The 57671-nt window shown below is 49.6% G+C and carries 44 protein-coding genes (1 of these 44 running past the window's edge); 25 read left to right on the top strand and 19 right to left on the bottom strand.

All coding sequences use genetic code 11. The annotated features are described in order from the left end of the window. Positions 1–145, bottom strand: the 5' end (the start) of a protein-coding gene (locus CDA54_RS15225; protein ID WP_099035891.1) for a YciK family oxidoreductase. 599 nt of this gene lie to the left of the window's left edge; 145 of the gene's 744 nt are visible here — the first part of the coding sequence; the start codon lies at positions 143–145; the stop codon falls past the left edge of the window. A gap of 238 nt (positions 146–383) precedes the next feature. On the opposite strand from CDA54_RS15225, the gene CDA54_RS15220 reads away from it, so the two are divergent. Continuing rightward, positions 384–2951, top strand: coding sequence for a VolA/Pla-1 family phospholipase (locus CDA54_RS15220; protein WP_099035890.1), 2568 nt, complete (start codon positions 384–386; stop codon positions 2949–2951). 160 nt (positions 2952–3111) lie between these two features. After that, a complete protein-coding gene (gene sohB, locus CDA54_RS15215) occupies positions 3112–4128 on the top strand; it encodes a protease SohB (RefSeq protein WP_099035889.1) in 1017 nt (338 codons plus the stop codon). Positions 4129–4609: 481 nt separating this feature from the next. On the opposite strand, the gene CDA54_RS15210 is transcribed toward sohB, so the two are convergent. Continuing rightward, positions 4610–5956, bottom strand: a complete 1347-nt coding sequence (locus CDA54_RS15210) for a dicarboxylate/amino acid:cation symporter (protein ID WP_099035888.1) — start codon at positions 5954–5956, stop codon at positions 4610–4612. A 122-nt stretch (positions 5957–6078) separates the two neighbouring features. Here CDA54_RS15210 and CDA54_RS15205 point away from each other — a divergent pair, with 122 nt between their 5' ends. After that, positions 6079–8403: an Ig-like domain-containing protein gene (locus tag CDA54_RS15205; RefSeq protein ID WP_143452310.1), complete on the top strand. Its 2325-nt coding sequence runs from the start codon at positions 6079–6081 to the stop codon at positions 8401–8403. A gap of 131 nt (positions 8404–8534) precedes the next feature. On the opposite strand, the gene astB is transcribed toward CDA54_RS15205, so the two are convergent. Continuing rightward, on the bottom strand, positions 8535–9872 hold the full coding sequence (gene astB / locus CDA54_RS15200) for an N-succinylarginine dihydrolase (RefSeq protein WP_099035942.1): 1338 nt from the start codon (positions 9870–9872) through the stop codon (positions 8535–8537). 622 nt (positions 9873–10494) lie between these two features. On the opposite strand from astB, the gene topA reads away from it, so the two are divergent. From topA to CDA54_RS15185, 3 genes are all read left to right on the top strand, one after another. Next, complete coding sequence (gene topA / locus CDA54_RS15195; protein WP_099035886.1) at positions 10495–13131, top strand: type I DNA topoisomerase; 2637 nt, start codon at positions 10495–10497, stop codon at positions 13129–13131. Positions 13132–13765: 634 nt separating this feature from the next. After that, complete coding sequence (locus CDA54_RS15190) at positions 13766–14434, top strand: YoaK family protein (RefSeq protein WP_099035885.1); 669 nt, start codon at positions 13766–13768, stop codon at positions 14432–14434. Positions 14435–14474: 40 nt separating this feature from the next. Then, positions 14475–14630, top strand: coding sequence for a DUF2256 domain-containing protein (locus CDA54_RS15185; protein ID WP_099035941.1), 156 nt, complete (start codon positions 14475–14477; stop codon positions 14628–14630). 305 nt (positions 14631–14935) lie between these two features. On the opposite strand, the gene CDA54_RS15180 is transcribed toward CDA54_RS15185, so the two are convergent. From CDA54_RS15180 to CDA54_RS15165, 4 genes are read right to left on the bottom strand one after another with little or no spacing between them, the layout of a single operon-like run. Beyond that, complete coding sequence (locus CDA54_RS15180) at positions 14936–15697, bottom strand: 3-hydroxybutyrate dehydrogenase (protein ID WP_099035884.1); 762 nt, start codon at positions 15695–15697, stop codon at positions 14936–14938. Position 15698: 1 nt separating this feature from the next. Then, positions 15699–16679, bottom strand: coding sequence for an extracellular catalytic domain type 2 short-chain-length polyhydroxyalkanoate depolymerase (locus CDA54_RS15175; protein ID WP_099035883.1), 981 nt, complete (start codon positions 16677–16679; stop codon positions 15699–15701). Beyond that, entirely contained in the window at positions 16676–17836 is a 1161-nt protein-coding gene (locus CDA54_RS15170) for an E22 family MetX-like putative esterase (RefSeq protein ID WP_229748177.1), read from the bottom strand. Before CDA54_RS15170 ends, CDA54_RS15175 begins: the two co-directional genes overlap by 4 nt. Positions 17837–17886: 50 nt before the next feature. Next, positions 17887–19182 (bottom strand): GntP family permease, encoded by a 1296-nt coding sequence (locus CDA54_RS15165; RefSeq protein ID WP_099035881.1) that lies wholly within the window; start codon positions 19180–19182, stop codon positions 17887–17889. A 291-nt stretch (positions 19183–19473) separates the two neighbouring features. On the opposite strand from CDA54_RS15165, the gene CDA54_RS15160 reads away from it, so the two are divergent. Both CDA54_RS15160 and CDA54_RS15155 read left to right on the top strand, forming a co-directional pair. Continuing rightward, positions 19474–21771, top strand: a complete 2298-nt coding sequence (locus tag CDA54_RS15160) for a TonB-dependent receptor (protein ID WP_373286104.1) — start codon at positions 19474–19476, stop codon at positions 21769–21771. A 112-nt stretch (positions 21772–21883) separates the two neighbouring features. Beyond that, on the top strand, positions 21884–22540 hold the full coding sequence (locus CDA54_RS15155) for a response regulator transcription factor (RefSeq protein ID WP_099035880.1): 657 nt from the start codon (positions 21884–21886) through the stop codon (positions 22538–22540). 3 nt (positions 22541–22543) lie between these two features. Here the strand turns inward: CDA54_RS15155 and CDA54_RS15150 are convergent, their stop codons facing one another. Both CDA54_RS15150 and CDA54_RS15145 read right to left on the bottom strand, forming a co-directional pair. Next, positions 22544–23659 carry a threonine aldolase family protein gene (locus CDA54_RS15150; RefSeq protein WP_099035879.1) on the bottom strand — a complete coding sequence of 372 codons (1116 nt, stop codon included), beginning with the start codon at positions 23657–23659 and terminating at the stop codon, positions 22544–22546. A gap of 18 nt (positions 23660–23677) precedes the next feature. Beyond that, the gene (locus CDA54_RS15145) at positions 23678–27040 is read right to left on the bottom strand and encodes a PAS domain-containing hybrid sensor histidine kinase/response regulator (RefSeq protein ID WP_099035878.1); all 3363 of its coding nucleotides are present in this window, start codon (positions 27038–27040) and stop codon (positions 23678–23680) included. Positions 27041–27236: 196 nt separating this feature from the next. On the opposite strand from CDA54_RS15145, the gene CDA54_RS15140 reads away from it, so the two are divergent. The 5 genes from CDA54_RS15140 (at position 27237) to CDA54_RS15120 (ending at position 31253) form a co-directional block, all read left to right on the top strand. After that, a complete protein-coding gene (locus CDA54_RS15140) occupies positions 27237–27881 on the top strand; it encodes a hypothetical protein (RefSeq protein WP_099035877.1) in 645 nt (214 codons plus the stop codon). 2 nt (positions 27882–27883) lie between these two features. Next, positions 27884–28696, top strand: coding sequence for an META domain-containing protein (locus tag CDA54_RS15135; RefSeq protein WP_099035876.1), 813 nt, complete (start codon positions 27884–27886; stop codon positions 28694–28696). 290 nt (positions 28697–28986) lie between these two features. Then, the gene (locus tag CDA54_RS15130; protein WP_099035875.1) at positions 28987–29649 is read left to right on the top strand and encodes an HNH endonuclease; all 663 of its coding nucleotides are present in this window, start codon (positions 28987–28989) and stop codon (positions 29647–29649) included. A gap of 237 nt (positions 29650–29886) precedes the next feature. After that, positions 29887–30513: a hypothetical protein gene (locus CDA54_RS15125; RefSeq protein ID WP_099035874.1), complete on the top strand. Its 627-nt coding sequence runs from the start codon at positions 29887–29889 to the stop codon at positions 30511–30513. A gap of 20 nt (positions 30514–30533) precedes the next feature. After that, on the top strand, positions 30534–31253 hold the full coding sequence (locus tag CDA54_RS15120; RefSeq protein ID WP_099035873.1) for a hypothetical protein: 720 nt from the start codon (positions 30534–30536) through the stop codon (positions 31251–31253). A gap of 156 nt (positions 31254–31409) precedes the next feature. Here CDA54_RS15120 and CDA54_RS15115 read toward each other — a convergent pair whose 3' ends face one another. From CDA54_RS15115 to CDA54_RS15090, 6 genes are all read right to left on the bottom strand, one after another. Continuing rightward, positions 31410–32303: a hydroxymethylglutaryl-CoA lyase gene (locus CDA54_RS15115; protein ID WP_099035872.1), complete on the bottom strand. Its 894-nt coding sequence runs from the start codon at positions 32301–32303 to the stop codon at positions 31410–31412. A 234-nt stretch (positions 32304–32537) separates the two neighbouring features. Further along, positions 32538–34550 (bottom strand): acetyl/propionyl/methylcrotonyl-CoA carboxylase subunit alpha, encoded by a 2013-nt coding sequence (locus CDA54_RS15110; protein ID WP_099035871.1) that lies wholly within the window; start codon positions 34548–34550, stop codon positions 32538–32540. 2 nt (positions 34551–34552) lie between these two features. Then, positions 34553–35341, bottom strand: coding sequence for an enoyl-CoA hydratase/isomerase family protein (locus CDA54_RS15105; RefSeq protein WP_099035870.1), 789 nt, complete (start codon positions 35339–35341; stop codon positions 34553–34555). Between the two features lie 9 nt (positions 35342–35350). Continuing rightward, on the bottom strand, positions 35351–36958 hold the full coding sequence (locus tag CDA54_RS15100; protein WP_099035869.1) for a carboxyl transferase domain-containing protein: 1608 nt from the start codon (positions 36956–36958) through the stop codon (positions 35351–35353). Between the two features lie 201 nt (positions 36959–37159). Then, positions 37160–38329: an isovaleryl-CoA dehydrogenase gene (locus tag CDA54_RS15095; protein WP_099035868.1), complete on the bottom strand. Its 1170-nt coding sequence runs from the start codon at positions 38327–38329 to the stop codon at positions 37160–37162. Next, a complete protein-coding gene (locus CDA54_RS15090; protein ID WP_099035867.1) occupies positions 38326–38724 on the bottom strand; it encodes a MerR family transcriptional regulator in 399 nt (132 codons plus the stop codon). Before CDA54_RS15090 ends, CDA54_RS15095 begins: the two co-directional genes overlap by 4 nt. A gap of 255 nt (positions 38725–38979) precedes the next feature. Here CDA54_RS15090 and CDA54_RS15085 point away from each other — a divergent pair, with 255 nt between their 5' ends. The 3 genes from CDA54_RS15085 (at position 38980) to CDA54_RS15075 (ending at position 41221) form a co-directional block, all read left to right on the top strand. After that, positions 38980–40158 (top strand): acetyl-CoA C-acyltransferase, encoded by a 1179-nt coding sequence (locus CDA54_RS15085; RefSeq protein WP_099035866.1) that lies wholly within the window; start codon positions 38980–38982, stop codon positions 40156–40158. A 548-nt stretch (positions 40159–40706) separates the two neighbouring features. Then, positions 40707–40922: a hypothetical protein gene (locus CDA54_RS15080; RefSeq protein ID WP_218962417.1), complete on the top strand. Its 216-nt coding sequence runs from the start codon at positions 40707–40709 to the stop codon at positions 40920–40922. Beyond that, the gene (locus CDA54_RS15075; RefSeq protein ID WP_099035865.1) at positions 40907–41221 is read left to right on the top strand and encodes a type II toxin-antitoxin system RelE/ParE family toxin; all 315 of its coding nucleotides are present in this window, start codon (positions 40907–40909) and stop codon (positions 41219–41221) included. Before CDA54_RS15080 ends, CDA54_RS15075 begins: the two co-directional genes overlap by 16 nt. 454 nt (positions 41222–41675) lie before the next feature. Here CDA54_RS15075 and CDA54_RS15070 read toward each other — a convergent pair whose 3' ends face one another. Next, the gene (locus CDA54_RS15070; protein ID WP_099035864.1) at positions 41676–43034 is read right to left on the bottom strand and encodes an MATE family efflux transporter; all 1359 of its coding nucleotides are present in this window, start codon (positions 43032–43034) and stop codon (positions 41676–41678) included. An 899-nt stretch (positions 43035–43933) separates the two neighbouring features. Between CDA54_RS15070 and CDA54_RS15065 the strand changes: the two genes are divergently transcribed. The 4 genes from CDA54_RS15065 (at position 43934) to CDA54_RS15050 (ending at position 50534) form a co-directional block, all read left to right on the top strand. Further along, positions 43934–44548: an ANTAR domain-containing response regulator gene (locus tag CDA54_RS15065; RefSeq protein WP_099035863.1), complete on the top strand. Its 615-nt coding sequence runs from the start codon at positions 43934–43936 to the stop codon at positions 44546–44548. Between the two features lie 3 nt (positions 44549–44551). Beyond that, positions 44552–45649, top strand: a complete 1098-nt coding sequence (locus tag CDA54_RS15060) for a CmpA/NrtA family ABC transporter substrate-binding protein (RefSeq protein WP_099035862.1) — start codon at positions 44552–44554, stop codon at positions 45647–45649. Positions 45650–46244: 595 nt separating this feature from the next. After that, on the top strand, positions 46245–49577 hold the full coding sequence (locus CDA54_RS15055) for an amidohydrolase family protein (RefSeq protein ID WP_099035861.1): 3333 nt from the start codon (positions 46245–46247) through the stop codon (positions 49575–49577). A gap of 183 nt (positions 49578–49760) precedes the next feature. Further along, positions 49761–50534 (top strand): substrate-binding periplasmic protein, encoded by a 774-nt coding sequence (locus CDA54_RS15050; protein WP_099035860.1) that lies wholly within the window; start codon positions 49761–49763, stop codon positions 50532–50534. A gap of 138 nt (positions 50535–50672) precedes the next feature. On the opposite strand, the gene sppA is transcribed toward CDA54_RS15050, so the two are convergent. Next, positions 50673–52532: a signal peptide peptidase SppA gene (sppA, locus tag CDA54_RS15045; RefSeq protein ID WP_099035859.1), complete on the bottom strand. Its 1860-nt coding sequence runs from the start codon at positions 52530–52532 to the stop codon at positions 50673–50675. A 191-nt stretch (positions 52533–52723) separates the two neighbouring features. Between sppA and CDA54_RS15040 the strand changes: the two genes are divergently transcribed. The 3 genes from CDA54_RS15040 to CDA54_RS15030 all read left to right on the top strand — a co-directional run bounded on the left by CDA54_RS15040 (position 52724) and on the right by CDA54_RS15030 (position 56066). Beyond that, the gene (locus CDA54_RS15040; protein ID WP_099035858.1) at positions 52724–54751 is read left to right on the top strand and encodes an NADPH-dependent 2,4-dienoyl-CoA reductase; all 2028 of its coding nucleotides are present in this window, start codon (positions 52724–52726) and stop codon (positions 54749–54751) included. A 237-nt stretch (positions 54752–54988) separates the two neighbouring features. Next, positions 54989–55600, top strand: coding sequence for a DUF6151 family protein (locus tag CDA54_RS15035; protein WP_099035857.1), 612 nt, complete (start codon positions 54989–54991; stop codon positions 55598–55600). After that, a complete protein-coding gene (locus tag CDA54_RS15030) occupies positions 55587–56066 on the top strand; it encodes a DUF6265 family protein (RefSeq protein ID WP_143452309.1) in 480 nt (159 codons plus the stop codon). The genes CDA54_RS15035 and CDA54_RS15030 overlap by 14 nt, the downstream gene beginning before the upstream one ends. Positions 56067–56069: 3 nt before the next feature. Here the strand turns inward: CDA54_RS15030 and CDA54_RS15025 are convergent, their stop codons facing one another. Together CDA54_RS15025 and CDA54_RS15020 are read right to left on the bottom strand one after the other, a co-directional pair. Further along, on the bottom strand, positions 56070–56294 hold the full coding sequence (locus tag CDA54_RS15025; protein ID WP_099035855.1) for a helix-turn-helix domain-containing protein: 225 nt from the start codon (positions 56292–56294) through the stop codon (positions 56070–56072). A gap of 10 nt (positions 56295–56304) precedes the next feature. Continuing rightward, complete coding sequence (locus CDA54_RS15020) at positions 56305–56826, bottom strand: DUF2975 domain-containing protein (RefSeq protein ID WP_099035854.1); 522 nt, start codon at positions 56824–56826, stop codon at positions 56305–56307. A gap of 76 nt (positions 56827–56902) precedes the next feature. Between CDA54_RS15020 and CDA54_RS15015 the strand changes: the two genes are divergently transcribed. Continuing rightward, a complete protein-coding gene (locus tag CDA54_RS15015; protein ID WP_099035853.1) occupies positions 56903–57256 on the top strand; it encodes a hypothetical protein in 354 nt (117 codons plus the stop codon). Then, entirely contained in the window at positions 57244–57480 is a 237-nt protein-coding gene (locus tag CDA54_RS15010) for a hypothetical protein (RefSeq protein WP_099035852.1), read from the top strand. The genes CDA54_RS15015 and CDA54_RS15010 overlap by 13 nt, the downstream gene beginning before the upstream one ends. Positions 57481–57671: the final 191 nt, after the last annotated feature.

The raw sequence follows: 57671 nt of genomic DNA, 5'->3' as shown, positions 1-57671 counted from the left end.
TTTCCACGGTACGACCCAGCAGTATCACCTCAGCGCCTTTGCGGGCAAAATTCAATGCGGCTGTTTTACCGATTCCATCGCCGGCCCCAGTGATCAGAATGACTTTGTTTTGTAGTGCGTTTTCAGTAACTTGATATGAAAGCATAGTAAAAAAAACTGATTGAAACTGAGGTGGATTCTAGCACTTAATCAGGCCATTGTGGGCGCAAATCTGACGACATCCACTTTGTCACAAGCAATTAACAAATCTTTGCAAAAGGCTAGCAAAGTCAATAATATTGCAGTAACTTTAACTGGTCGTACATGTTGGTGAAGCCCGCATTGGTTGGGTCATATACGCCCTGGGTGGAACAATAACAAAAACAGGATTTTTGGGAGACAGAATGAAAAAACTAATAATTAGCGCAACAGTCGCAGCCGCTCTGGGGCTCTCAGGCTGTGGCGGTGAAGACACGCTGAACGATGTTAGAAATGAGGCAAATCAGGATCCTGCCAAACCCTTTGCCAGGATAGTGTTTGATCCCTCCACAAGTGATCTGAATATTCCCAATGATTTGTTAATGATTCCGGACGGGAGTTTTTTTGATTTCACCCTGAACACGGAAGGAGACAGTGCTTTTGACCCTTCAAACCCGCAGCATGCCTTAAGTGCGTTAGATGGCTGGTCTACGCATCACCCTTTTCAGATCCGTGTCAATATGCCGGAGGGTGTAACCCTGGATAGTCAGTCTGCAGGAGCGGGTGCAATTCGATTGTACGAAGCCACTCAGGCACTGGAAGGCGAAAGTGCGGTATGTCAGGGAATAGCTGCACAGGCCGCGGCGCCAGGCATTCCTTGTGAGCTGGGTACCGAGCTGACCTGGGGGGTGGATTTTGTGACCCAGGTAAGTGATGCACAGGACGGAACCATCAGTGTCGTGCCGTTGAAGCCTCTGAAGGCAGCGCAAGGTTATATGCTGGTTGTAACGGATGATTTGATGGACTCTGAAGGGCGCTCTGTTAAAGGTTCAAACAGCTGGGAACTGGCCCGTCAGGATCCTGAAACTAATCCGCTGGGCTCTGCTGAACAAAAGCAGTTACAGAATATTCTTAATTTCTTTATGACCTTGTTAGGCGGTGAAGGCTTTGCCAGAGAAGAGGTGTCGTATGCAGCCTATTTCTCTACGCAATCTGCCGGCACGGTGCTGTCAACAGTCAAGCAACTGCAGATAGGTCAATTTGCTCAGGCTTTTGGTGCGGCACTTGCCGCAGGTGCTGACCAGGCGACTGCGATGCAAACTGCCGCTGAGTATTTGCCGGTTATTCCGGTAAGTGAAGCGGCTGTGCCGGATGCCTTTACCGCTGTTGCTCCAGGTGTACTTGGCGCAGAAACATGGGCCCAGTTAAGTGCCTTGGGACTGGACTCTTGCGCCGGACTAGCGGCAGGTATGTCTAGCTCTAATGCGCAGGTAGCTGGTACAGCGCAACAAGTGTTTGGTCAGTTAGGCGCATTTTGTGCCGCCAGTATGAAACAGGGTTCCATTACCCTGCCTTATTATCTGAGCACAACAAACCCTCAGGGTGATTGGTGGCGAGCGGCGTGTACCAGTGGCGCGATGTTGCAGGCTCTGGGCCAGGAACAGGTGGCTGGGCTGATTTCTCAGGGGCAGGTGGGTGACAACAATCTGTTCTGTCAGCAAGCTTCAGGCGGACAATTGGTGGATCTGGATCTCAGTGTTCTGGGAATCGATGATCCCAGACATCTGACCAAGGTGAATCCGATTCCACTGGCTCAGAGTGAACAGAATATCGAGGTTCAGATGACTGTGCCCGATCCTGCGTTTGCCAATATGATCAACGCACAGCTCGGTCAGCCAGCCATTTCCAAACCCGATAGTGGTTGGCCTGTAGTGATATTACAACACGGCATTACGTCCAAGAAGCAGGATATGCTGGCCCTTACCGGCGCCTTGTCTCTGGCAGGTTTTGCCACTGTGGCCATTGACCACCCCTTACATGCCAGTCGTGGCTTTGTGATTAATGGTCAGGCTGTCAACGCTTCTAATGGTTTTGGTGGCAGCGCCACAGATTATCTGAACCTGTCCAGCTTGCTGACAGCCAGAGACAATGTACGCCAGAGTATTGCTGATATTATGGGGTTGCGGCTTGGCCTGAATGCTGTGGTGGATACTACGGGCGGTACAGTGGATGTAGACGGTAGTAATGTATCCTTTATGGGGCATTCGCTGGGTGCAATTACCGGTACCGCCGCGGTGGCACTGTCAAACAGCACTCTGGGTGGTGAACTTGCCAACTTCGATGGTATGTATGCTATGAATGCAGCAACGCTGGCGAATCCAGGCGGTGGCATTGCAGGCTTCCTGCTTGAATCGGCGGCATTCTCGCCACTGATCAAGGCGTCGCTTTTGTCACAGGCATTACCTGAGTTTCAGCAAGCGTTACAACAGTATATGCAAGCCAATGGTATTGCAGAGGTCACCCCGGAGTTGCTGACGGCGTTTTATCCGGTGTTTGAATCGCAGTTAAGTGCAGAGCAGTTAGCCGAGGCGAATGCGACCTTCTCGTCCTTTACCTTTGCTGCGCAAACTGTCATCGACGCGGGTGATCCCAATAACTATGCTGCCATGCTGGGTGCCAATACACCGGTACATATGGTTCTGGTTGTGGGGGATGGCAGTGAGATGAATCCGCCGGATCAGGTGGTGCCGGTTGAGACCAGCCTGCCCCTTGCTGGCGGTAAACCGCTGGCGCAACAGATGGGACTGCCAAACGTAAACAGTACCTCTGAGGGAAGTGGTGTAGTCAGCTTCCTTGCCGGCACGCATAGCTCGATTCTGGATCCTGGTCCAAATGCAGCGGTGACGATGGAAATGCAGCGTCAGTTGGCCACCTTTATGGCGACTATGGGCACCACAATTCTGGTAACGGATACCTCAGTGGTTGCACAGTAATAGATAGAGTACGAAACCATTAAAAAGCCAGGCCTTGCGGTCTGGCTTTTTTATTTAACAGGCTGGTTGAACCTGGCCGAATAAATTCAGCCCTACGTTGAATAACGCAGCATTGGCCTTATTATAACTTCTGGCTTTTCGATAGAACGGAGTAACACGCTTGGAATTTTTATACGAATACGGACTCTTTGCCGCCAAAGCAGTAACATTGGTTGTGGCTTTATTGTTAGCCGTCGGCGGTATTGTTGGTCTTGCAAGCAAGCAGAAACAGCGCAAAGGTGAGTTGGAGATCCATTCAATTTCGGATCGTATTGATGAATTGCAAGAACAGGCAAATCATCTGCTACTTGGCAAAGATGAAGTTAAAAAGCTGCAAAAAGAGGATAAAAAGCGAAAAAAGGCGGAGAAGAAAGCTGACTCAAAAGCCCGTTCCAATCTTTTTGTTGTTGACTTTAAAGGCTCAATGGATGCGCATGAGGTAGACAGCCTGCGAGAAGAAGTGACTGCGATACTCTGCGTGGCGAAGCCCGAAGATGAAGTGTTGATCAGGCTCGAATCAGGCGGTGGTGTTGTTCATGGTTATGGGCTTGCCGCATCACAGTTACAGCGCCTCAGAGATGCTCATATCCAGCTTACGGTATCGGTTGATAAAGTGGCTGCCAGCGGTGGTTATATGATGGCCTGTGTGGCCGACAAAGTGATCGCGTCGAAATTTGCCATCATTGGTTCAATTGGTGTGATTGCGCAGTTGCCAAATTTTAATAAGTTATTAAAAAAGCATGATATTGACTGGGAGCAACACACTGCGGGTCAATACAAGCGTACACTGACCTTGTTCGGTGAGAATAACGAAGCCGGGCGTAAAAAGTTCCGCGAGGAACTGGAACAGGTGCATGTCCTGTTTAAGGGATTTGTCGGTGAACACCGTAAGGATCTGGATCTGGATAAGGTCGCAACCGGAGAATACTGGTACGGTATTCAGGCTAAGGAAATGAAGCTGGTTGATGAACTCGGCACTTCTGACGATTATTTGCTGGCGGCAAATCAGAAGCAGAAAATTTATCAGGTAAAATACAGCCTGAAGAAAAACCTGATGGATAAGCTTGGTAAGTCTGCCAGTATTGCGATTGAATCCACCATTGGCCGCTTATGGCAAAAGTCCCAGCATCCTTATTAACTAACGAAAAGAGATTTCACCACAGAGCCACTGAGGGCACAGAGGATAGAAAAGGGCTTTAACATCTCTGCGCCTTTGCGCCTCAGCGAGATCAAATGAATAAAAGCTTAAGATCTCGCAGCGGCGTAGCCTGCAAGGAGCGAAGCGGATTGCGGGGTTGAGTTTCCCCGGATTCCGCTCCGCTGCATCACGGGCTACGAGCTGGCGTTGTCAGGCGAATAAATAAATTCCATCCGTCGGTTCGCGAAATAATACATCCCTGTTTTCGCTTTCGCCCTTACAACTTTGCGAGAGACGATCTGTTCGTGCTTTTGGTGTGGTTAGTGGTTTAAAAGCTTTTGACCACGAAAAACACGAAGGGGTGAAAGCGTTTAACCATTCAATCCTCCGTGATCTCTGTGCCTCTGTGGTTATTTTACCGCTTAGTCCAGAACTCTGCTGGATTCCCCCGTATTCCGCTGCGCTGCATAGGGCTACACTTTTATTTATTCTTTTCGAAGTCTTCAAAGTCTACGTCTTCTTCGCGAGAGCCGGCATCGGGGTCATTGTAACGGGCTTCGTCCAGCTCGCCTTCGCTCTTTGCCACGATAGTAGCAACAGTACAGTCACCTGTTACATTGACAGCCGTACGGGTCATATCCAGTAACCTGTCGACCCCGATAATCAGTGCGATACCTTCCACCGGCAGGCCAACCTGTTGTAACACCATGGCCAGCATAATTAAGCCAACACCGGGTACACCTGCAGTGCCGATTGATGCCAGCGTTGCAGTCAGGATCACCATCAGGTAATCACCCACAGAAAGGTCAACCGCATAAACCTGGGCAATGAAGACCGTTGCTACTCCCTGCATGATCGCAGTGCCGTCCATATTAATGGTGGCGCCAAGCGGTATGGTAAAAGAGGAAACGGAATTATTAATACCCAGTTTGTTTCTGGCGGTTTCCAGTGTCACCGGCAGGGTGGCGCTGCTGCTTGAGGTACTAAAGGCGAACAGCGCCGCGTCCCGCATTTTTCTGAGCAGCATCAATGGGTTCATGCCTAATAGCACTTTCAGCAGTACCGGGTAGGTCACAAGCCCATGAACTGCCAGTACAAAGAGCACCAGGAAGAAGTACTTAACCAGGCTGGCAAAGGTATCAAAACCAATTGTGGCCGACAGTTTGGCCATCAAAGCGAAAACCCCGTAAGGAGCGAGGTTCATTAATATGGTTACCAGGCGCATTACCACTTTATTCAGGTCTTCAAACATTTTGCCAAGTCTGTCACCGGCGCTGCCGGCCATGGCCATTGCGACACCAAAGAGCACTGCAAATACAATAATCTGCAGCATATTGCCCTCTGCCATCGCATTGATTGGATTGGTGGGGAACATATCAATAATGACCTGAGCCAGTGACGGCGCTTCGTTTGCGCTGAAATCTACATCAGCCTGCAGATTTATGCCTTCTCCCGGTGATACGATGATGGCAAAGGTAATGGCCAGGGAAATGGCAATTGCGGTAGTGAGTAAGTACAGCAGTATCGACTTTCCACCCAGACGCCCCAGTTTACTTGGCTCGCTCAGATTACAGGTGCCGCAAACCAGAGAGATAAAAACCAGGGGCACTACCAGCATTTGTAAACTGGCAATAAATATCTGACCAATAATATTAAATATACCATCGACCAAAAGGGCATACGTTGAAACGTTGAGTCCGAATACCCCAAATGAAAAATCTCCGCTATCATCAAACAGTGTTCGGAGTAGTATTCCGATAATAATTCCGGCAATCATGCCGAAAAAGATTCTGGTGGTTAAACTGTGTTTTTGTGCGGGATTAGCCATAGGGATTCCGGTCGTTATTCTTATTTAGCGGCTAAGACTAACAAGTTTAGTGGGTAAGCTGAACTGAAATAAGACTCTGAGTTTGGAATTTCCAGGCTTATTTTAAAACAAGGGAGAAAAGAATGAGATCAACTCTAAGGGCCACGTTAGCAGGCCTGCTTAGTCTGGCGATGATTGCCTGTGGTGGCGGTGGCTCAGTCAGCAGAGATGATTCAGGCGGTGGTGGTGGCTCGGATCAAACGGGCACAATTACTATCAGTTTTGAAGTGGTCGATGGTTCGGGTAACGTCGTTGATACGAATGAGCAACAACTGAGTGCCTCAGAGCCCTGGGTTATTAATGCCACAGTACAGGAAGATTCCAGTGTAGTGCCTGGTGAACTGGTAACCTTCATTCTTCCGGCAGCTGGCTATGCCACACTTTCTCCTTCCAGCGGCACTGCGACAACCAACAATGATGGCGTGGCCAGTATCGAAGTCCGTGCGGGTGACGTTGGCGGCGGCTTTAGTGTGGTAGCGACGACGTCTGATAGTGATGAGTTTGTTCTGAATCTTACATCAGCGGGTGATGGCAATCAGTCTACAACGGATGTGGCTAAATTATCGGTTTTTGCCAGCACCACCCAACTGCCTTCGTCCGGCTCTGATGAAGTAGAAATTATCGTTCTGGCCCAGGATGATGCCAATGCATTATTAGAGGACGTGCAGGTGAGCTTTTCAGCCAGTTCCGGGCAACTGAGCCAGCGAACTATTACGACTGGCGCAGATGGCACCGCTCGCAATATTCTCAAAACACTGAATGAGCCAGAAAACCGGGATATTCTGGTTACGGCAAGAGCAGGGGGAATTACCCGTGAGCTGACCGTCAATGTGATTGGAACCGAGGTCAAACTGAATGCGCCTTCTTCGGTTATCTTAGACGATAGTGCCAGTGTTACTGTGATTGTCGCAGACTCGGATGGTAAAGGGATTCCCAATCAACCGGTAACCCTGACCTCAGACAATGGCAATGTGCTCTTGTACAAAGACAAGGAACTCTCAGACGAAAACCCTCCTGTTACCGACCCGACGGGCCAGCTTAGTATTACTTTTAAGGCACAAAACTCCGGCATTGATGTCATTACTGCCAACGCACTAAATATCAGTGGTAGTGTGAACATCAGTGTACAGCAGGATGAGTTTAGCTTTACCCAAAGCCCTCAGTCTGATGTGGAACTTGGTGAAAATGCCCCTCTGACTATTACCTGGCTACGAGAAGGGGTACCTTTTGTTGGAGGGAGTGTCAGTTTAAACACGACGCGTGGCAGTTTATCTGCGACGCAGGGTGTAACGGACGCAAATGGCCAGATAAGTGTCACCATAAGTTCAGCCAATGCCGGGCCGGCGTCAGTTTATGCTAAAGGTGAGGATGGCGCCGGAAGTGCGGTCAACAGCCGCACCGATATGGAATTTGTGGCCACAGAGGTGGACAATGTTATTGTCGACGCGAGTCCAAAATCCATTGGGCCTGACGGCCAGAAGAGTACCATTACAGCGGTACTCAGGGATCCACAGGGTAACCTGGTTAAAGGCAAAACCATTAACTTTACACTGGACGATGTGACGGGTGGTAGCATTGACCCAGCAGTAGCGGTGACCGATAGTAAAGGATTGGCGTCTACTGTTTACACCTCGAACACAGTTACTACTGGCCAGGATGCCGTGGTGGTGACAGCGACAGAACAACAGTCGAACATTGCTGCCTCCACGTCTATTACAGTAGGGAACAGAGCACAGTTTATTTCACTGGGTACGGGTAACACTATTCAGGAGCCTGATGAAACCAGTTACCTGAAAGTGTTTACGGTATTTGTTACCGATGTGGACTCTAACCCGGTATCCGGAGCGGAACTGACGGTTACCGGTACGCCAGTCAAGTATACAGAGCTGCTGGATCCTAATGCAGGGCCTGGTGATGATAACTTTGGTGTGCGCCGGGCCGCTTTTAATAAAGGCTATTGGGTTGCTTTCCCCAATGCAGATAACTTCGAATACTGGGTGCCTGAATTTACTCAGGGCTGTGCCAATGAGGATGTAGACAGCGATGGTCTGCTGGATCCTAACGAGGATACAAATGGTGATACAGAATTGTCCCCGGGCAACATTATCTCCATTGATGGTAATGTGACCACAGACGAGAACGGTCAGGCACTGATCGAGCTGCGTTATCCGCAAACTTATGCAGCCTGGGTAACGGTCAAGATTTCCGTTAGCACAGGTGTGTCAGGCTCTGAGTCTACAACCAGTCAGTTTTACCGCCTCGGCGCATCCAATTCTGATTTGGTAATCGAAAATTCACGGCCTAATACCAATCCCTTTGGTGATGGTCTGAATCTGGTCGAAGATCCGGATAATCCGGGAACGTTGATTGATGATGGTACAGGCAGAACCTGTACGAATACGCTTTAAGTCATAGTTAAAGTTAATAAAAAACCCGCTACTTTAGCGGGTTTTTTGTTTGTCTGTTTCTGGGTATATCTTTTCGCGATAATGGTGTCGCTGCACTAAACGCTGCGGGGTTTAGTGCGCATCATCTGGTGTCAACGCTGGAAGGGATAGACTGAGCCCAGTTTCAGAATTTGCGTCAGTTCATCCAGAGCCGTGCGGGACTCCAGCAGTAATTGAGGGTCACGCAAATCGTCAAAACTCAGTGCATCGCGGTAGTGTTTGTCTACCCAGGTGTTCAGTCTTTCAAACTGGGTGTCGTTAATCAGTGTGTTGGGATTAACGGCATCGACTTCCTGATCTGTCAGTGCCACGCGTAAACGCAAACACGCCGGGCCACCGCCATTGCGCATACTCTGTTTCACATCAAAGTAATGTACCTTTTTGATGGGTGTGCCAAGGGTGGCTAACTTGTCCAGATAAGCAGAAACAGCCGGGTTCTCCTCGCACTCTGTGGGCGCGATGATCGCCATTTCACCGTCTGGCATGGTGATGATCTGGGTATTAAACAGGTAGGTCCTGACGGCATCCTGTACCGATACATCATCGGTGTTTACTTTAATAAAGTGCACTTTATCCTGACCAAATTTACGCTGAATTTCGTCCAGTTTGGCCTGGGTATCAAAGAACGCCTGCTCATGGTAAAACAGCACATTCTGATTACCCACAGAAATAACATCATTGTGGAACACACCCTGATCGATAACATCGGGGTTTTGTTGCAGGTACACCACATTCTCATCGCTCAGACCATGAAGTCTGGCGATAGCCTGGCAGGACTCCAGCGTTTGTCTGGCAGGAAAACGCTTCGGAGCCGGTTTACTGGTATTAAACGCATAACGGCCATAACAGAAGATTTCAACGCCCGGACGGCCATATTCAGAGCACAGACGGGTATGGTTGGCGGCGCCTTCATCGCCGAAGTGTTCGTTATCGGGCAAATGGCGGTGATGCACAAAGTATTTTTCATTGGCAAAAGTGGCCTGCAAAATACGCCCGGTCACCTCAGGCTCTAATGAGCGATGAAATTTATTGGTCAGATTAGCCGGGGTGAAATGCACCCGGCCATCGGCAGTATCTGCGCTGGGTGAGACGGTCGCCGCGTTAGCGGTCCACATGCTGGATGCTGAACAACAAGCCAGAAATACTTCAGTGGCTTGTTTGGCGGCTTTCTCAAGCACATCTGCGTCATTGCCGGTGAATCCCAGACGTCGAAGAGTGGCAATGTCAGGGCGCTCCTGAGGTGCCAGTACACCCTGAAGCATGCCCATGTCAGACAGCGCTTTCATCTTCTTCAGACCCTGTTTTGCGGCTTTTCTGGGGCTGCTGTCAGACTTGGCATTGTTCAGTGATGCGACATTGCCAAAAGACAAACCTGCATAATTATGTGTAGGGCCGACCAGGCCGTCGAAATTGACTTCAAACTGTTTCATTATTTCCCCGGTGGTTATGTGTTTAAGAGGATGCTCTGCCTTATGAAGCTCGTGAAGTGGCGATTTTGAGACGGGCCTGAAGCAGAGAAATTCATTATACGAGTTTTTAACATGCTGCCAAATTTGCATATTGGCAAATCTATGCATAATATTGCCGCGCAATGAGGGAGAGTGAATACGGCCCGCAAACTTCAGCATAAGTATTTTTGACAATCTTTATATTTCAATGCTTTAGGTTATTTTCAGGCGCATAAATCCGCACCAGAAAAAATTTGAAATTATTTGCACGAAACCGTCAGAAAGAGGTCGTAGCCCTTACTTAATCGGAAATCAGGCCAGAATTAGGCTTTGACCGCTGCCGCTGTGTTTGGGGCAGATATTGACCGCTTTGGGTCATATTCAGTTGTTGTGCTGTATTATTCTGAGAGTGAAATACGCTGGGTCGTACTAAGAACAGGGAGATGGCAAAGGTTATTTTTATGCAGATGATGCGCAAAAGTAATATTTAAAACACCTTGTTTTCCACCTTTTTTATAGATATATCTAAAAAGATGCCGTGCCGAGAAGGCACCTTATCTGGCTTTTTATCAAAGCCAGCACACTAATTAAGAGCAGACGTTATATGGCAAAGTCCCTGGTTATAGTCGAGTCTCCGGCAAAAGCTAAAACCATTAATAAGTATCTGGGTAAAGACTTCGTGGTGAAATCCAGCGTGGGGCATATTCGCGATCTTCCCACTAAAGCCCTGGGTAAAGTCCCGGCTAAGAAACCTGCCAAAGAGCTCAAAACTCTGAGTGACGCTAAGCGTGAAGCCTACCTGCGTGAGCATGAGTACAGAAAGCTGGTTGACCGCATGGGCATTGACCCGCAAAACGACTGGGAAGCCCACTATGAGGTTCTGAGCGGCAAGGAAAAAGTCGTCAATGAACTGAAAAAACTGGCTAAGAATGCCGATACCATCTATCTGGCAACGGATTTGGACCGTGAAGGGGAGGCGATAGCCTGGCACCTGCAGGAGCTGATTGGTAGTAAAGACAAAGTCTTTAAGCGGGTGGTATTCAACGAAATCACTAAAAAAGCAATTCAGGAAGCCTTTTCTCATCCCGGTGATGTCAACGTCGACAGAGTCAATGCGCAGCAGGCAAGGCGCTTTCTGGACCGGGTGGTGGGCTTTATGGTCTCGCCATTGCTGTGGAAAAAGATTGCCAGAGGGCTGTCGGCCGGTCGGGTACAGTCGGTGGCAGTGCGCCTGGTTGTAGATAAAGAGCGGGATATCAAAGCCTTTGTGCCTGAAGAGTTCTGGGATGTACATGCTGATTTAAACCGCGCACAACAAAAGCTGCGCATGCAGGTGGTTAAGCAGCGGGGTGAGGCCTTTAAGCCGAAAAACAAACAGCAGACAGATGCCGCTGTGGCCTTACTTGAAAAGGCTGACTATGAAGTGATCAGCCGCGAGTCGCGGCCCACTCAGAGTAAACCTTCTGCTCCTTTTATCACGTCTACACTCCAGCAGGCTGCAAGTACCCGCCTGGGTTTTGGGGTTAAAAAGACCATGATGATGGCTCAAAGGCTCTATGAAGCAGGGCACATCACTTATATGCGAACCGATTCGACCAATCTCAGCAGTGAGGCAGTAGATGCCTGCCGTGAGTATATCAACGGTCAGTTTGGTGATGACTACCTGCCGGGTTCGCCAATTAAATATGGAAGTAAGGAAGGGGCTCAGGAAGCGCACGAAGCCATCAGGCCCTCAAGTGTCAAAGTTAAGGCAGAATCACTGGGGGACATGGAACGGGACGCTCAGAGGCTGTATGAGCTTATATGGCGCCAATTTGTTGCCTGTCAGATGACGCCGGCTAAGTATGACGCGACAACAATCCGGGTTAAAGCTGATGAATTTGAATTGACTGCCAAGGGGCGGGTACTTAAATTTGACGGTTGGACCAGAGTACAGACCCAGGCCCGCAAGAAAGGTGAAGAAGATCTGATCCTGCCTGATGTGAAAGAGGGCGAAGTGCTCGAACTCGAAGCGCTCGATCCCAAACAACACTTTACCAAACCACCGGCTCGTTATTCTGAAGCTTCACTGGTTAAAGAGCTGGAAAAACGCGGCATTGGCCGGCCCTCTACGTATGCCAGCATTATCTCTACGATTCAGGATCGTGGCTATGTCAGGCTGGAAAATAAGCGCTTCTATGCTGAAAAAATGGGTGAAATCGTCAACGACAGATTGCTGGAGAATTTCCAGGATCTGATCAGTTATGATTTTACCGCCAATATGGAACAGCATCTGGATGAAATTGCCGGTGGTAAGCTGTTCTGGAAAGAAGTTCTGAACGATTTTTATGGTGACTTCTACAGCAAACTGATAAATGCAGAAAAGCCCGCCGAAGAAGGGGGGATGCGCTCCAATGAAGCGGTGATGACAGACATCCCCTGTAGCAAATGTGGCCGTCCTATGACCATACGCACGGCGAGTACAGGAGTGTTTCTGGGCTGCTCCGGTTATAGCCTGCCACCCAAAGAGCGCTGCACTAACACCATGAACCTCACTCCGGGTGATGAAGTGGTGAAAGTGGATGATGAGGAAGAACTGGAAACCGAAGTGCTGCGGGCCAAGCGCCGATGCCAGATATGTGGTACGGCCATGGACAGCTACCTGATTGATGAGAAGCGAAAGCTGCATGTCTGTGGCAATACGCCAGTGTGTAAAGGCATCGAAGTCGAGCAGGGTACCTTTAAGATTAAAGGCTATGACGGACCGATTATCGAATGTGATAAATGCGGCGCCAATATGGAGCTGAAAAACGGTCGTTTCGGTAAGTATTTTGGTTGCACGAACAGTGAATGCAAAAACACCCGTAAATTACTGAGAAGCGGTGAAGTGGCACCGCCCAAGGAAGATCCGGTGGATCTGCCTGAATTGCTCTGTACCAAATCCGATGCTCACTTTGTATTGCGTGACGGAGCTTCGGGGATATTCCTGGCAGCGCACAACTTTCCTAAATCCAGGGAAACCCGTGCCCCTCTAATCGAAGAGCTGGCGCGCTTCCGTGACCGCTTGTCTGAAAAGTTCCTGTATCTGGCTGACGCACCTCAAAAAGATCCGGATGGCAATAAGACAATGGTACGCTATAGCCGCAAAACCAAGCAGCAATATGTCACCTCTGAGAACGAGGACGGCAAAGCGACAGGATGGAGCGCATGGTATAAAGGCGGAAAATGGCAGGTGGACGATAAACGTAAAGGGAAAAAGTAGCGGCAGAAGTTTTCAGCTGTAACCTGGATGTAGCGAAGCGGAATCCGGGATAAAGTGTTTTTAAATCAAAAGATTAACCACAGAGCACACAGAGGGATAAATCAATTTTAATCTCTGTGCTCTTTGTGTCTGTGGTGAATGTTGTGCTTTTCGTGAGGTTGGTGGTAGAAAGGCACTCAACCACGAAAAACACGAACCTAAAATGACCCTCGCAGAGACGCAAAGGCGCAGAGAAGTACAGGATTGGCGTTGTAAAGCCCCTGCGTCTCAGCGCCTCTGCGAGATCGAATTTAATCATGGTATTCACCGCAAACTCGCAGAGAACACTGAGGTATCATGATTTTAGTCGTCCGCTGTCAGCCATAGATATCAGTTTCTGAAGACTGAAAGCTGTTGGCTGAAAACATGCCTGACTCTGCGATCTCAGCGCCGCTGCGAGATCTTAAGCTTTAATTACTTTGATCTCGCAGAGACGCAAAGGCACAGAGAAAACAGAGGTATCATGATTTTAGTCGTCCGCCGTCAGCCCCCAGATGTCGGTTTTGCATAACTGAAAGCCGAAAACTTTTCTGAGGCTGTTCTCTTCGTGGTGAAATAATTCTTTTGTGTTTTACCGTGTTATTAAGGAGTTGTCTTGATCTCCAGGTTACCCCGTTGGGTGGAATATGGTGCGTTTATTCTGGCCTTTACCGCAGGCTGCATTAATGCTGTGGGTTTGCTGGGGTTTCAGCATCAGGCGATTTCTCATCTCTCCGGCACTGCTACGCAACTGGGCTCTGAGATCGTCAATTCCGGACTTGCGGATATGGCACATTTGCTGATGGTCTTGATCAGCTTTTTGCTTGGAGCGGCTATTTCCGGGGTGATGTTAACCGGCAGGTCGTTGCAACTGGGGCGACACTATGACTCTTTGCTTGTAATAGAAGGAATCTTTTTGCTGCTGGCCATCTATTTTCTGCAACAGGGCTCAGTTTATGGGCATTTCTTTGGTTCAGCAGCGTGCGGACTGCAGAATGCACTGGCGACTACCTATAGTGGCGCTGTTGTTCGTACAACCCACCTGACTGGCATATTCACTGATTTAGGGATTATGTTAGGCGAAGCCTTCAGGGGTAAACCTTTCGATAACCGTAAAGCGTTATTGTTTTTACTGATTATCAGTGGGTTTATTATCGGTGGAATAAGCGGTGCCATGTTGTTTGCCCGTTATACATTTTTAACTTTGCTGCTACCTGCATCGATTTGTCTGTTTTTGGCGTTGGCTTATCGCTTTTACCGGGCCACAAGCAGATTTGGTCACTAGTAAAGACCCTATAGGGCCAATTGACTCGTATATTCTGCAAATGAAAAAACAGCACTTACCTGAAAAAATCTGTCCGGTCTGTGAACGTCCCTTTAAGTGGCGTAAGAAGTGGAAAAGATGCTGGGAACAAGTAGTCTATTGTTCCAATCGGTGCCGAAATCAGCGAGATAAAGCATTCAACCACGAAAAATACTAAAGCCACGAATGGGTGATCGGCTGATTTTTCAGAGTTCAGAACAGAAAAGATCAACCACAGAGACACAGAGCACACAGAGGGGCACGGAGAACTAAAAACGGTTGGCCACAGTATCGCTGTGGCTTAGCGTCTCGGCAATAGATGGCTACTTGTTCGTGATTTTAGTGTTTTAAAAGCTCTGGACCACGAAAGGCACGAAAAACACGAAAGGGGTTAAAGCGTTTAATCATATAAATCTCTGTGTTCTCTGTGTTCTCTGTGTTCTCTGTGCCTCTGTGGTGATTATTATTGCTGCGGAGGGATAACTACCTCGCTACCCAGCCGCCATCCAGCACTAAAGTCTGGCCGCAGATGTTTTTAGCCGGGGGGCTAAGCAGAAATTCGGCGCAGCCGGCCAGCTCTTTAATATCGATAAAGGCTTTTTTCGGCATCGGTTCAAGCATAATTTTGCGTACGACTTCCTCTTCGCTCATATTGTTTTCTTTGGCCTGAGCGGCAATCTGCTGCTCTACCAATGGGGTTTTCACATAAGAAGGGCACAGGGTGTTGATGGTAATATCATGTTCACTCACTTCCAGTGCCAGAGTCTTGGCAAAGCCCAGCAAGCCGTGCTTGGCTGAAACATAAGCCGATTTATAGGGTGACGCGACCAGCGAGTGAATCGAGCCTACATTGATAATACGGCCATAGTTGCGGGCTTTCATTTCAGGCAAAAAGGCCTGGGTCAGCAGGGCAGGGCCCACCAGCATCACATTAATCAACTGTTGCCATTTGGCCGCCGGAAAGTCTTCCAGTTTGGCCACATGTTGAATCCCCGCATTGTTTACCAACACGTCAATATGACCAATCTGGTCAGGCAAGGCGGCAATTTGCTCAGGGTCGCTGACATCCAGTGCCGCAGCGCTTGCATTGATGTTATCTTCAGTCAGGTCTTTTGCGGCCTGGCGTGCTGAGTCCAGATTAATATCGGCAATCACAATATTATGCCCGAGTTTACCCAGATGCCTGGCAATGCCAAGACCAATGCCGCTGGCCCCACCGGTGATTAAAATATCTTTACTGCTCATTTTATTCTCCTGCAAGGTTACGGATCATATTGGTCACCGCCTTAATCTGCTTACCTTGTTGATTCGCATAATTCTCATCGGTATAGCCCCACCAATCCCAGCACGCCTGAGGGTTCAGTGGCATCAGTGTGGACTTTTTCGTTTGCGGGTAGAGCACCACAGTATTATGGAAATCGGCCCATTCATTCAGGCCGGTGAGCCGGGCGTAGTCATCGCCTACCGCTTCGATATTCTGATTACAGCCGTGAAAGCTCACATGTACCTGGCAGCTCTCACCCTGCAAACAGGGAGCAGGGGCATAGAGATAAGCACTGTCGGCGAGGCCCGAGGCGTCATCGCCACCCAACTCCTGCTGGTCCACAGTGAATAACCGGCCCTTTGAAGTTGCCTGTTGCTCTGGTGTAGCAGCAATGTGCTGCATCATTTCGCTGGCGGCGTTATAACCGCAACTGGCAATAAAAGGTATCTCGGAAACATCACAAGCCGTACCTGTTTTTTCGGTGGGAAAGTGATGCGCAAAGGGTTTGTTATTAACATAGCGGACATTTTCTGCACCCGCCCAGTGTTGATATTGCTCAACCAGTTGGTCGGTGACCTCGGCGAGCACTTTTTTATCCTCAGTGCCATGTAAGATCCATACTTTGTCGCCCTGAATATTATCCACAGAGCTGATCAGTCCCTGCTTTTGCCATTCGTTCACGGTTGTCTTGAGCTCCGCCAGATCAATGGCGTCATCCTGCTTATTTACGCACTGGCCCAGGGCGGTCATGATGCTGTTTCGGGCACAGTAATAGGGCCCTCCGGCAATTATGCCGATGCCGGATACCCAATCACTATGGGCAATATGAAACTGCCCGGCCATATAGCCGCCGCTGGAGATACCGGACACGCTCAGCGTTTCGATATTAAGATCCAGCGCTGGAGTCTCAGCAATCGACTGGCTACTGGCGGCCAGGGTTACTGCCATTATCAGGGTTTTCATAGGTTTACTCCGGAAGCTAAAAAGTCGCTCAGCATGGTGCTGGCCTGATCAATTTTACGCACGCCATTCAGATGGCCCAGAGGGCCGCTGATCTCATGGTACTGAGTCGGTTTACCAAGGCTCTGAAGACGTTGATGGATGTCTTTGGCCAGATAAGGCATCAGAATAAGATCATTGTCAGCGGGCAGAAACAGGGTTTTGGCCTGAATATTCTTCAGCCCCTGTTGCAGAGTCTGCCCTTGCCCGGCAAGGTAAAGCTGACTGGCGCGAACCAGATACAGCAAATGATTGGCATCGGCAATTTTTGCCCGTTCTGCGGCCAGTTGATTCAGCCAGCTCACCACCTGATGAGAATTACCAATATCTTCAAGCGCAGCGGTCTCGATGGGCTGGTGCTCTGGGTTAACCTGGTTGATAAAATCCGGATGTACGGCATTTTGGGTAATCAGTGCTAAAGACGCTGTCATGCCTTTGAGGGGCGGTTCGCCGTCATAATAATTGCCATTATTCCAGTTGGCATCGAGCTTAATCGGCATGGCCCAGTGCTCCAGTGCCGAGACAGTCCAGGCGTCCATATAGCCCGCGCCAATTACCGACACCATACGCTCCACCCAGTCCGGATAGGCGCTTGCCCATTCTATCGCCTGCAGTGAACCCATTGACGGGCCAATTACCGCGTGCAGGGTGTTAATCCCCAGAGACTCCAATAGCGCCTTTTGCACATTTACAAAATCGCGGATGGTGACCACCGGAAAATCCAGACCATAGGGTTCACCCGTATCCGGATTAATGCTGGCGGGCCCCGTGGTGATCACATTAGGATCATGCACACCCAGATTGACCAGTGAGTCGACACTGAGTACATAGTACTGGTTGGTGTCGATGGCCTTTCCGGGGCCGATAATGGCATCCCAGTAACCGGTCTCAGTATCATCGGGGTGATACTTGCCTGCAGCATGGGAATTACCGGAAAAATAATGCGTGATCAGGATCACATTACTCTTGTCTTCATTAAGCTTGCCATAGCTTTCCCATCCCACCTGAACCTGTTTGATGGTTTTACCGCCAAAGGTGGCAAACTGGTCAAGCTCGAAGCGCTTTTTCTCTACGACCATCGTGTCGGCCAGCGCGGTATTCAATCCGGATAGCATCAGCATAAGAACACCAATAGTCTTTAAATGTTGTATTGTTCCCATTTTTTAAAACCTCAGAACCAGTTAAACAGAGCAACAGCCATGGCCAGACCAATGAGTGGAACTACTACAGTTAATGCGCCTACTGCCCAGTATGCCTGCTGATGAGATTCACCACAGATAGCGCGAATAGTGGTCACCACGTAGCCATTGTGGGGCAGGGAATCCAGTGCGCCAGAAGAAATCGATACAATGCGGTGCAGCTCCTGTGGATCCACGCCCTGATCCATATAATGAGGTCCCAGCAGCGGCAGGGCGATGGCCTGACCACCGGAGGCCGAACCGGTCAGTCCGGCGATCACACTCACCGCGACGGCTGCACCAATCAGCTCATTACCCGGTAACTGGGTCATTACATCTACCGCAACCTGAAAGGCTTCTGTGGATTTAGCCACAGTACCAAAACCAACCACGGCTGAGGTGTTACCAATGGCCACTAATGCGCCGGTAGTGCCGGCACTGACCGCGCCACTAAGATTATGAAAATGTTTAAAATTAATCGCCATCAGGGTCAGTACACCACCACCCAGGGCAATAATCAGTGCCAGTTGCTGTAAGGTTTCGTGAAAACTGAAGGACAGTACCAGCACCACCATCAGTGGAATAATACCGGTTATGGGGTGGGGATAATCGCGCTCAGGAATAGTCGGGTCACTGTCTCTGTGTTCAAAACGCTCACCATTATCCAGTGCTTTTTTAATCATTCGCTTCAGCCACCAGTAACCAAAGCTGGCCATAAATATCGCCACCACCAGAGACACTTCCCAGGCGGCAAAAGGGGAGGTGCCCAGATACTTGATTGGGATCCAGTTCTGAATTTCCGGCGAGCCGGCAGAGGTCATGGTAAAGGTCACTGAGCCAAAGGCCAGGGCGGCAGGTATAAAACGTCGGGGCAGGTCGGCGTCTTTAAACAAGCTCAGCGCCATAGGGTAAACGGAAAACGCCACCACAAATACGCTGACCCCGCCATAGGTAAGAATCGCGCAAGCCATTACCACTGCCACCACAGCGTGTTTCATGCCCAGTTTGCTGATGATCCAGCGGGCTACGGCGTCGGCGGCACCCGTGTCTTCCATAAATTTGCCAAACAGTGAGCCGAGCAAAAACATAAAGAACCAGGCAGCGATAAAGCCGGAAAAACCATCCATATAGGCACCAACAAAATTGGTTTCACCAACAAAAACGGGAATGCCGCTGGTCAGTGCCACAATCAGCGCACACAAAGGTGCAGCAATAAAGAGGTTCATTCCTCTGATGGTCAAGATAATGAGTAACAGCAGTCCGCCAACCAGACCCAATAAACTCAACATAATAGGTTGTCCTTAGCATTAACTCCGCAGAATCCGGAGTGTGTAAATAACAGACGCATGACTGTAATAACACAGAGCGCCTTGATGACCTTTTGTTAATAAATGCCAAGGCTTCTTGTTACGGAAGCCTGTACATTGTGTGTCATAGCCCGCTTTTGGCCCATAGTACTATGGTACAGCATACGTTTTTAACGGAATGAACTAGAGTAGCGGTGACCTTGTTAATAAATGCAACAAAAAACAAACAAACAAGCAAACACTCAAGTTAATAAGAAGTTAGAAGGAAACATCATGACCATGTTCACCTCACACAAGACCCTATGCGCGCTGGCTGTGTCCACTGCGCTCACCAGCGCCATGCCGGTTATGGCACAGGAACAACAGCAGGAAGAAGAGAAAAAAGGCGGCCTGGAACGTATCGAAGTTACCGCCCGTAAGACAGTTGAAAGTATTCAGGAAGTGCCTATTGCGCTTACATCGGTCGGTTCAGTGGAGATCGCTGAAAAAGGCATCAGTACCGTTGTTGAGTTGCAGCAGTTGTCTCCCAATACCACGTTGCAGAAAAGTCGTGGTACTAACTCGACCCTGACAGCTTTTATCCGTGGTGTGGGTCAGGAAGATCCATTGTGGGGTTATGAGCCAGGTGTCGGTATCTATGTCGATGACATCTATATGGCCCGCCCGCAAGGTGCAGTACTGGACATTCTTAATGTTGAACGCATTGAAGTACTGCGTGGCCCGCAGGGCTCACTGTACGGTAAAAATACCATCGGTGGTGCGGTCAAGTATGTAACCAAGAAAATGACCGGTGATACTGAGCTGTCTGTTCGCGGCACGGTCGGTACCTATTCGCAAAAAGATTTGAAAATTTCCGGCCAGTTGCCGCTGATTGATGACACGCTTTATCTGGGGGTGTCCTACGCTAATCTTAACCGTGACGGTTTTGGTGAGTTTCTGACCTCGGCGCTGCCGGGCCAGGACAGAGAAAACTACAATAAAGACCTGCAGGCTTATAGGGTAACCCTGGAATATACGCCTACCGATGACCTCTTTATCCGTCTTAATTATGATAAAACGGAAGATGATTCCAATGCCAAAGGCGGCTATCGTCTTCTGCCCAGCCTGTTAACGGATGCGCCGGTACCTGACAGTAAATACGATTCCTATACCAGTTTGCCCACCTGGAACCGGGTCGAAAATGAAGGCATCAACCTGACGGTTGAGTGGGATATCAACAGTGAATTTGCGTTTAAATCTATAACCTCGAAGCGCGAGAGCTACTCGCCTACGAATATCGACTTTGACAATACATCACTGCAGATTTTTGATGTGCCAGCCATTTATGACGATGAGCAGTTTACTCAGGAATTCCAGCTGAATTATGTAACTGACAACCTGACCATGGTCTCCGGCCTGTATTATTACACTGCTGACTCCTGCGGTCAGTTTGAGGCCATTCTGGGTATTCTTGGCCAAACGGCATTTGGTACACCGGGCCTGACCCGTGAAGTGCGTGGGTGCAGTAATGGTGACAGTATCGCCGCCTACGCCCAGGGTTCATACGATATTACCGAGAAACTCTCAGTCACGGCCGGTGCCCGTTATACCAAGGACGAAAAAGAAGCCACCGTATTTAATGGTCTGGTGTTTGACAATATTTATCCTGAATCCGGCTGGGTGCCTGGTTATGTGCGCAATGACGATGTAATCGATGCTACGGTGCTGAATGTACTGGATGATAAAGAAGACTGGTCACGCTTTACACCCCGTCTGGGCGTTGAATATCAGGCCAGCCCTGATGTGATGGTCTATGCTGCTTATGCGCAGGGCTTTAAATCCGGTACCTTTAATCCCAGGGCCCAGACGGCTGAGCCTGCAGCAAACCCTGAAATCGTAGATTCCATTGAAGTGGGCTTTAAGAGTGATTTGGGTGATAGAGTACGCCTGAATATGACCATATTCAGCCTCGATCATGAAGATCGCCAGTATATATCCGTTATCCCTGACCCTGAAGACGCTTCGGTGTTGAATCAGCGTCTGGGTAATATCGGTCAGTCCAGTGCTAAAGGCCTGGAAATGGAATTGACAGTTGCCGCAACGGATAACCTGGAGATGCATGCAAACCTCGGTTACATCAACGCCAAGTTTGACGAAGTACGTTCGTTTGTGGATGCCGATAACTTTGAAGATATCTCAGACCGGTTCAGTGTAACTAACACTCCTAAAGTTAATGCTAATGTTGGTTTTACCTATAACATGACGTCATCTTTTGGTGATTTTGTTGTCAATGGTAGCTATTACTATCGCACCAAGTATGACCTGGTGGAGCTGGATAACCTGCTGACTCAGGATGAATATGGCTTACTGAATCTTGGCGTAAACTGGTATAGCAATGACGGCCAGTGGACTGTGGGCTTACATGGCAAAAACCTGACCAACGAAGAGTATCTGGTGGGTAACTACGCCTTTATCGCCAGGGATCCTAATAACCCCGGTGAGTATATTCCCGGACTGGGTGGTGACAATACCCTTATCGGTTACTACGGCGACCCCCGTACTGTCAGTCTGACAGTGGGCTATCGCTTCTGATAACCGGTTGTTAAAACCTTAAAAAAGGGGCGAGCTCTCGCCCCTTGATTTTCCTGTCTGCCTAACGGATAGTAGTCCGGCGTCTAACCTGAGATAAGTCTGTATCCTCCCTATGAGTAGTCAACCCAGAGCCATTATTGCCGACGATCACCCTTTGTTTCGCAGCGCTATGAAACAGGCGGTGCAGAGTACCCTCGGTGGTAATATTCTGGAGACGGCCAATCTCGAAGACACCCTGAGTTTATTGCAGCAATACCCGGCCATTGAGCTGGTATTTCTGGATTTGAACATGCCGGGTAATCAGGGGTTGACCGGCCTGACGACATTGCATAATGCTTATCCCGGCGTGCTGGTGTTAATCGTCTCTGCAGAAGAAAACCCGGCGGTGATCCGCCGCGCCATAGACTTCGGTGCCAGTGGTTATATACCCAAATCGGCCTCTCTGGAGAAGATTGCTCATGCGGTCGATGCGGTACTCGATGGCGAACAATGGTTACCCGAAGAGATTGAGCCCCTGATCCAGAAAGAGGGCAGCGTGAAGGATCAGCACTTTGCCCGCAAACTGGAGTCGCTGACGCCGCACCAGTTCCGGGTACTAAAACACCTGGCCAACGGATTGCTGAACAAGCAGATAGCCTATGAAATGCAGGTACAGGAAACCACCATCAAACAGCATGTTTCGGCGATATTACGTAAGCTTGAGGTGATAAATCGCACCCAGGCCGGGGTGATGTTTAAACAGTTTATGGAAAAACCCGAGCATCAGTGACTGTCATAACTGACAGCCGCTTAACACTTCGTCACTGAATTTATTCAGCCAATGCAGCCACTGGGCTTCTGTCATGGCGCTGAAGCCATCTCCGAGACTAATTTCCGAACAAATCACGTTTTCTTCAACCTGATAAGGCGGTGGGATCAGCCCTATCTGATGTTCGTCCATCCAGTGGCAGGCCAGTCTGAAAAACACCTCTGGCTGGCAGCGCAGCCTGAGCCTGAACATGGCCGTTTGTGGCACCTCGGGCCAGGTCTGAATCCCGGGCAATGTGTTGAGGGTTTTCGCCAGCCACTGTGCCCGATGATGACGGGCTGGCATTTGCGGTAAATGCTTTTCCATGCCCGTTCTTGCGGAGATAACATAAGGCGCGAGAGTATGCAGGTTGCCCCCGGCCCGGCGAAGCCACACTCTCGCATGTTCGATAAAACTTTCATCTCCCAGCAGCATTGCGCCGGCGATACCGCCAAGGTCTTTATAGAAACTCACATAAACTGAATCAAACAGGCAAGCAATGTCGCTCAGTGTTTTGTCGTAGGCCGCCGGACATTGCCATAGCCTGGCCCCGTCTAAATGTACTTTAATACCCTTACTTCGGGCCCACTCAACCTGCTGTATAAGGGAATCCCAATCTGGCAACTGGCCGCCAATTTCGCGCATCGGCAGCTCCATTAACACCGATGATAGCGGTTGTATTGAGGCCAGTTGTTGTAATTCACTGAGGGTGGGCAGGCGGTCATTTTGCCCCCACAGATGCCCCTTTAATTGCCACAGGGCCTGGTATCCCTGTTGTTCATGTAATACCAGGTGACTGGTGGGATGCAGAGCGATATTGGCATTCTGGGCAAACCCGGCCCAGATCCTCAGTGCCATGGGCTGGGCAAGGGTGCCACTGGGCATAAACAGGGCCGCCTGTTTACCCAGCAGGTGTGCGATCTGTTGTTCAAAGTCTTCGATCAATTTTCCCTGGCCATAGTAATCGGGGTTTTCCCCTTTCGCCGTTTCTTCTGCCAGTTTTTCCAGCGTCGTTTTAAGGCTCTGAGGCCGGTGACGGTGTAATCTCAACGGGCATCCGGCAAACGCCGCAGCATAGTTTTCTTCTGAGATATCCGTCATATCAAGGCCTCCACGGGTTTATTGTTCAAGTAGTTTTCTGATCAGTCGTTTCAGCGCCCCGGCTTTAACCGGTTTATGTAAAAAGCTAAAGCCAGCTTCAATGGCCTGTTCTCTGATACTTTCTTCGTAATTTGCCGAGTTGAGAATTGTGGGGACCTTTCGTTGCCAGTGCTGATAAAGCACCTGCGCCAGATCGGTGCCGATGGCGCCATGATCAAGGTGGTAATCCATGATCAACAGCGAAGGAGCGTTATCCATAGCAGCAATCGCCTGCTCCTGATTGGCGGCGCAATAGGTTTGTGCCCCCCACTGCTCAAACAATTGTGTCATCGCCCTGAGCACCTGTGGTTCATTGTCCACGACTAATACTGTATGCCCGCTAAGGAAGGCACTTTTATCCTGTTGCTCAGCAGAGGGTGGGGCCGTGGCCGCTACCATTTTTGGCGCATAGCAGGGCAGGGAAACTTCAAAGGTTGTGCCTTTACCCATCACAGACGTAAGGCGGATAGGGTGGCCCAATAGCTTGCTGATGCGTTCCACTATGGTTAACCCCAGCCCGAGCCCCTGTTTGTTTTCCTGTTGCAGCTGGTGAAATTCGTTGAAGATTTCCTGCTGCTGCTCTTTGGCAATACCCGGCCCGGTATCCCAGACCTGGATCCTGAGTTTTCCCTGGTGGCGTCTGCAGCCCACCAGAATCTTGCCTTTATCGGTGTAGCGAATAGCATTAGACACCAGATTCTGTAACACCCGCCTGAGTAACTTTTTATCCGACTCCACCACCATAGAGGTGGGGCAATAGCGAAGCTCGAGGTTTTTCTGGGCTGCCAGTAAACGGAATTCTGATACCAGTTGGTCGAGAATGTCTTTAAGTGCAAAGCGCTGGCGATGCACCTGAAGAATACCGGCATCGAGGCGGGTCATATCCAGTAACATTCCCAGCAGTTCCTCGGCATTGTTCAGCGATTGCTGCAGGCCCCTGGCTAGCTCTGAGACCTCCGTATGCTGCGCTTTCTGGGTGATCATTCCGGCAAACAGGGTGGCCGCGTTGAAAGGCTGCATCAGATCATGGCTGGCCGCCGCCAGAAATTTGGTTTTACTTTCGTTGGCCTTTTCTGCGTCCAGCTTGGCAATTTGCAGGGCCTGATTGGTATGCTGGAGCTGCTCGGTACGCTCTTCAACCCGGTGTTCCAGCGTGTTTTTAGCTTCTTCCAGCGCCTGCTGGGTTTTCACATATTCGGTGATGTCACTGTAGGTGGTAACAAACCCGCCGCCGGGCATCGGGTTACCCTGAAGCTCTATAACCCGCCCATCATGCTGGGTGCGCAGGTACTTGTAACTGCTGCCCTGGCGGATATAGCCGATACGTTTTTTTACTTCGCCGTCAAGATCCTCAATATGGCCCAGCATTCCCCGCCGGGCATTGAACCTGAGCAGTTCTTCTACCGTTAACCCGGCGCGCACAAAGCCGGCAGGGTAATCAAACAGCTCGATATAACGCTGATTCCACGCCAGCAGTTTAAGGTGGCGATCCACCACACTGATCCCCTGTTCAATATGCTCAACCGAGGATTGCAGCAGTTCGTAGTTAAACTGGTAACTCTGACTGGCTTCTTCTACCAGCCCCACCAGTTCATCCAGAGGAACGTGTTCCTGCTCGGTAATCGCCGAGAGCAAAATTCTGGCACTGGCATTACCAACATGGGCAGAAAGCTCCCGCTCAACCCGCTGAATAAGCTGGCCACTGGCATAGCTCATATTATTCGCCCGTTCAATACTGGTCTTCAGCGCGTGCTGTTGATGGGGTGACAGAACCTTTTGAGTAACGGCCAGCAACGAGGATATTTTTATCGTGGGGATAATGGCAGCCTCAGGTTTTACATTGGTGGCGAGACTGTGCCGATAGCCGCGACGCATCAGGCTTACCAGCACAAAGCACCCGAGGTTAATGCCAAGGCTAAGCAATACCCCCTGACTCATGGCCAGATCGCTGGGGGTGGACTCAAAATAATAACTTGCTTTGATACTGGGCCAGAGCAGCCAGATCACCCATCCGCTGCAACCTGCCAGTGTCGCCAGAATAGCCGCGGTTTTGCTGGCCTGTTTCCAGTAAAGTGCAAACAGCAGCGTCGGGGCCAGTTGTGCCAGTAAGGCCATGGCGATAATACCGCTGTTGACCAGCGGCGCTGTCTGGCTCAGATACTGGGAATACAGATACGCCAGCCCAATCACCAGTACCACGGTAAGACGACGGATGTTAAGCAGACTTTTGGGCCTCAGCGCCTGATGCTGATTGGGGCGAAAATGCAATTTAAGCCACAGTGGCGTGATCAGGTTGTTGGCAATCATAATACCCATGGCCAGAGTAGCCACGATGATCATACTCGACGCCGCCGACAAACCGCCAATAAAGGCGATCAGGGCCACCAGTGGCTCCTGTGCCAGCATAGGCAGAGCCAGCACGTAGGTGTCGGTATTCGCTTCTGGCAGCAGTATCTTGCCAGCCAGTGCTACCGGCAGTACGAACAGATTAATGGCCAGCAAATACAACGGAAACAGCCAGCGGGCGGTGCGTAACTCCTGTTCACCGTTATTTTCCACATAATTGATATGAAACTGGCGCGGCAGACAGAACATCGAACAAAAACCCAGCAACATATGGCTGAGATACACTAGCGGTGCCGAGCCAGTGGAAAGTATCTGGCGGGCGGGCTCATGCTGCTGCACTTTACCCAGCAGGTCGAGCACCCCGTCGAACATCATATAGCAGACAAACACCCCCACCAGAATAAAGGCCAGCAACTTGACCACCGATTCAAAAGCGATAGCCAGCATTAACCCCGGGTGTTTCTCTGTGAGACTGAGGCTGCGGGTACCGAACAGAATGGCAAATATCGCCATCAGTAATGCTACGTAAAAACTGGTGCCGCCCGGCCACTGCGGCTCACCGTCGGCGAGCAGGTTAACACTGGTGGTTACGGCATCCAGTTGCAGGGCGGTGTAGGGCATCACCCCTAAAAAACATATTAAGGTCACAAAGGCGGCAATAAGGTGTGACTTGTTGTACTGGGTACCAATAAAATCGGCCAGTGAACTGACGTTTTGTTGCTGGCAGATATAGATTACCCGCCTGAGCAGAGGGTAACCAAAGGCAAACACCAGAATACTGCCCACATAAGTAGGTGTGAAAGCCCAGCCATAGGTTGCAGACTGGGCCGTGGTGCCAAAAAACGCCCAGGATGTGCAGTGAATGCCCAGCGCCAGGCTGTAGATCACCGGCCGCTGTGCGCCACTGCGATGGAACCGGTCGCCCCAGAATCCTACAGCAAAGAGCACGGCCAGATAGCCAATCGCCAGTATTGTCAGTAACCAGATACTAAACATGGAATAAATTCAGATTAATCAATCACATCACTTTACCTTGCCCTAAGTGACTATGCCATAGTGCTATGGTGCAACGGCCTGTTGCCCTTTGCGGCAAAACATCCCGCAAGGGTTAGCCAGATCAGAGATGGCGCGTAAATTGCTCCTCAGTTTGCAGACTAATGTGCAGTCACACTGATCTAACAGCGAGGAGAGCATGCAGATACAAAATGGTTTAAGCCTTTTTGACTACCTGGACAATCCGGAAAAATCAAAACAGAGCCTGCAACAGATTGCTGATAAAGCCAATCAGAACATTGGTGCGGAACTGACGGAGCTGGGGCAGACCGGCCGTGGGCAGATGGACGACGTACTGAAAAAGATGGAATCCGGCGAGTCAGCGGTAAAAATGCAGACACTGGACAATATGATTGCCTTTAACCTGCGCCCTGTTGCCGCTGAGCTGCAGGATCTGGCCGATCGTCTGAACTTACCACAGCCGGTTTCTTTGCAGCACGAGCAGGGTAAATGGCAGGTTGAAGGCGCTGATGCAGATTCGGATAACAAGTCATTGCAACGTTTGCAGCAATATCTGGATGCGAATCAGCCGCTGCAGGACAAGCTCAGCCAGCTCAGCCGGCTTTCAGAAATGTACGAGCAGGGCAAGACCCGTGAATTTGCCGCCGAGCTCAAAGCACAGGATGTGCCACAGCAAAAGGTGGTGGACTTTCTGTCGTCCAGCCGCGATCATTTAAAAGCGGCCAGCGATATTTCCCTGTACCGCGAAGAGCTTAAATTAGACTCCAGGGGCCAGGCTCAGAGCCTGTATGATAATGCCCGCCAGAATCTCGGACTTGACTGATAATGCAAAAAACACCACTACTGCTTGTTACCCTTGTACTGCTTAGTGCCTGCACCGCGATGGACAAGCAAAGCGGTGCACAGCCTGAACCATCCGGCCAGGCTCAGAATCCGGCCCTGCAATCTCACAACCCGGATAATGCCCATACCAGCGAAAATGCCCTGGACTGGGCAGGCGTTTATGAAGGTATATTGCCCTGCGCCGATTGCGAGGGCATTCAGACTCGCCTGATGCTCTCCGGTGACGGTCATTATCAGTTAAGTGAAACCTATCTGGGCGAAGGGGAAAAGGCCCGTGCATTTAAGTCAAAAGGTGAATTTGAATGGCTGGATGACGGGCTACGTATCCGCCTTTTGGGCCGTACATCGGCACCGGGGCTTTATCAGGTAGGGGAAAACCAGCTCTTTCATCTCGACCAGGATGGACAGCGCATCAGCGGTGAACTGGCCGCGCAATATCGTCTTGCTAAACGAATCGGCTCCGAAATTGTTGGCGTTAAGTGGCAACTCACAGAGCTAATGGGGCAGGAGATTACCATTGATGCACAAAAGCCCGTGTATTTTACCATCGACGCCGATATGCAGGTAACCGGCTTCGCTGGCTGTAACCGTTTTTTTGGTAAGGTAAATCTCAGGCAAGGCCAGCGACTGGCCTTTGATAAAATGGCCTCCACCATGATGGCCTGCCCGGCACTGCAACAGGAAGGCAAGTTACTCAAAGCGCTGCAAATGGCCGATAACTACAGCCTCAATCAGGGCAGTTTATCGCTGAATAAAGCCCGGATGGCCCCGCTGGCACGCTTTGCTTCTAACTGATCTAGCACGTCTGCCAGAAGTGCCGCTTTGACAACAAGCGATTTCTAACTATATGATGCCCTTAAGAAAAACTTTTCTGACACGGAATTAGTCGGGTCTTATAGTGCCGCATTCCTACTTTCCGCAGAAAACGAGACCAGCCAACCCGGTGGACTCAAATCATAAGCTTTTGTTTAATAAAATAATATTGACTTTTAAGCTATCAAATAAGAACAAGCAGATTTTGAATCTGATCAGACGTCGATCTGATACTTTGTTAGGCAATAAGGTGAGCCAAGGAAAGAAGAAATATGTGGCCCCAAAAAGTTAAAGAAAATGCATTAATCGCTTGTCGGCGAAAGTGTTGTGTATGCCATATGTTCTGTGGACGCAACATAGAGCTTCATCATATTGTAATGGAATCGAAAGGTGGTGAATCTACCTTCGATAACTGCATCCCGCTATGCTTTAATTGCCATGCCGAGGCTGGCCACTACAATACCAACCACCCCAAGGGGACGAAATATTCGTCGTCTGAACTTAAAAGGCATCGGGATATCTGGTACCAGACAGTTCAGCAACTCGATTTAGCAGAACACAAATGGGAAGCGAGCGAGAACAAGCAGCTTAAAGAGGTTTACGAAGATCAAGTTGTAACATTAAACGGGTTCGTTTGGCGAGAAGCATTCCCTGGCCCGCCAAATTACGATTCATTCGATACAGACAGAATCGAAACTTATTGGATGTTAGTTCTTCCAGAGCCAATATGCTTATTTGCAAATAGCTTTGAGACGGAAGAAACGATAAAAATCGAAAATATTAGAAAGCTGCAGCTATGTGTAAATTCAGAGTTCTATGTCGCCAACAAAGATATTATCCGAACAGATGTAGAGCTGACTGGAAAGCTTTTTATGTCAATTACTGGTCATCATCATGGAGATGCAAATTTTGACATTCGAGGCCTGCATGCCTAACAAAAAGCTGCACCTGACATTTTTTGCTACGCTCAATTGTGTATGTCGCGTAGCTCCATTTTACACTATTGCTCTCCGCAAAAACTGCAGGTGAGCTTGGCGTTAGGTTCCTACCCTCCCTCCTTCGAACTGAATAAAATTCATACTGAAACTTGACAAGTTGGAGGTAAAGAGGATAATTCCTCTTATTGTTTGAGGTGAAACCTCTTTTTATGGTTCTTATGATGGTGGTCAAAAATGACAGTGAAAGCATCTTTAAAAATAGTTCTTATGGCAAATGACGTTGAAATCGCTGAATCAGTCGATAAGACATTATGGCAAAAGGTGTTTGCGGCCATTAATCAAGGAACAAACCAAGTCCAGTTAGAATCGACCTCCCCGGGTGCAGGGACATTGCCCTCAGCCCCAAGTGGCGAAGTTGAATCCCTTTCTTTAACCCCTGGTGGAATAGATGGGTTAAGCAAGTTCGCTGGAGAGCTTGGCATTACCCCAGAAGAGGTTGAAGGTGCTTTGTATCCTTCTCTTGAGGCTCCATATATTCATCTTGACCCTCACTGCTGGGAGGCTCTAAAGAAAAACACTCCTCCACGTGGTCCCCAAGCTATTGCCCCCATCTCGCTGGCAGGCACGGTGCTGGCTTTATGGTTTAAGCATGCAGGCATTGATGGTATCCCGACCACTAAGCAGTGTCAGGCTGTGTTAAAGACTATCCACACTTCAGACAAAAACGCTGGGCGATCGCTAAGGAATACCGAGTGGTTGCAAACCCGTGGTAATGGAATAGTCGTTAATCCTGTTCACCGCTCTCGCGCTGTAGCAGTTGCTGCCGCGTACTGTACCAAATCGCCCATCGCCAAGAGCTAAACTGTGGAATGTAGGAAATTATGCCATCTAACTTCTTAAAAAATTTGGCCCCGCTAAAAATCTCGAACTCGGAGAGAGCTATTGCGCTTGTTTGGTATGCTGGCCTTGAAAATCATGTCACTGATATTAGTGTTGGAGAAATAGCCAGTATCTTTGAGGCCGCCGGATACCCTAGACAGAACCAAAGCCGAATAAGAGAAGCTCTTAGTAAAGATAGGCGTACGACGAAAACAAAAGATAAGCATTACCGAATTAACGTTAAAGCTAGGGCAAAATTAGATGAGACCTATTTGCAACTTGTCGATTATCGACCTATAAACAACTCAAGCTCCGTTGTGGACGCTGGGCTTTTCAAAGGGACTCGAGCCTATATTGAAAAAGTCGTTGCGCAACTAAATGCTGCCTATGATGGGGCGCTTTATGACTGCTGTGCCGTAATGTGTAGGCGACTGTTGGAAACACTTATTATCGAGGTGTACGAATCTAGGGGAGAGGCCGATACACTTAAGAACGGAAGTGGTCACTTCCATATGTTTTCAGGGCTCAAAGCTGTTATTGAAAGTGATCAAAACATCACTTTGAGCAGGAATACACTGCAGGGGTTAAACGATTTTAAAAAGCTAGGTGATTTATCTGCTCATTCTAGGCGCTTCAACGCGAGGAAAAATGACATTGACAAAAACATAGCTGGAATAAGAGTGGCCGGAGAGGAATTTTTACATTTAGCCGATCTTATATGAATCTAACAAGGCAAGTAACCGGACACTAGACTTCCCCCGCTTTAACGGACACGCATCACTAACTCAAAACGGAGTGAACATGTCCACACAGAAAAAGGTCAGATTAGCCAGTGTTCAGCGCGGCTAATCTGACTGTTCGGATCTGAGTCCATAGCGTTATTCTGACAGGGCTTTAGCGACTTTAGAGTTAGTACTGCGGCCAAGTTTGGCGGTAATCTGTTCACCAGCCTGAATCAGTTTATTCAGATCAATGCCGGTTTCGATGCCCATACCCTGGAGCATATACACCACATCTTCTGTGGCCACATTGCCGGAAGCGCCTTTGGCGTATGGGCAGCCACCTATACCTGCCACGGCGCTGTCGACAACGCTTATTCCCTGCTGCAGGGCAATCAGAATATTGGCCAGCGCCTGGCCGTAGGTGTCATGAAAATGCACTGCCAGTTGGGTTTTGGGAACCATCCGGCTTACCGTGTCGAGCATATGTGCGGTTTTTACCGGGGTGCCCACGCCAATGGTGTCGCCTAAAGAGATCTCATAGCAGCCCATTTGTAACAGCCTGTCTGACACCTCAGCCACTTTGTCGGCGCTGATCTCACCTTCGTAGGGGCAACCCAGTACGCATGACACATAGCCGCGCACCGGTATATTGTTGGCCTGGGCCGCCTGCATCACCGGGGCGAAGCGCTCCAGGCTTTCACTGATGCTGCAATTGATATTCTTTTGCGTAAAACTCTCTGAGGCAGCACCAAAAATCGCTACTTCGTCGGCCTTTGCGGCCAGCGCCGCTTCAAAGCCTTTCAGATTGGGGGTCAGAGCAGAATAAGTGACACCCGCCTTGCGGCTGATGGCGGCAAAAACCTCGCTGCTGTCGGCCATTTGCGGTACCCATTTGGGTGACACAAAACTGCCGCTTTCCACTATGTTCAGGCCCGCATCGGCGAGGTTTTCCACCAGTGCCACTTTGTCCGCAAGGGCTATCTGGCCCTTTTCATTTTGCAACCCGTCACGGGGGCCCACTTCAATGATTTTAACTTTTTTCGGATACATAGGTTTGAAGCCAGTTTTTTTACCACAGAGGCACGGAGAGCACAGAGAAAAACAATGAAATGGGTAACCTCTGTGTCCTCTGTGCCTCTGTGGTTAGTTGCTTTCAGCCCGGGATATTCCGGGTTTATCCCCGTATTCCGCTGCGCTTTATACGGGCTACGTTTTTTATACACAATGTAGGGCTGAATTTATTCGGCCAGTTTGTGAATACAGGCGAATAAATTCGCCCCTACATCATGCATCATCAGCCTCAAAGGCCAGTAGTTCGGCGCCGCCGTCCACCAGGTCACCCTGCTGGAAGAAAAACTCCGTGACTTTGCCATCAGAGGGGGCTTTAAGGCTGTGTTCCATTTTCATCGCTTCCATGATCACCAGTTCCTGACCTTTGCTTACCTGTTGGCCCACTTCGACAACCAATTTTACCACTGAACCATTCATTGGTGCCGCCAGCCCGCCGCCATGCTGATCATGATCCAGCAAGCCCAGATCGGGCGCCTGCCTGGAAAAGTGCAGGGCACTGTATTGGGTATACAACGAACAGCTTTGTTTGTCGGCACTGATGCTAACGCGTTGACGATGCCCGTTAATGATGGCGATCAGGCTGTCTTGTTGGATCTCACCGGTTGCATCAGCCTGGAAGCGCTCTCCGCTGATAATAAAGCGTTTTTGTCCGTCGCCTTCAATCTGTTTTACCGTCACTTCATGGGTGCTTTCATGCACTTTGATTTGCAGTTTTTGCTGGTATTGCTGATTACTGCGCCAGGCGTTAAGGCTCTGCCAGGGCGAGTAGGGGTCCTGATGATGCTGGCTGAGGTTTTGATGCTCCTGCTGCTGTCTCAGCACCAGATACAGCGCCGCCAGTGGCAATAAATTGGCAATATCGGCTTCATCTTTAAGAAATATCTGCTGCTGATGCTTATCAATAAAGCCTGTATCCAGCTGAGCCTGTTTAAAGGCCCGGGTGCTGACCAGATTGTAGAGAAAATCAATATTGGTGGTAACACCTTTGATACGGTATTCAGAAAGTGCCTTCACCAGGCGGCGCAGTGCCTTGTCGCGATCTTCATCCCATACAATCAGCTTGGCGATCATCGGGTCATAGTAAACCGACACCTGATCACCCTGGCGCACACCGGTATCCACCCTTACATAGTCCGACTCATCCGGTGGTTGCAGAAAATGCAGGGTACCGGTGGCGGGAAGGAATTCATTGTCGGGGTCCTCGGCGTAAATTCTTGCTTCAAACGCATGGCCATTGATTGTGAGTTCAGATTGATTCAGAGGCAGCTCTTCGCCACTGGCGACACGTATCTGCCATTCCACCAGATCCTGGCCGCTGATCATTTCTGTTACCGGGTGCTCCACCTGTAAACGGGTGTTCATTTCCATAAAATAGAAACTGCCGTCGGTATCAAGCAGGAACTCAACGGTGCCGGCACCCACATAGTTAATGGCTTTGGCCGCTTTAAGTGCCGCTTCGCCCATTTCTGCGCGCAGCGCCTGAGAAACGCCCGGAGCAGGGGCCTCTTCAATGACTTTCTGGTGGCGACGTTGTACCGAGCAATCACGTTCAAACAAGTACACACCATTGCCATGCACGTCACAAAATACCTGAATTTCCACATGTCGGGGCTGGGTCAGATATTTCTCCACCAGCATCTGGTCGTCACCAAAGCCGGCCATAGACTCACGCTTGGCAGCGGCCAGGGCCTGCTCAAATTCGCCAGCCTGATGCACCTGGCGCATACCTTTACCACCGCCACCGGCGGCGGCTTTGAGCAATACCGGGTAGCCCATTTTCTCTGCTTCGGCTCTGAGGATTTCAGGTGACTGATCATCGCCGTGGTAGCCGGGTACCAGCGGCACGCCGGCCGCTTCCATGATTTTCTTGGCGGCAGACTTAGAGCCCATCGCATCAATGGCGGCAACAGGCGGGCCCACAAAGATAATCTGGTTGTCTTCACAAAGACGGGCAAAATGGGCGTTTTCTGACAAAAAACCATAGCCGGGATGAATCATATCGGCGCCTACTTTGCGGGCCACCTCGATGATTTTTTCCGCTCTGAGGTAACTGTCTTTCGACGGAGCCGGGCCAATACACACCGCTTCATCGGCAATCTGCACATGCATCGCATTGGCATCGGCATCGGAGTAGACTGCTACCGTATGAATACCCATGCGCTGCGCGGTTCGCATTATTCGGCAGCTGATTTCTCCGCGGTTGGCGACGAGCAGTTTAACCAACATAATTACTCCTGGATCCAGTTTGGACGGCGTTTTTCCAAAAAGGCACTAAGACCTTCCTGACCCTGTTCTGAGACGCGGATAGTGGCAATGCGCAGGCTGGTTTTCTCCATCAGCTCTTCGTCTTCATCTTTATGATCGGCAATATCGAAAATCAGTTGCTTGGCTGCGCTGACGGCATCCGGGCTGTTTTTCAATAACTGCTCGGTCAGATCATCCACCGTGCTGTCCAGCTCTTCTTCTGTCACCGCTTCGCTAAGCAGGCCTAATCGCCGTGCACGGCGGGCAGAGAACACTTCTGCGGTGGTGAAATAGCGCCGTGCAGTGCGTTTGCCGATAGCGTCTATCACATAGGGGGCGATAGTGGCCGGGATCAGGCCCAGTTTGACTTCGCTTAAACAGAATTTACTCATTTTACTGCCGATGGCCATATCACAGCAGGCGATCAGGCCCACCGCGCCGCCAAACGCCGAGCCCTGAACTTTGGCCACTGTGGGTTTGGGCAGGGTGTTGAGGGTATGCAGCATGGTCGCCAGCGCTTTGGCGTCGTCAACATTTTCCTCAAAGCTATAGGTTGCCATGCGTTTCATCCAACCGGCGTCGGCACCGGCACAGAAACTCTTTCCGTTTGCGGCCAGTATCAGCAACCGTACGTTTTTGTCTTCCCCGGCGCGTTTAAATAATGTGGTCAGTTGTTTGATCAACACATCATCAAAGGCATTGTGTTTCTGAGGCCGGTTCAGAGTAACCGTTGCCACACCGCGGCTATCCACTTCATATAAAATATCTGACATGGGGCCTCCTTACATGCGGAACACGCCGAAACGGGTGTCCTCAATAGGTTTATTCAAAGATGCTGAAAGACATAAGCCAAGCACCGTGCGGGTATCTGCAGGGTCAATAACGCCATCGTCCCATAGTCTGGCTGAGGCGTAGTAGGGGTGGCCCTGGTGCTCATAATCATCGATGATGGGTTGTTTGAATGCCTTTTCTTCGGCTTCGCTCCAGTCTTCATCCTGGCGGGCTTTCTGATCCCGCTTCACCTGCGCCAGTACCCCGGCGGCCTGTTCGCCACCCATTACTGAGATACGGGCATTAGGCCACATAAATAAGAAGCGAGGGTCGTAAGCGCGGCCACACATGCCGTAATTACCGGCACCGAAGCTGCCGCCAATCAGAATAGTAAACTTGGGCACTTTTGCGCAGGCTACCGCAGTCACCATTTTGGCGCCGTGTTTGGCAATGCCCCCTGCTTCATATTGCTTACCCACCATAAATCCGGTGATATTCTGCAAAAATACCAGTGGGATTTTGCGCTGTGCACACAGCTCAATAAAGTGGGCGCCTTTTTGGGCCGACTCTGAGAATAGTATTCCATTATTGGCGACAATGCCCACAGGATAGCCGAAGATGCGTGCAAATCCGCACACTAACGTGTTGCCGTAAAGGGCCTTGAATTCATCGAATTCCGAGCCGTCCACGACACGGGCGATAATCTCTCTTACATCGTATGACTGGCGGGTATCCTTAGGCACAATGCCGTAAATCTCTTTCACATCGTAAGCCGGATCTACCGGCTCAGTCAGTTGCAGAGACACCGGCTTGGTGCGGTTTAAACGTGCTACGGCATCACGGGCAATTTTCAGCGCATGATGATCATTGTTGGCCAGATGGTCGGCCACGCCGGAGGTGCGACAATGCACATCACCACCGCCCAGCTCTTCGGCTGTGACCACTTCGCCGGTTGCGGCTTTCACCAGCGGCGGGCCGCCCAGAAATATGGTGCCCTGTTCTTTAACGATAATGGACTCATCGGCCATCGCCGGCACATAAGCGCCACCCGCGGTACAGGAACCCATGACCACAGCTATCTGCGGAATATTGGCGGCTGAGAGGTTAGCCTGATTATAAAAAATACGGCCAAAGTGTTCACGATCCGGAAACACCTCATCCTGGCGGGGCAGGTTGGCACCACCGCTGTCTACCAGATAGATACAGGGCAGGTTATTCTGTTCGGCGATGGTCTGCGCGCGCAGGTGTTTTTTCACCGTAAGCGGGTAATACGTACCGCCTTTAACGGTGGCATCGTTGGCGACGATCATGCACTCCACGCCTGATACCCGGCCAATACCACTGATTATTCCTGCGGCGGGCACGTCATCATCGTAAACATGCAACGCGGCCAGTTGTGACAGCTCTAAGAAGGGGGCGCCGGGGTCAAGCAGGGCTTCGATACGCTCACGGGGAAGCAGCTTGCCTCTGTTGATATGGCGCTGATTTGATTTTTCACCGCCACCCTGACTGATTTGGGAGAATTGCTGGCGCAGATCATCCACCTGAGCCTGCATATGCTCTGCATTGTCGGCGAAGGCCTGGCTTTTGGCGTTAATTTTTGATTCTATTCGGGGCACAAGGCTCTCCTTATTTGCATTTACCACAGAGACACAGAGGTCACAGAGAAAATAAAATCACTACTAGAACACGACTTTATGACACTATGGTGCCAGTCTTTTTCAAGCGTTAACTGTGTTGTTGATGCACAGTTAACGGTTTACGAAAAAACTTTCACCATTAATTCTCTGTGTTCTCCGTGCCTCTGTGGTGAATATTCTTTAAGCCGACTCTTTAAACAGTTCACGACCGATCAGCATACGGCGGATTTCCGACGTGCCGGCACCAATCTCATACAGCTTAGCATCCCTGAGCAAACGCCCGGTGGGGTATTCGTTGATGTAGCCGTTACCACCGAGTAACTGAATCGCATCCAATGCCATTTTGGTGGCCAGTTCCGCCGAATATAAAATGACTGCAGCGGCGTCTTTACGTGCTGTTTCACCACGATCACAGGCCCTGGCGACGGTATAAACATAAGCGCGGGCGGCATTCATCTGTGTGTACATGTCGGCGAGTTTGCCCTGCACCAGCTGAAATTCACCGATACTCTGACCAAACTGTTTTCTGTCGTGCACATAGGGCACAACAACATCCATACATGCCTGCATAATCCCCAGCGGCCCGCCGGAGAGCACCAGACGTTCATAATCCAGGCCACTCATCAGAACTTTTACGCCGCCACCCTCAACACCGAGAATATTTTCAGCGGGAATTTCACAGTTATCGAACACCAGCTCACAGGTATTGGAAGAGCGCATGCCGAGTTTGTCGAGCTTTTGAGCCTGGCTGAATCCCGGTGTGTCACGTTCAACAATAAAGGCGGTGATGCCTTTGGAGCCGGCGTTAACATCGGTTTTTGCGTAAATCACAAAAACATGGGCATCGGGACCATTGGTGATCCACATTTTATTGCCATTAAGAATGTATTTGTCGCCCTGTTTTTTGGCGCTAAGCTTCATGCTTACGACGTCAGAACCGGCGTTGGGTTCACTCATGGCCAGCGCACCAATATGCTCACCACTGACCAGTTTAGGCAGGTATTTTTCACGCTGGGCGTCATTACCGTTTTTATAGATCTGATTAACGCACAGATTAGAATGGGCGCCATAGCTCAGGCCAATACCGGCACTGGCGCGGCTGATTTCTTCCATTGCCACCACATGGGCCAGATACCCCATGTCAGCACCACCATACTGCTCAGACACTGTGACACCTAACAGGCCCATTTCACCAAACTTGGGCCAAAGCTGATTGGGAAAAGCGTTGTCTTCATCGGCACTTTCGGCCAGCGGCGCAATCTCGCCCTGGGCAAAGGCATAGACTTGGTCGCGAAGCATATCCACTTCTTCGCCAAGACCAAAATTCAGGGTAGGGTAATGGGCTTTCATGCGCGTTTTCCTCTTGTTAATTGTTCCAGTTCCAGCCGGCAGCGGCTCTCCAGATCTTCCAGTTCATTCTTCAGCATCTGAATATCTTCCAGTTGCTGATCCATGCTCGCCCGTTTCAGCGCAATCATGTCCAGAATCACTTCATTTTGTGCCAGCGAATTTTCGTTGCTGTCGTAAAGGTTAAACAGAGTTTTGGTTTCTGCCAGTGAAAAGCCGAGTCTTTTTCCCCGTAGAATGAGTTTCAGCCTGACTCTGTCTTTGTTGTGATAGATACGGGTTTGCCCGCTACGCTCAGGACTCAGCAGCCCTTGCTCTTCATAGAAGCGGATTGATCGGGGCGTAATGTCAAATTCTTTTGCCAGTTCGCCAATGCTGTAGGTGTGGTTCTCGGCCATATCACTTTACGTTTACGTAAGCTGTAAGTTAACCTAAAGGTAAAGTAAGCGTAACAAGGCGTCAACACGGGGGTGCGACCAGATGACTGGTCAACCTGTGAAAATGTTCATTATGCTGTACGTTTGGCTTATAGCGCAGCGTCGCATAACTGAGCTAGCATTAATGCCAGAGATTTAATGCACTGGGTATTACGAGATTCTCCGGGCTGATTACAGATTCCGTTCAGGCCGGTCATAACATACAGGGGATAAATGATGAGTAACAACGATGCAGTGGTAATTGTGGATGCCAGACGCACACCAATGGGTGGGTTTCAGGGCGCGCTGGCGCCACTAAGTGGTGTTGATCTCGGTGCTGCGGCAATAAAAGCGCTGTTGGAGAACCACGACGCCGATGCCGTACAGGAAGTGTTTATGGGCTGCGTATTGCCTGCGGGTTTAGGCCAGTCACCGGCAAGGCAGGCGAGCCTGAAAGCCGGCCTGCCTTTGTCTGCCGGTGTAACCACTATTAATAAGGTTTGTGGTTCGGGGATGAAAGCGGTAATGCTGGCCCATGACCTGATCAAAGCGGGCAGCATTGATACAGCCATTGCCGGTGGTATGGAAAGCATGAGTAATGCGCCTTATCTGTTGCCTAAAGCGCGCAGCGGTTATCGCATGGGCCATGGTCAGGTACTGGATCATATGATGTTAGACGGCCTGGAAAATGCCTATGATGGCAAAGCAATGGGCTGTTTCGCTCAGGATACCGCCGACAAGGAGCAGATCGATCGCCAGCAGATGGATGAGTTTGCGTTAACCTCTTTATCCCGGGCGTCACAGGCCATCAGCAGCGGAGCGTTTAATAACGAAATTACACCGGTAACCATTACCACCCGTAAAGGCGATGTGACTGTTGATACTGATGAAGGTCCGGGCAGCGCTATGCCGGATAAGATCCCCAATCTGCGTCCGGCGTTTAAAAAAGACGGCACCATTACTGCGGCCAACTCCAGCTCTATATCTGATGGCGGCGCAGCGCTGCTGGTGATGCGTGAATCGGTGGCGAAAGAAAAAGGGTTAACCCCGCTGGCCCGCATTGTGGGTCATGCAACCCATTCTATTGAGCCTGAGAACTTTACCGTAGCGCCGGTTGGCGCCATGCAGAAGCTTTTTGATAAAGTTAACTGGCAAAGCAGTGATGTGGATCTGTTCGAAATTAATGAAGCTTTTGCCATGGTAACGATGCTGGCGGTTAAACAACTGAAACTGGATGCTGAAAAAGTGAATGTAAATGGCGGTGCCTGTGCATTAGGCCATCCTATTGGTGCGTCCGGTGCACGTATTCTGGTAACGCTGTTACATGCACTGAAAAACCGTGGTCTGAAAAAAGGTGTCGCATCCCTGTGTATCGGCGGTGGTGAAGCCACAGCCATCGCTGTGGAAATGCTTTAGTTGGTGAGGGGGGAAGAGTGAGGAGTGAGGAGTGAGGGGGCAGGAGTGAGGTGAAAAGCCCGTCTTTATTACCTGTACTTCTTACTCCGCGTCTTTGCGCCTCAGCGAGAAAAATGAATAAAGCGCAGCGGTATAGCCTGCAAGGAGCGTAGCGGATTGCGGGGTTGCGTTTTTCCGGATTCCACTTCGCTTCATCACGGGCTACAAGCTGCTGATGACTAATGAACATTCGTGCATGACAAGTGGTCGTTCCCGCGGTAGTTGGCGGGAACCCAGTGCCTTTAGTGAGAGTATAAAAAGTCCTGTAGATCACGCAGAGGCGAAAAGTTCGCAGAGGGGTAAGGGGAATTAATCGGTTTAATTCTCTGTGTTCTCCGTGTCTGCGCTGAAATCTTTTAACTTCAAACCATCGAAAAGGAATTTTCACCATATAGACCCAAAGCGCACAGATAATACTGGTTAATTATTCCATACGCACCGTTGTTGCTAAGCATACTGATTCAGATTATCCCCTGGGATGTAATCCCAAATCAGGTGTATGATTAAACATGAAACCATCTTATCGGGTTGTTGTAATGCAAATAGCAAAAAGTGAAGTGCTGGAACTGTTGAATCAGATGCCAGATGAGTGTGATCTCGAAGAGCTACATTATCGCCTGTACGTACTGGAGAAGATAAAGCGTGGGCAGGAAAATTATCGAGACAAAGGTGGCGTTAGTCAGGAAGAGGCAGAGAACAGGATGAACAAATGGGTTATATCCTGAAATGGACAGAAACCGCCTTACAAGACATTGAGGAGATTGCTGAGTATATCCATAGAGATAGCCCGTTTTATGCCAGTGTTGTGGTTGAAAAGATGATGGGTAGAACAAGAGAGCTTCCTGCTCAGCCATTAGCAGGCAGAGTGGTGCCTGAGGCGCAAACTAAGAGCATCAGGGAAGTGTTAGTTTATGACTATCGTTTGATTTATGAGGTCATTGAAATGCGGCAAGAAATTGTGATGCTGGCCGTATTTCATGCGAGGCGAAATGTTCACAAAACCCTAATAGAACGGCTGGATTAATAATATTCTCTTGTAGATCGATTTTCGTCCAACAAACTGTTGAAGGGCCGAATTTATTCGGCTTGTAGCGGTGGTATCAGGCGAATAAATTCGCCCCTACAACTTTGCGTGAAATGAGTTGTTTGTGCTTTTACTTCGCGCTGTAGGGCGCTACGCAAGCCAGCCTTCGGCTGTTCACGTGTTCCCTATACTTTGGTCGTGTGGTTAGAGGGTTATAAGCTTTATAATCATAGAAGGCACGAAAAACACTTAATTATAGAGGATAGAAAAAGGGCTTTAACATCTCTGCGTCTTTGCGCCTCAGCGAGATAAAATGAATAAAGCGCAGCGGTGTAGCCGGCAAGGAGCGAAGCGGATTGCGGGGTTGCGTATTCCCGGATTCCGCTTCGCTTCATCACGGGCTACGAGCTGCCTTCAGCACTGACATAGTGTGTGAACAGCGAATGATCCCAACTTAACCCGCAATAATTTCTTCTTCTTTTACCCGCTGGATATAGGCCAGCCGCCAGCCCAGGAAGATGGCGGCGCTGGTCAGGCCGACAATAAAGCCAATCCAGAAGCCGGTGGCCGCCATTTTCGGCACTACCCAGTCTGTGAGCCCGAGGATGCAGCCAGTCGTTAATCCGACGCCCCAGTAGGACAAAAAACTAATATAGAACATGGCTTTGGCATCTTTGTATCCACGCAGGGCGCAGCCGGAGATCACTTGTATGGCATCGGAAAACTGAAATACCGCCGCCAGAAACATCAGATCGGCGGCCATACGCACCACTTCGGCATCATTGCTGTAAAGTTCGGCAATTTCAAAGCGCAGTAAAAAAGAAATGCTGGCGGTAACAAGGGCGCAGCCAATACCAACAATCCAGGCCCCATGTACCGATTTCCTGGCATTCAGAGGCTTCTCTTCACCCAACAGGTAACCCACTCTGATAGCCACAGCCAGGCCAATGCTCAAGGGAATCATAAACATCAGTGCGGAGAAATTCAGCGCTACCTGATGTGAGGCCACAATCAGCGCGCCAAAGGGAGCCAATAGCAAGGCCACTACAGAAAACAGTGACACCTCAAATAGAATCGTCATTGCTATGGGCAGACCCAGGCGAACAATTTCGGCGATTTCAGACAGCCGTGGTGCATACCATTGACTGAAAAACGGATAGCGGGACATTTTGCGGGAAAACTGGGTATAAGCCCAGGTGCACACCATCATTCCGGTAAACACCAGCGCAGTGGCAATACCGCAACCTGCACCGCCAAATGCCGGAAGCCCCAGTTTGCCGTAGATAAACACATAATTGGCCGGGATATTGATTAAAAGGCCAATAAACATAATGGTCATCGACGGACGGGTTACTGACAAGCCCTCACAATACTGGCGCAGTACCTGATAGATGGCGAAGGCGGGCATTCCCAGAAGCATATACTGAAGGTACTCAAGTGTTATGCGTTGTAGCTGGGGCTCCATATCCATTACCGAACCCAGCTGTGGTACCAGAAAATAACAAAGCGCCAATGGCAACGACATAAACAGTGACAGCCACAGTGTTTGCTGTCCTTTTTCCGGAATCTCATCGATCCGTCTTGAGCCATCCAGACGGGAGACGATAGGGGGGAGTGCCAGAATGATGCCTTGCAGGAAAAACAGGATCGGCAGAATGATGCTCGACGCGATAGCGACAGCAGCCATATCTGTTGCTGAGACCCGGCCAGCCATAATGGTGTCGGATACTCCCATCAGAGTTTGTGTAACCTGTGCAATCAGCAAAGGCCAGGCAAGTTTTACCAGTTGTCGTATTTCGTGAGCAAGACTCATAGATCAAAGATTCGGGAGCAGTATTTCGGGCCGTCTTTATACCATAAAGACACCAAAGCAGCCCGCGATTTACTCCGCAAAACTGGCAGAGATTACAAAAGGATACTTTTCACCACTGAGGCACGGAGGTCACAGAGGTTGTAAGGCTTTTATTCTCCGCGTCTTAGCGTCTCTGCGAGATAAACAAAAAACAGATCGATCTCGCAAAGGCGCAGGGGCGGGAGGTCAGAAGGTATTTACCCTGTAGCCCGTATAAAGCGAAGCGGAATAAGGGTCTGAACACGAAAGACACTAAAGGCACGAAAAAGAGCGATTTCACCACGGAGACACAGGGAGCACAGAGGTTATAAGGCTTTTGTTCTCCGCGTCTTAGCGTCTCTGCGAGATAAACAAAAAACAGATCGATCTCGCAAAGGCGCAGGGGCGGGAGGTCAGAAGGTATTTACCCTGTAGCCCGTATAAAGCGAAGCGGAATAAGGGTCTGAACACGAAAGACACTAAAGGCACGAAAAAGAGCGATTTCACCACGGAGACACAGGGAGCACAGAGGTTATAAGGCTTTTGTTCTCCGCGTCTTAGCGCCTCTGCGAGATAAACAAAAAACAGATCGATCTCGCAAAGGCGCAGGGGCGCAGAGATCTCAAGGTATTTATCTCTGTGGTTATTTTTGTCTTTTACCGTGGTGAGCAAGGCTTTTGTGCCTGACTTGTGCAGTTGTTGCACCAAAATAGTGCTGGCAGCTTCCTGTCTGCCGTAAATATTGGCGTTTATCCGCAGACTTTATGGGGAGAGGCCGGTAACAAGCTGATCTTAAAGTTATCTTTTATGCTGGCGTGAATGTTGCGTGAATGTAACTTTACGCAACGCTCGCAGAGGGTGTACCGAGGATTATTCTGTCTATGAACAGCCACCCAAACGTCGCAGACAAAGTACTGGAGATCCTGTTGATCGATGACGATTTAGACAGGGCTGCAGCCTTTAGTTCGGCATTGGATCATTCGCGCTATCACGTGTCTCATCTGGTCAGTTCACGCACCTCGCTGCTTAGGGAAGTCGATCAGCTAAAGCCGGATATTATCGTTATTGATATCGAATCACCGGACCGGGACATTCTTGAAAGTCTCAGTACTTTATCCAGTTTTAATCCCAAACCCGTGGTGATGTTCTGTGAACAGGATGACTCGCAGCTGATCAATCAGTCGGTGCAGTCTGGTGTTAGTGCCTATGTGGTTGGCGATGTGCAAAGTGCCAGGGTGCGTTCAATACTGGATGCCGCCGTAGCGCGTTTTCAGCAATACCAGACTTTGAAGCAGGAACTGAATGAAACCAAACATAAACTTGAGTCGCGACGGGTGATTGAAAAAGCCAAAGCGTTGCTGATGAATAAAAAGAATATGAGTGAAGCCAAAGCCTTTAATACCATGCGTAAGATGGCGATGGACAGTGGCCAGAAAATGGAACAGGTGGCCAGCACTCTTCTTTCCATACTCAACACGTTAGACGAAAAGGAGTAACAGATGCAGCCGGCCAATAAAACACAATTGCAATTGGGTTTCGTGCCTCTGACTGACAGTGCGCCATTGGTGATGGCTAAAGAGCTGGGTTTTTTCCAGGCAGAAGGGCTGGATGTCGCGCTCAGAAAGCAGAATTCCTGGGCTACATTACGTGACAAATTGCAGGTTGGGATCCTCGATGGGGCCCAGATGCTTGCACCTATGCCCCTGGCAAGCCAGTTAGGCTTAGGCGGCAATCGAGCACCGATTATAACTCCCTTCGTCCTGAGTTTTAATGGCAACGCCATTACCCTTTCAGAATCTTTGTGCAGGGAGCTTTGTGAGCTTCATGGTTTGCCGCTGAATAAGCTGCCTTTGCCACTGCCAGCCAGTTTGCTAAAAGCTGTTATTGATAAACGCATACAGGAAGGGCGGCCGGCTATGAAATTCGCTACGGTTTTTGCCTACAGTTGTCACTACTATCAGTTACGACAATGGTTCAGTGATGCCGATATCGAACTGGGAACCGAAGTTGAGGTGCAGGTACTACCGCCTACCAGTATGGTAGCGGCCTTACATGAAGGCGTGGTTGATGGTTATTGCGTGGGTGGCCCGTGGAATGCCAAAGCAGTGAGAGCCGGACTGGGCCTGACCGCAACCAGCTCCTGTGATATCTGGCCAGATCAACCTGAAAAGGTGTTGGGTATCACTCAGAGCTGGATGCAGGCGAATCCTGATACCACCGGGGCTTTGATCAGAGCCCTGAAGCGCGCCTGTAACTGGCTGGAGGAGTTGCCCAATCGTTTTGAAGCGGCTCGTATCTTGTGCTCTGCAACTTATTTAAATGCAGATCTGGACGTAGTTGCGCCAACCCTGCTTGGCAGCTGTCTGGTGCACCAAGGATTAAATCCAAGAACGATTTCCGCTTACAACCGATTCAGAAGTGCCGGCCAGGAGGGTAATAATAATCCCGATTCGTATTATGGCCGGTTTTTGCTTAATCAAATGGTTGAAGCCGGGCACATACAACTATCTCAGTATAAACAAATCGATTCTGAGCAGGTGTTTCGCGCCGATGTTTACGCCCAGGCGTTGCGGCGAGAGCAAACCGCAGTTCTGTAAGGGCAAGCCGTTTGCTGCACAACAACAGGGCGGCCTTGCACTATCAGAGTAGCCCGGCGGGCAAGATTATAACGATAAAATAACATAAGATATTGAAAATAAAGGGTAATTATAGATGGCACGGCCTGTGCTTTAACTAACTTGCGTAAATGTGGAGGGTACTGTCGCCAATGGGAATTGCCGATGGCCACAAGGAAAAATAACGCGGCAAGACGCTGCAGAAAAAAAATAAAAATATGATGCAGCAAGGTCGCTGACAATAACAAGATACCCCCACACAGCTTTGTAATAAAAGCTGAACAACAATTAGTTTGTCCGTTTCAGGCAATGATGCCGGTAACGGGCCAGGCAACGAAGCCCATGATTTCTGTGCAAGCAGAAACATGGGCTTTTTTTTGCGCAATATTTAATATACGTCTGTTTTCCGAACAGGGCCGCACAGATGCTGTCTCAGCATGCTTTCGTATCAATACTCACTTTTGCTTATCCCGTTTACAGGGGGATCTGTCGTTATTTGTCTGCACAGGCTTACAAATCTTGTGCTTTTGTGGCAAAAAAGCCTGATGCTAATCACTATTAAAAACGCAAAAGGCATTTGACTGTGAACAGACGTAAACTGACTACCCTTAGCCTGGCTGTAATACTGGGCCTTAACCTCAGTGCTCCGGTGCTGGCTGAAAGCGAGCAAACTGATAACAGTGCGGAAAAACCCGAATGGGACGTACTTAATCCACCTTTCGAATTTGATACCGTTAAGATTGAAACTGACGAAACCACCTGGTCGAGTCTGGACATTGCCCCGGATGGTCAATCTTTTGTGTTTGATATGCTCGGTGATATTTATACCGTTGGCATTAAAGGTGGTGAGGCTAAAGCCCTGACCTCGGACTTTGCCTTTAATATGCAGCCGAGTATCAGCCCTGATGGTAAACGTATTGCCTTTATCTCTGACCGTGGGGGGAATACTAATGTCTGGACCATGAACACAGACGGCAGTGATCTGAAGCAGGTCACCAAAATTGACAAGGATCTAATTCACTCCCCCAAATGGAGCCCTGATGGGCAGTATATTACGGTTATGCGCGGCATTGTCTCGCGGCGAAGCATACCGGCTGGTGAGGTATGGGTGTTCCATCATTCCGGCGGTGACGGCCTGCCCATTGCCAAGCGCGATGGCGGTGAACATGAACAGAATAATATTGCCGACCCGGTGTTTTCCCCGGATGGTAAATATCTCTACTATACCAAGGATGTGACCGGCAGCAGTGTATTTGAATATAACCGCGACCCGCTGAAAAGTATTTTTGCGATTAAACGCTACGAGCGTGAAACCGGCGAAGAGATCACCATGGTCAGCGGTACCGGCGGGGCAGTAGTGCCGACACCATCACCAGATGGCAAAAAGCTTGCCTTTGTGCGCCGTATTCGTGAAAACACCGCGCTGTTTATTAAGGATCTGGATACCGGTGAAGAAACCCCCATCTATCGTGATCTGGAGCGCGACATGCAGGAGGGCTTCGGCTCTGAGGGCTACTATGCCTATTTTGACTGGAGCGCCGACAGCCAGGATATCCTGTTCTGGGCAGAGGGTAAGTTTAAGCGTCTGAATGTTGCAAGTGGTGACATAGCAGAAGTGCCGGTGACGGTGAAAGCAGAGAAACAGATTGCTAAGGCGCTGCGTTTTGATGTGGATGTCGCCCCCGATGAGTTTGATGTCAAAATGATTCGCTGGGCACAGAAATCTCCTGACGGTAAGCGTATGGTTTTCCAGGCGCTGGGTAAGCTGTATATCAAAAATCTTGAGACGGGTAAGCAGCAGCGGCTGACCAATCAGGATGAACATGATGAATTCTACCCACGCTATTCCAATGATGGTAAACACATCGTGTATACCACCTGGAATGATGAGAATTTCGGTAGTGTCAGAGTGATCCCGGCCCGTGGCGGGAACAGTAAGGTGGTTACCAGCGAGCCTGGTCACTATGCCGAGCCCAGTTTCAGCACCGATGGTGAGATGGTGACGTACCGTAAATTTACCGGTGGGTACATTCTCTCTCCCAAGCGGTCTCTGGAGCCGGGTTTATATGTGGCGGATATTGATTCCAGAGAAAACACTAAAGTCTCAACCTCAGGCTTTGCGCCACATTTTGCCGGGGACAATAAGCGGGTCTATTTTACCGACTATACGCCAGGCAGTAATGCCACCCAACGTAAACTGGTAAGTGTCAATCTGCAGGGTAAAGATAAGCGAGAGCATCTGGACGGCAATAGCGAAGTGATAGAGTTCAGGCTCTCTCATGATAAACAGTGGGTCGCTTTTACTTACCAATATAACGCGTATATTGCTCCTTATGCTGAAACCGGAAAACTCACTAAAGTAGGACCAAACATGACGTCGATGCCGGTCAAACAGGTTTCGGCCCGGGCCGGTGAATACCTGACCTGGCGTGCCGATAATCAGGCCCTGTCCTGGCATCATGGGGCGCTGTTTTTTGAACGAGAGCTCAAACAAGCATTTGATTTTATCCAGGGTGCGCCCGAAGCGTTGCCTGAACCGATGGTGAAGGGTATTGATTTGTCGTTCACGCAAAAGGCAGATAAGCCATCGGGCCTTAAAGCGCTGGTGGGCGGCACACTGGTTACTATGCGTGATGCGGATAATACTCAGGAAGTGATTGAAAACGGTGTCGTGCTCATAGAAGGCAATCGTATTAAAGCGGTGGGTAAAAACGGTGAAGTGGATATTCCCCGTAGTGCTGAAGTTGTGGATATCTCAGGCAAAACGGTGATCCCCGGCCTGGTGGATGCACATGCTCACGGGTCGCAGGGTAGCAACGAGATTATCCCTCGTCAGAACTGGCGTAACTACGCAGATCTGGCCTTCGGGGTGACCACGGTACACGATCCGTCCAATGATACGACCGAAATCTTTTCGGCTTCGGAAATGCAGCGCAGCGGTGAGATCCTGGCACCACGGATCTATTCAACCGGTACCATTTTGTATGGCGCCAACTGGCCTGCTTACAAGGCGATTATAGAAGAACCGGATGACGCGAAATTCCATTTGCAGCGTCTTAAGGATGTGGGAGCTATTTCGGTTAAAAGTTACAACCAGCCACGCCGGGATGTACGCCAGCAAATAATTGCTGCGGGTAAAGAGTTGGGCATTATGGTTGTGCCGGAAGGCGCAGGGCGATTCCTCTACGATCTGACCATGCTGGTGGATGGCCATACGGGTCTTGAGCACTCTATTCCGCTGAATAAAGCCTATTCTGACGTGACCCAGCTGTGGCGTGCATCTGGCTTTGGTTATACTCCCACTTACGTGGTGACAATGGGCACTATGATGGGGGAGGAGTATTGGTATGACCGTACTGAGGTGTGGAAAAATGAACGCCTGCTTCGTTATACACCTCACTATATGCTCGACAGCCGGGCTATTCGCCGGCCCACAGCCCCCGATGAGCAGTACCATCATTTTTCCGTAGCTGAGTATTCCAAAGAGCTCAGAGATAATGGTGTTAGTGTTCATATCGGTGCTCATGGTCAGCGTCCGGGTCTGGGAGCGCATTGGGAGCTATGGCATATGCATCAGGGTGGATTTACTCCCTGGGAAGCTCTGCGAGGCGGTACGATCGATGGAGCGCGCCATCTGGGTATGGATAACGACATTGGTAGCCTGGAAGCCGGAAAACTGGCTGATATGGTGGTGATCGACGGTAATGTGCTTAGTGATTTTAGCAGGTCAGAGTATGTGACCCATACAGTACTAAACGGGCGTATCTTTGATGCAGCAACCATGAATGAGCTGGGTACTGAGCAACAGCGTAAACCGTTTTTCTTTGAGCAGATGAACGTTTCCAGTATGCCCAATCAGACTCAGGCAGAACTGGAAGCCAAGGCTCAGCGGCATCACTGGGTACACTAAATAATAGAAACCAGGAATGCATAAAAAGCGGCTTCGGCCGCTTTTTTTATACGCGCTATGCACCCAAAAATGAGTTGGTGTCAAAGGTATAAAGACAGATCAGTCTGAGTTAAAGTGAAGTACAGGTATGAATTACTGTAATCGTTATTATTGGATTGCTTGATAAAGGATTAAGTTCGAAGAATGAAGCACGACTACTGTATGTTACTGATGTTGGGCTGCCTTATTGCCAGCTCTTTCAGCTATGGCTCCGAGGAGCCCCAATCATCACAGCCCGTAAAACTGGTTACCGGAGATAACTATTTTCCTTATGCGTATGACGGGCTACCCGAGGGAGGCTGGTCTGTGGCTGTTATTGCCGCTGTTTTTGCGAAAATGGAGCAGCCTATTGAAACGGAAATAGTGCCCTGGAACAGAGGTCTGATGTGGACAGAGGAAGGTCAGTATCTGGGAACATACCCCTATGTGTATTCGAATCAGAGAAATGAGAAGTTTTTATACTCCGAGGCGATTAATAAAGTGCCCGCGCGGATTTATGTGGCCCGCAATTCTGGTATTACTGAAATCGGGCATCTGCAGGGTAAACGACTTTGTATACCCCATGGATACAGCGCAGAGGGTATTTACGCAGAGCTGTTGCTTCAATGGCGTATGGTAATGATCCGGGCTCAGAACGGGATGGCCTGTATCAGACACGTTGAAAAAGGCTGGAGTGATGTCGGCCTGACCAACGGCTATATGACCAGTGAGGTAAACCGGGAGCGCTTTGGTATAGGCTCTGATCTGGTAATTCTTGCTCACGAACTGGACCCGATACCATTGTATTTTGTGATTTCCCGCAGTTATCCGGATGCGCAAACATGGATAAACCGTTTTAACACGGCGCTGAAAACCCTGATAGATACAGGTGAGAAGCAACAGATTGATGAGAAATATCGTCAGTGGCTGTCTCAGTAACTGGCGATGGTTATTCCGAAATGACTGTACTGACAGAGGCATTAACTACGCGGATTTGCATTTTGCAGTTCGTTATTCAGCAGGGAAATAAATAAAAAGCCAGCAAATGCTGGCTTTTCTTATACCTTGTGAACCAGGTTATATCTGGCAGGGCAGGCAGTAGGCGTAAGCGCCTTGGGGGTCATTCAGTCGGGCCATAGCATCAAATTCTGACACCAGTTGTTTGACCAATGACAGCAGTTGGCTGTCTTGCTGGCTTTGCAGGGCACCACCGAGTACCACTGAAGCGCCACCAAAAAATTCCTGCCAGAACTTTTCTTTGGCCGACAGATCCCGCTGAATATACTTACTATCGTATTCATCAACTCCGGCAAGCTCGGCCGCTGCGGCGACAGCATCCTCCAGATACCCGAGTTCATCCACCAGACCCAGTTCATGGGCGGTGGTACCAATCCATACGCGGCCCTGGGCAATATTGTCTACCTCGGCTTTTTGCATATCTCTTTCACGCGCCACCAGAGAAATAAACTGGTCATAACCATGTTCAATGTTGCGCTGAATGATATCGGCAATTTTTGGATCTAACGCTCTGGCGGGGCTGAAACCGGCGAACTCAGTGGTGCCCACGCCATCTACATTAACACCCAGGTAATCAAGGGTGTTTTCGTAGGTCATAAACATGCCAAAGATACCGATAGAGCCGGTAATGGTGCTCGGCGCGGCCCATATCTGGTCCGCTCCGGCGGAAATCCAGTAACCGCCTGAAGCCGCATAGGTACTCATTGACACGACTACCGGCTTCCCGGCTGCCTTAAGTTGTTCTACTTCCTGGCGGATCACTTCTGAGGCGAACGCACTGCCGCCTGGTGAGTCTACATACAACACCACAGATTTTACTGAATCATCCATACGAGCTTTGCGAAGCAATCTGGCGGTGCTGTCTCCGCCGATAGTGCCGGCCTTTTGATTACCATTTAAAATGGTGCCTTTGGCCACTACAATGCCCACTTTGTCGGTTTCACTGCTACTGGGTACAAAGGGCATTTTAATGACCTGCAGATACTGCTTGTACGTTATATGGTTGTAGCCTCTTGAGGACTCATTACTACCCGCAATATTGGCAAACTCAGTGCGAATTTCTTCGCGGGTTCGCAATGCATCAATCCAGTTATTTTCAAGCGCATACTGGGCAAAATCGCCTTCTGCTGCATCAAACTTGGTTATAAACTGCTCAAGCTTCTCATCGAAGTTGTCTGTGTCCATGTTACGGGCTGCGCCAACATCCTGTTTATATTGCTGCCACAGCGACCCCAGCCATGCCTGATTGGCTTCTCTGGCAGCGTCAGACATATCGTCACGGATAAAGGGTTCTACAGCTGACTTAAAGGTACCAACGCGGAAAACATGAGTGGTAGCCTTGATTTTCTCCAGCATGGATTTGAAATACATGCGATAACGGCCATAGCCGTCCAGGAGCATGCCGCCCATCGGGTTCATATATACATGGTCGGCACGACTGGCCAGATAATATTGATTCTGACTGTAGTAATCACCTATGGCGTACAGCGTTTTACCACTGGTTTTAAAATCATCCAGAGCTGTACCCAGTTGTTGTAACTTGTCCAGCCCCGCATTACGCAGGCCCTGCAGATCCAGCACCAGCGTCTTGATGCGGTTATCCTGTTTGGCATTGTCGATGGCAAAGATCACATCCCGTAGCAATACTTCAGGGTTTTCTTCCTTCTGATCGAAAGCCTCCTGCATAAATTTCTCAAAAGGATCGACAGCGGTTTCTTCAATAACCAGATCACCTTTGAGATTCAGCACCAATACTGCTTCATCCGGGACGGTGACTTTGCCATCTTCGGATAAAATCGCAACCAGAATAATGGCGGCAATAGCGATGAAGATAATATTAAAAAACAACTTGCGGCTGAAGTTCAGCACGGACCATATGCCGGAGAACAATGCCTTGGTAAAACTTTTTCCTGTAGCCATAAAACAACTTCCTACAATTTAGTAACGCTATCCTATCCAAAGTGAGCCTAATACAAAAACATCAAATGTAATTTTTTATGTCTTTGCCCGGTTTCTTGGCAATCCTGCGTACAACTGTTCGCCCATTAACGGGTGAAATTCCATCCGTTATTGGGTTAGACTGGCAACAGATTAGACCAGTTGAGAAGAATATGAACAAGCACCCTCTGTACCCGAATCTGTTGTCACCACTGGACTTAGGTTTTACGCAGTTAAAAAACCGCGTTCTGATGGGCTCCATGCACCTGGGTCTGGAAGAAGAAAAAGGCGGTCCGGAAAAACTTGCAACCTTCTATGCCGAAAGGGCCGCCGGAGGTGTGGGGCTGATTGTCACCGGTGGGGTCAGCCCCAATCGTCAGGGGTGGGTGTTTCCTTTTGCTTCAAGAATGAGCAATAAGTCTCATGCCATGGAACACAAGGTGATCACCGAAGCGGTGCATAACCAGGGCGGCAAAATTTGTATGCAGATCTTGCACACCGGTCGCTACGGTTATCATCCGATCAATGTGGCGCCTTCTGCGATAAAGGCACCCATTAATCCGTTTAAGCCCTGGCAAATGACAAAAATGGGTATTCGCAGCACCATTAAGGACTATGCAAATAGCGCTGCGATGGCCCGGCTGGCTGGTTACGATGGCGTGGAAATCATGGGCTCGGAAGGGTACCTGATTAACCAGTTTTTGTGCCCGCGTACCAATCAGCGTGATGATGAATGGGGTGGCAGTTTCGACAACCGGGCGCGCATTGCTGTGGAGATTGTAAAAGCGGTGCGGGACAAAGTTGGCAGTGACTTTATTGTTATCTTTCGGCTGTCGATGCTGGATCTGGTGGAAGGCGGCAGCGAGTGGGAAGAAGTGGTCGCTCTGGGGAAAATGCTTGAGGAGCAGGGTGTTACGCTAATTAATACCGGTATCGGCTGGCATGAAGCCAGGGTGCCTACGATCGTTACCTCCGTGCCACGGGCTGCTTTCACCTGGGTTACCGAAAAAATGAAAAAGGAACTCAAGGTACCTCTGATTACCACCAACCGCATTAATATGCCTGATGTGGCTGAGCGGATACTCGCCGATGGTCAGGCGGATATGGTGTCGATGGCCCGGCCATTTCTGGCTGATGCTGACTTTGTGAATAAGGCCGAGCAGCAACGGGCTGATGAGATTAATACCTGTATTGCCTGTAATCAGGCCTGTCTGGATCATGTGTTTAAGAAAAAACGCGCCAGCTGCCTGGTTAATCCCCGGGCCGGATATGAGACTGAACTGAACTTTCCTCTGACTAACCACAAGAAAAAACTCGCGGTGGTGGGTTCTGGCCCTGCCGGTATGGCCTTTAGCTGCTATGCCGCAGAGCGCGGCCATGAAGTTCATTTATTTGATAAGGCTGCACAAATCGGCGGGCAGTTTAACTATGCCAAACAGATCCCGGGTAAAGAAGAGTTCTTTGAGACCTTGCGCTACTTTAACCGCCGCATCGAAATCACCGGGGTAACGCTGCATCTTAACAGTGAACAAACGCTCGAAAGTCTTAAGCAAGGGGGATTTAATGAAGTGATCCTCGCTACTGGTATTATTCCTCGTCCGCTGGAACTGCCTGGTGTGGACAACCCTAAAGTGCTCTCCTATCTGGATGTACTCAGAGATCACAAACCTGTAGGCAAGAAGGTGGCAATAATCGGAGCCGGAGGCATCGGTTTTGATGTGGCAGAATATCTCGCCGAACCACAATCACTGACCAAAGAGCCCGACCACTGGATGAAATACTGGGGCATTGATAAGGAATATCGTCAGCGAGGGGGGCTCACCGAGAGAGAGATTGATAAAACCGAACGGGAAATCTGGTTACTGCAACGAAAAACCACCAAAGTCGGTAAGAACCTGGGGGCCACCAGTGGCTGGGTGCACCGTAAGACGCTGCAAAGCCATAATGTACAGATGGTACCCGGAGTCACATACAAGAAAATTGACGATAAGGGCCTGTGGATTGAGGTCAATGAGCAGGAGAAACTGCTGGAAGTCGACAATATCATTACCTGTGCCGGCCAGTTACCGTTAAGAGAACTTCAGCAGAATCTGGAGCAGGCTGGTATTCCCACCCACCTGATTGGTGGCGCTGATGTGGCCACAGAACTCGACGCCAAGCGCGCTATTCGCCAGGGTGCAGAACTGGCGGCTAAAATTTGATCTAAAAATGGAGCGTAGTTCATTATTGAGGTAAAAAGGGGTCATAGTTAATTCATCATCATCCAATCTGACTGGTTAGTAATTAACTACGACCCCTTTTTGTTCTTTTGATTTATCAGGTTGATAACCCTGTAGCCGACGCTGCTCTTCAGTATGGCCTGTCGGGAAAGTGCGTCAGTGACTATCTGCTGTGCTAGTATGGAATTCAGTCATCTCCTTTGAAACCGTATTCAGAACATGCACAATATTCAATGCCAGTGCGGCAAATTACAGGGCCATATTGTTGGAAATGGAATCAGTAGCCGGGTAGTTTGTTATTGTGCTGATTGTCAGGCATTCGCCAGGTATCTGGAATGTGCCGATAGGGTTCTGGATTCTGATGGTGGAACAGAGATTTTGCAGGTGGCTCAGCATCGGGTGAGGTTTACACAAGGTCTGGAACACCTGGCGATAATGCGACTGGGCAGCAAAGGCTTGCTGCGCTGGCATACTAGCTGTTGCAACACGCCAGTGGGGAATACCCTGAGCAATCCCAGACTGGGTTTTATTGGTCTGATCCATTCCTCTCTGGATAGATCTGCGCTGGAAAAAGATTTCGGCAACAATATTGCCAGAGTGAATGTGGATTCCGCCACCGGCACACCAAAACCTGGGCAAAAAGGGCTGTTTGGTACAGTGCTGCGATTTATCGCGATGATTATTTCTGCCCGTGTGGGCAACCGCTATAAACAATCTCCGCTGTTTACCCGCGAAGGAGAGCCGGTTGCACCAGTAACGACACTGAGTCGTGAACAACGAAAAACACTCAAATATGGTGATGTCACAGGGCAGAATAATGCTCACAACTAGAATAGGAACCGGCATCATCGCCTCAGCGATGGTTTGCTGTGTTTCTGCATTGGAGTTATCTGAACTGTCGTGGATGGGCGGATGTTGGATGTTGGACGGAAAAGCCTCTGGCTCAGGCGAAATGTGGACTGAACCACTGGGCAATATGCTGTTAGGGATAGGGTTTATGTCCAAACAAGACAACGTCAGTCGCTATGAATATATGAGAATTGAAAAACGTGAGTCGGGGGAGATCTACTTTGTTGCCATTCCCTCTGGCCAGCAAGAAACGGAATTCAGATTGACGCAGCACACAGAAAAGCGGGTCGTATTTGAAAATCCCGCTCATGATTTTCCCCAACGCATTACCTATAGCCAGATTGCTGAAGGTGTTATGCAGGCAAAGGCCGGGTCAAAAAAAGATGACTCATACAAAGGGTTCGAATTAACTCTGTTACGAACAGACTGCCAAAGCCCGTCGCGCTAGAAGCTACTCACTCTGTTCATTCTCGTCTGATCTGTATTCGAGAATGTCCCCGGGCTGGCATTGCAGAACCTCACAAATTCTTTCCAGCGTAGAAAAGCGCACCCCTTTTACTCTGCCAGTGCGCAGCAGTGACAAGTTTTGTTCGGAAATGCCGACTTCGCCAGCCAGTTCCTTGCCACGTACTTTGCGTTTAGCCAGCATCACATCAAGATTAACAATTATAGGCATTTCGCTGATCCTATATAAACTGACTATTTTCTTTTTCCAGCTCACCGCCTCTGACAAGCAGGTTGCTCATAACCCATAAAATCATGGCTAATGCGATGACTTTAACTTCACCACTGCCCAAAGCCACAGAGAGTACTTTCTGACCCGGAGGGTGATTTAAAGACAGTAGCACACTGGCCAGCGCAAAATGTACTGGCTTGGCGAGTCCCTGAGCAAAGAGCATGATAGCGAACAGGCGCAGATCACGGCTGTTACTGTGGTTAAAAAGCTGGCCTCTGGAAAAGTTGGCAAAAGCGCGGCGTAAAAAATATAAACCTGCCAGACCGATACTCACATAACCCAGGGTTAGCAACCAAAGGCTGTACCACTGGCCGTCAGATACGGTATGCCATTGTATCGGCAAGCTCAGGTTTGATCTGGCCAGCGAGGCAAAAATTTCAATGTCGATCAGCAGGTATATCGCGGCAACCGGGGTGATGAACAATACTGCGACGCAACCCAAAGCAATGAACAACGAGAAGTGACGAGTCATAATAAATTCTCTTGACGTGGATGTTTAAAGTGAATAACTTATCGTTTTACATTAATTTGTCAAGAGGGAAATAACAATGAACATGCGTTTTTACATCAGCTTAATGCTAGCGCTATTACAATGGATGCCTGCGAACAGCGCCTCAGCACTGACGGTAAAGCAATTTTCCGACATTTGTGCTTCTGCGCCAGAAGAGTGCAGTAAGCTTCCTGTTATTAACGCGTATATTGGCGGCGCTCTTGATTTGCTGGCCACACTTAATGACAGAACTGAGTATCTGCAGCCAATATACTGCAAAGCGCCACAGAGGTTGTTTGATGTGCCAGCGATTGTTGGTTTTATGCAACAACAAACTGAACACAACGCGCAGGACAATGCCATGTTGCTGCTTATCCGTTACCTCGAAGAATATGGCGGATGCAAAAAATGAATGGGTTGAAGTTTGCTGTACTGATATTGCTGGTTGGCGCTACGGGTTGCAGTAATAGGGGTATGTATGAAAATTTACGTATCCATCAGCGTCAGGAATGTCTTGAAAGGCCCCCCTCAGAATCTATTGAATGCCTGCAGCGCACCAATAAATCTTTTGAAGAGTATCAGCGTGAACGTGAAGAGGCGTTAAAAGAGGGAGCTTCGTCGAAGAAATACCAATGACAATATAAAATACAGGGTTCAAGGTTCCTGTTGTTTGCTCATTGGTTCAAACAGTGTAGATAAGGTTGGTTCTGAACCAGGTGGGGGGGCGTTGTTGCCACAACAGCAGGGAGATTTTGGCGCAAAGTGCGTTTGACGGTATGATTCGGCTATATAACCGCTAAACGGGAGACTGTAAAAATATCTGTGTA

This window comes from Lacimicrobium alkaliphilum, assembly GCF_002591895.1.
GTDB lineage: Bacteria > Pseudomonadota > Gammaproteobacteria > Enterobacterales > Alteromonadaceae > Lacimicrobium > Lacimicrobium alkaliphilum.
This window is presented reverse-complemented; position numbering and strand designations above follow the sequence as displayed.

Bases quoted from the DNA above. Each gene is read 5' to 3' on its own strand.
- CDA54_RS15220 (WP_099035890.1), top strand. From the start codon at position 384: ATGAAAAAACTAATAATTAGCGCAACAGTCGCAGCCGCTCTGGGGCTC.
- CDA54_RS15210 (WP_099035888.1), bottom strand. From the start codon at position 5,956: ATGGCTAATCCCGCACAAAAACACAGTTTAACCACCAGAATCTTTTTC.
- CDA54_RS15205 (WP_143452310.1), top strand. From the start codon at position 6,079: ATGAGATCAACTCTAAGGGCCACGTTAGCAGGCCTGCTTAGTCTGGCG.
- astB (WP_099035942.1), bottom strand. From the start codon at position 9,872: ATGAAACAGTTTGAAGTCAATTTCGACGGCCTGGTCGGCCCTACACAT.
- topA (WP_099035886.1), top strand. From the start codon at position 10,495: ATGGCAAAGTCCCTGGTTATAGTCGAGTCTCCGGCAAAAGCTAAAACC.
- CDA54_RS15185 (WP_099035941.1), top strand. From the start codon at position 14,475: ATGAAAAAACAGCACTTACCTGAAAAAATCTGTCCGGTCTGTGAACGT.
- CDA54_RS15180 (WP_099035884.1), bottom strand. From the start codon at position 15,697: ATGAGCAGTAAAGATATTTTAATCACCGGTGGGGCCAGCGGCATTGGT.
- CDA54_RS15175 (WP_099035883.1), bottom strand. From the start codon at position 16,679: ATGAAAACCCTGATAATGGCAGTAACCCTGGCCGCCAGTAGCCAGTCG.
- CDA54_RS15170 (WP_229748177.1), bottom strand. From the start codon at position 17,836: ATGCTGATGCTATCCGGATTGAATACCGCGCTGGCCGACACGATGGTC.
- CDA54_RS15165 (WP_099035881.1), bottom strand. From the start codon at position 19,182: ATGTTGAGTTTATTGGGTCTGGTTGGCGGACTGCTGTTACTCATTATC.
- CDA54_RS15160 (WP_373286104.1), top strand. From the start codon at position 19,474: ATGACCATGTTCACCTCACACAAGACCCTATGCGCGCTGGCTGTGTCC.
- CDA54_RS15155 (WP_099035880.1), top strand. From the start codon at position 21,884: ATGAGTAGTCAACCCAGAGCCATTATTGCCGACGATCACCCTTTGTTT.
- CDA54_RS15150 (WP_099035879.1), bottom strand. From the start codon at position 23,659: ATGACGGATATCTCAGAAGAAAACTATGCTGCGGCGTTTGCCGGATGC.
- CDA54_RS15145 (WP_099035878.1), bottom strand. From the start codon at position 27,040: ATGTTTAGTATCTGGTTACTGACAATACTGGCGATTGGCTATCTGGCC.
- CDA54_RS15140 (WP_099035877.1), top strand. From the start codon at position 27,237: ATGCAGATACAAAATGGTTTAAGCCTTTTTGACTACCTGGACAATCCG.
- CDA54_RS15135 (WP_099035876.1), top strand. From the start codon at position 27,884: ATGCAAAAAACACCACTACTGCTTGTTACCCTTGTACTGCTTAGTGCC.
- CDA54_RS15130 (WP_099035875.1), top strand. From the start codon at position 28,987: ATGTGGCCCCAAAAAGTTAAAGAAAATGCATTAATCGCTTGTCGGCGA.
- CDA54_RS15125 (WP_099035874.1), top strand. From the start codon at position 29,887: ATGACAGTGAAAGCATCTTTAAAAATAGTTCTTATGGCAAATGACGTT.
- CDA54_RS15120 (WP_099035873.1), top strand. From the start codon at position 30,534: ATGCCATCTAACTTCTTAAAAAATTTGGCCCCGCTAAAAATCTCGAAC.
- CDA54_RS15115 (WP_099035872.1), bottom strand. From the start codon at position 32,303: ATGTATCCGAAAAAAGTTAAAATCATTGAAGTGGGCCCCCGTGACGGG.
- CDA54_RS15110 (WP_099035871.1), bottom strand. From the start codon at position 34,550: ATGTTGGTTAAACTGCTCGTCGCCAACCGCGGAGAAATCAGCTGCCGA.
- CDA54_RS15105 (WP_099035870.1), bottom strand. From the start codon at position 35,341: ATGTCAGATATTTTATATGAAGTGGATAGCCGCGGTGTGGCAACGGTT.
- CDA54_RS15095 (WP_099035868.1), bottom strand. From the start codon at position 38,329: ATGAAAGCCCATTACCCTACCCTGAATTTTGGTCTTGGCGAAGAAGTG.
- CDA54_RS15090 (WP_099035867.1), bottom strand. From the start codon at position 38,724: ATGGCCGAGAACCACACCTACAGCATTGGCGAACTGGCAAAAGAATTT.
- CDA54_RS15085 (WP_099035866.1), top strand. From the start codon at position 38,980: ATGAGTAACAACGATGCAGTGGTAATTGTGGATGCCAGACGCACACCA.
- CDA54_RS15080 (WP_218962417.1), top strand. From the start codon at position 40,707: ATGAAACCATCTTATCGGGTTGTTGTAATGCAAATAGCAAAAAGTGAA.
- CDA54_RS15075 (WP_099035865.1), top strand. From the start codon at position 40,907: ATGGGTTATATCCTGAAATGGACAGAAACCGCCTTACAAGACATTGAG.
- CDA54_RS15070 (WP_099035864.1), bottom strand. From the start codon at position 43,034: ATGAGTCTTGCTCACGAAATACGACAACTGGTAAAACTTGCCTGGCCT.
- CDA54_RS15065 (WP_099035863.1), top strand. From the start codon at position 43,934: ATGAACAGCCACCCAAACGTCGCAGACAAAGTACTGGAGATCCTGTTG.
- CDA54_RS15060 (WP_099035862.1), top strand. From the start codon at position 44,552: ATGCAGCCGGCCAATAAAACACAATTGCAATTGGGTTTCGTGCCTCTG.
- CDA54_RS15050 (WP_099035860.1), top strand. From the start codon at position 49,761: ATGAAGCACGACTACTGTATGTTACTGATGTTGGGCTGCCTTATTGCC.
- sppA (WP_099035859.1), bottom strand. From the start codon at position 52,532: ATGGCTACAGGAAAAAGTTTTACCAAGGCATTGTTCTCCGGCATATGG.
- CDA54_RS15040 (WP_099035858.1), top strand. From the start codon at position 52,724: ATGAACAAGCACCCTCTGTACCCGAATCTGTTGTCACCACTGGACTTA.
- CDA54_RS15035 (WP_099035857.1), top strand. From the start codon at position 54,989: ATGCACAATATTCAATGCCAGTGCGGCAAATTACAGGGCCATATTGTT.
- CDA54_RS15030 (WP_143452309.1), top strand. From the start codon at position 55,587: ATGCTCACAACTAGAATAGGAACCGGCATCATCGCCTCAGCGATGGTT.
- CDA54_RS15025 (WP_099035855.1), bottom strand. From the start codon at position 56,294: ATGCCTATAATTGTTAATCTTGATGTGATGCTGGCTAAACGCAAAGTA.
- CDA54_RS15020 (WP_099035854.1), bottom strand. From the start codon at position 56,826: ATGACTCGTCACTTCTCGTTGTTCATTGCTTTGGGTTGCGTCGCAGTA.
- CDA54_RS15015 (WP_099035853.1), top strand. From the start codon at position 56,903: ATGAACATGCGTTTTTACATCAGCTTAATGCTAGCGCTATTACAATGG.
- CDA54_RS15010 (WP_099035852.1), top strand. From the start codon at position 57,244: ATGCAAAAAATGAATGGGTTGAAGTTTGCTGTACTGATATTGCTGGTT.